Genomic DNA, 56,174 nt, shown 5'->3' with positions numbered 1-56,174 from the left:
TCTCCGCCGCGCCAATAGAGCAGGTTGTGTTTCGATTCCGCACCGGGCTTGGCATGGTTTGAGATTTCGTAGGCGATATAGCCCGCGTCTTCGCACAGCCGCTGCGTCAGATCATACAGATCAGCGCCAAGATCGTCTGATGGAAGACCGCGCAGCAATCCGCGTTCGGCGCGATCCCAAAACGCGGTGCCTTCTTCGATTGTCAGTTGGTAAAGCGACAGGTGATCGACTGCCATATCAAGTGCTGTGCCAAGTTCGCGTTCCCAATCGTCGAGCGACTGGTTTTGGCGGGCGTAGATCAGATCGAAACTGACACGGTCAAAAAATTGACGGGCGATGCTGAACGCTGCCTGGGCTTCGGGGACGCTGTGCATACGTCCAAGCTTGCGCAGATCGTCGGGATTCAGAGCCTGAACGCCCAGTGAGACACGGTTTACGCCGTGGCGGGAATAGCCCTCGAAACGGTGCGCTTCGACAGATGTCGGGTTGGCTTCGAGGGTGATTTCGATGTCGTTGGAAAAGCTCCAGACATCGCGTGCGGCGGACAGGACGGCATTGACTGTATCCGGTTCCATCAGGCTGGGTGTGCCGCCGCCGAAAAAGATGGAGGTCAGAACGCGGGGGCCTGTCTCGAGGCCGGTGCGGCGGATTTCACGCGCAAGCGCTTCGGCCCAGAGTGTTTGATCGACAGCGGATCGAACATGGCTGTTGAAGTCGCAATAGGGGCATTTGGCGGCGCAGAACGGCCAGTGGACGTACAGCCCGAAACCGCGGTCCTGCCAAAGTTCAGTCAAAACACCCGGCCACGAATTTGCGGAACGCATCGGCGCGGTGGCTGATCTTGTTCTTGGCCCAGCGATCCATTTCCCCGAATGTGAGGTCGTGACCTTTGGGTTGGAAGACCGGGTCATAGCCGTGGCCCTGATCTCCACGCATCGGCCAGACCATCTGGCCTTCCATTGTGCCGGCGAACACCTCGTCATGGCCATCGGGCCAGGCGAGGACCAGAGTGCAGCAGAACCGTGCGGTCCAGGGAGGCGCCATGCCGGTCTCCAGGACGGCCTTGTGGGCCTTTTCCATCGCCATGACAAAGTCACGACCAGTCTCTGTTTCTGCCCAATCCGCCGTATAAACACCCGGTGCGCCATCCAGAGCGTCGATCTCAAGCCCGCTGTCATCCGAAAGCGCAGGAAGCCCCGTTGCCTTAGCAGCCGCATGCGCCTTGATCCGGGCGTTTTCGACAAAGCTGGTCCCATCTTCGACGGGTTCGGGCAGGTTCATCTCGGCCGCACCCACGACCGAGACTCCGTAGTCCTTCAAAAGATCAGCGATCTCTTCGAGCTTACCCGCGTTGTGGGTTGCGACGAGGAGACGATTTCCTTCGAACTTGCGTGTCATCCTGCCGCCTGAAGCTGAAGGGCGACAAGTTCCTGAACGCCAGAATCGGCGAGATCAAGAAGCTGGTTCATCTGGTCGCGCGAAAAGGTTGAGCCTTCGGCGGACATCTGGATTTCGATCAACTGCCCGTCGCCACGCAGGATGAAGTTGCCATCGACGCCTGCCTCAGAATCCTCGGGGTAGTCGAGGTCGAGCACGGCTTGACCCGCATAAATCCCGCAGCTGACCGCAGCGACGGGGGAAATCAGAGGATCGCTGATCACGTCGCCGGCCTTCATCAGTTTGTTGACAGCCAGCTTGAGCGCGACCCAACCACCGGTGATCGACGCACAGCGCGTGCCGCCGTCGGCCTGGATCACGTCACAATCAATGGTGATCTGGCGTTCACCAAGGGCAACGCGGTCAACGCCCGCGCGCAGGCTGCGCCCGATCAGGCGCTGGATTTCAACGGTGCGACCACCTTGCTTGCCGGTGGTGCTTTCGCGGCGCATCCGGCTGGTGGTGGAACGGGGCAACATGCCGTATTCGGCGGTCACCCAACCAAGACCCGATCCCTTGATGAACGGGGGGACGCGGTCTTCGATTGTCGCTGTGCAGAGCACATGAGTGTCGCCCACGCGGATCATGCAAGATCCCTCTGCGTGCTTGCTGATCCCGGTTTCGATTGAAACCGCGCGCATTTCGCTTAATTTCCGTCCTGACGGTCGCATGGTATGTCCCTTTGATTGCCGTGTACGGATACAGGCAGCCTTTGCGGTTTCGCAAGCCGATAGTCTGGCGTACGAGTGGCTGTCATCAGCGAAACGAGGTGCGCGATTGAACGATGGATCGAAACTTCTGGATGAAATGAACGACCGCTCTCGGGAGGTCTTTCGCAAGGTGGTCGAAGGCTACCTGTCAAGCGGTGAACCTGTCGGGTCCCGGACTCTGACGCGAACGCTTGAGGAAAAGGTGTCGGCCGCGACCATTCGAAACGTGATGCAGGACCTGGAGTTCCTCGGACTTCTGGGCAGCCCGCATATCAGCGCGGGTCGCATTCCGACGCAGCTTGGGCTTCGGATGTTCGTGGACGGGTTGCTCGAGGTTCGCGATCTGGATCAGGACGATCGTCAGAAGATCGATGCGACCGTGACCAGCAACAGTCAGGACGTGGGCACGATCCTTGATCGGGTGGGATCGGCGCTGTCGGGTGTGACGCAAGGGGCATCGCTGGTTCTGACGCCGAAACACGAGGCGGCGATCAAGCATATCGAATTCCTGCCTGTCGGAGGCAATCAGGCGCTGGTGGTGCTGGTCTTTACTGATGGGCATGTGGAGAATCGTCTGTTCACTCCGCCGCCCGGACAGACTCCAAGCTCCATGCGGGAGGCGGCGAATTTCCTCAATGCGCTGGTCGAGGGCAAGACCCTGTCGGATCTGCGCAGGACCATCAAGAGCGACATTGCGCAGAAACGCCGCGAGCTTGATTCGCTGGCGGCCATACTGGTCGAGCAGGGATTGGCGATCTGGGACGAACATGCCGACATGTCGGGACGCCTGATCGTGCGCGGGCGTTCGAACCTGCTGGCCGAAGACACCCATGCGGATGAACTGGACCGGATCCGCGAGTTGTTCGACGATCTGGAGCGTAAGCGGGACATTGCCGAATTCCTCGAACTCACGGAACAAGGCGACGGTGTGCGCATTTTTATTGGCTCAGAAAACAAACTTTTCTCACTTTCGGGTTCCTCTTTGGTCGTGTCTCCATATATGAACGCTGATCGTAAAATTATCGGTGCGGTGGGGGTCATTGGCCCGACCCGTTTGAATTACGGGCGCATCGTACCGATTGTGGACTACACAGCGCAGCTCGTCGGGAAACTGCTCGGCGACCGCAACCAAGGGTAACGAAATGGCCGAAACGGATCACACCAAAGATTTCCTCGATAGCCTGGCCGAGGCCGAGGCGGAGGAAAACGAAGCGCTCGAAGAAGAGATCGACAGCGAGGAGGCGGAAATGGATGCCTTGCGTGCAGAGCGCGATGATCTGAGAGACAAGTTCATGCGCGCCTTGGCCGAAGCCGAGAACGCGCGCAAGCGGTCTGACAAGGATCGTCGCGAGGCGCAGCAATATGGCGGGTCACGGCTCGCCCGGGATTTGCTGCCAGTTTATGACAATCTGCAGCGCGCCCTGGATTCGATTACCGAAGACCAGCGCGAGGCGTCAAAGGCGTTCATCGAAGGCGTGGAGCTGACGATGCGTGAATTGCTGAACGTGTTCAACAAGCACGGGCTCACCGCGATCCGGCCCGAAGTGGGCGACAAGTTTGATCCGCAGCATCACGAGGCGATGTTCGAGGCACCAGTTCCGGGCACTACGGCGGGCGAGATCATCCAGGTCTCGACCGAGGGTTTCATGCTTTATGATCGCCTGTTGCGGCCGGCGCAGGTTGGCGTCAGCTCGATGCCGAAATCCTCAAACTAACTGTCCGACAGGAGCGTTTTCAGGTGATACAGAGCCTGTAACGCCTCCATTGGCGACATTTCATCGGGGTGCAGGTTCTTGATCTGCGCCTCGATCCTGTTTTCCCCGGCCGGTTTTGCCGGTTGTGGCGGGCGCGCAACCGCCGAAAAGAGGGGCAGGTCGTCGATCAGCGCCTTGGGCGACGTGTTCTCGCGCTCTCCTTTCTCCAACGCATCGAGGACAGATCGGGCGCGGGTGATGACGGCGGGTGGCAAACCGGCAAGCTGCGCGACCTGGACACCATAGGACCGATCCGCCGCACCTTCGCGAACCTCGTGCAGGAAGATCACCTCGCCCTCCCATTCGCGCACAGCGACAGTCGCGTTGCCAACGCCGTCCAGTTTTGCCGCCAGTGCGGTCAGCTCGTGGTAATGCGTGGCGAAAAGGGCGCGAACCTTGTTGACCGATTGTAGGTGTTCCAGCGTGGCCCATGCGATCGACAGGCCGTCATAGGTCGCGGTGCCGCGCCCGATCTCGTCAAGGATCACCAAGGCGCGATCATCGGCCTGGTTCAGGATTGCGGCTGTTTCCACCATTTCCACCATGAAGGTGGACCGCCCGCGCGCAAGGTCGTCTGACGCGCCGACACGGCTGAAAATCTGGCTGACAAGGCCGATATGGGCCGATTTGGCGGGCACGTAAGACCCGATCTGCGCAAGCAGCGCGATCAGGGCGTTCTGGCGCAGATAGGTCGATTTACCTGCCATGTTGGGACCGGTCAGAAGCGTGATCGCCGCCTGATCGGTGTCTGCAGAGAGGTCGCAGTCATTGGCCACGAAACCGGTTTCGCCCTGCGCCCTGAGGGAGCGTTCGACCACGGGATGCCGCCCGCCTTCGATGGCGAATGCACGGCTTTCATCGACGGTGGGGCGGCACCAGTCCAGATCGGTGGCAAGGTCGGCCAAGGCTGTGGCGAGGTCAAGTTCGGCCAATCCTGTCGCAAGGGCGTTCAAAGCGGGCTGTTGATCGAGAATGGCACGGCTTAAGGTGGCATAGAGCCGCTTTTCGATCTCGATCGCCTCGGACCCCGCGTTCAGGATGCGGCGTTCCAGTTCGGAAAGTTCCACAGTGGTAAAGCGGATCTGGTTCGCCGTCGTCTGCCGGTGAATGAAGGTTTCATTCAGCGGTGGGGCCATCATCTTTTGAGCGTGGGTCGACGTGGTTTCGATGAAGTAACCGAGCACGTTGTTGTGCTTGATCTTGAGCGAGGACACGCCTGCCATCTCGGCATATTGCGCTTGCAGTCCGACAACAACGCTGCGGCCTTCGTCCCGCAGTTTGCGCGCCTCGTCCAGCTCGGCATCGTATCCGGGTGCTATGAAGCCACCGTCACGCGCCAGCAGCGGGGGTTCGGCAATCAGCGTTTCGTCCAGAAAGGCGATAAGGTCTTCGTGCCCCTTGCAGGCCGCAACTGCGGTGGTGAGCATGTCGGGCAGGTCAAGCGGCTCTAACATGCCCGAGATCGCATCGGCTTGCTCCAAGGTGTTGCGGATCGCCGCCATGTCCCGGGGTCCGCCGCGGTCGAGTCCAAGACGCGACAAGGCGCGGTCCAGATCGGGCACGCGTTTGAGTGCATCGCGGATCTGACGGGCAACAACCGGCTCTGACATGGCCCAGGTGATCGCGTCCTGCCGGTTTCGGATCACCGACAGATCGCGCGACGGAGTGGACAAGCGCCGTTCCAGAAGCCGTGCACCGCTTGCCGTTGCCGTGCGGTCGATGACGGACAAAAGCGAACCGGCACGCCCTCCCTGCAAGGCGTGTGTCAATTCGAGGTTTCGGCGCGTGGAAGCGTCGATATGCATCGAATTGCCCAGCTTTTCCTGCTGGGGCGTGCGCAGCAAGGGCAGGCGGCCTTTTTGCGTCAGGTCGAGATAGTCGATCAAAGCGCCCATGGCTGACAGTTCCGGTCGCGAGAACTGACCGTAGGCATCGAGCGAGGACACGCCGAACTGTTGCGTCAGGCGGGTCAGGGCGCCTGTGGAATCAAAGCTCGATTTTCCAAGCCATGTCGGCTCAAGCCCAAGGTCTTCAAGCACGTTTGAGACTGCGGTTTCGGTACCTTCGGCCATCAGGATCTCGGCGGGGGACAGCTGCGCGAGTTCGGGGCCGACACGGGCCAATGTCAGGGGCAGGACGTGCAGCGCGCCCGTGGAAATATCGGTCCAGGCCAAGGCCCAATTGTCTCTGACACAGGCCAAAGCGGCCAGGAAGTTGTGACGCCGCGCCTCGAGCAGGGTTTCCTCGGTCAGGGTGCCGGGGGTCACCAGCCGCACCACATCGCGGTTGACGACGGATTTGGACCCGCGCTTTTTCGCCTCGGCCGGGCTTTCCATCTGTTCGCAGACCGCAACGCGAAATCCCTTGCGGATGAGCGTCAGCAGATAGCCTTCGGCGGCGTGAACGGGGACGCCGCACATGGGAATGTCGTCACCGTCATGTTTGCCGCGTTTGGTGAGCGCGATGTCGAGCGCCTCGGATGCAGCTGCAGCATCGTCAAAGAACAATTCGTAAAAGTCACCCATGCGGTAGAACAACAATGCATCCGCATACTGGGATTTTATTTCCAGATATTGCGCCATCATGGGTGTGACGGGTGATTTATTCGCGTTCACAAGCTTCCCCTCGGTGCTTTCGCGTGACATTAAGACGGCCGACCCGGGTGGAAAACCCGATTTTGACGAATGAGGCCGCAACCGCATGTCCAATCCCAAGTTCACCCGCGAAGAAGCGCTGGCATTTCACCTCGAACCGACCCCCGGCAAATGGGAGGTCTCGCCAACCGTTCCGATGAACACGCAGCGCGACCTGTCGCTGGCCTATTCGCCCGGTGTGGCCGTGCCGTGCGAGGACATCGCGAAGGATCCCGGTCTGGCCTATGATTACACCAACAAGGGCAACCTCGTCGCGGTGATTTCGAATGGGACAGCGGTTCTGGGTCTGGGCAATCTGGGTGCGCTGGGTTCCAAGCCGGTGATGGAGGGGAAAGCTGTTCTGTTCAAGCGGTTTGCGGACGTGAACTCCATCGACATCGAACTGGACACCGAAGACCCCGACGAGTTCTGCAAGGCGGTGCGCCTGATGGGGCCGACCTTTGGGGGCATCAACCTCGAAGACATCAAGGCGCCCGAGTGTTTCATCATCGAGCAGCGGCTCAAGGAAGAAATGGATATTCCCGTCTTCCATGACGACCAGCACGGAACGGCGGTGATCTGCGCCGCAGGTTTGATCAACGCGCTGCATCTGTCGGGCAAGAAGATCGAGGATGTGAAGATTGTTCTGAACGGCGCGGGTGCGGCTGGGATCGCCTGCATCGAGTTGCTCAAGCGGATGGGCGCGCGGCATGACAATTGTATCGTCGCGGACACCAAGGGTGTGATCTACCAGGGCCGCACCGACGGCATGAACCAGTGGAAATCGGCCCATGCGGTCAAGACCGACGCGCGGACGCTGGAAGAGGCAATGGTGGGGGCCGATGTGTTCCTTGGCGTGAGCGCCAAGGGTGCAGTCACGCAGGACATGGTGCGGTCGATGGCTGACAATCCGGTGATCTTCGCGATGGCGAACCCTGACCCGGAGATCACGCCGGAAGAGGCGCACGAGGTGCGGATGGATGCCATCGTCGCCACCGGGCGCAGCGATTATCCAAACCAGGTGAACAACGTTCTGGGCTTTCCCTACCTGTTCCGGGGTGCGCTCGACATTCACGCGCGGGCGATCAATGACGAGATGAAGATCGCCTGCGCGCAGGCGCTTGCCGATCTCGCGCGCGAGGATGTGCCGGATGAGGTCGCGCTGGCCTATGGCAAGAACCTGAGCTTTGGGCGCGACTACATCATCCCGACGCCCTTTGATCCGAGACTGATCCACCGCATTCCTCCTGCCGTGGCCAAGGCGGGGATGGACACCGGGGCCGCGCGGCGGCCGATCATCGACCTTGTCGCCTATGAGGAATCGCTCAAGTCGCGGATGGATCCGACCGCCAGCATTTTGCGCAGCATCAACGCACGGGCGCGCACGGCGCAGGCGCGGATGATCTTTGCCGAGGGCGATGACCCGCGTGTGTTGCGCGCGGCGGTCATGTATCAGCGGTCAGGTTTCGGCAAGGCGCTGGTCGTGGGCAGATCCGCCGATGTGAAGACCAAGCTGGAAGAGGCTGGTCTGGGCGACGCGGTGCGCGAGATCGAAGTCGTCAACGCGGCAAACACCCAGCACCTCGATCGCTACAAGCAGTTCCTGTACGAGCGGTTGCAGCGCAAGGGGCATGACCGGCAGGACATTCACCGTCTGGCCGCGCGCGACCGGCACGTGTTTGCGGCCTTGATGCTGCAACAGGGGCATGGCGATGCGCTGGTCACAGGGGCGACCCGGAAATCCGCACATGTCATGGAGCTGATCAATCACGTTTTTGATGCCGACGCTTCGCATGGTGCTGCGGGTGTGACGGCGTTGTTGCTCAAGGGTCGGATCGTGCTGATCGCGGACACGCTTGTGCATGAATGGCCAGACGAGGAAGATCTCGCCAATATCGCGGAACGCGCCGCAGAAGTGGCGCGCCTTATCGGGTTGGAGCCGCGGGTGGCGTTCGTGTCATTCTCGACCTTCGGGTACCCGGTGTCCGAACGGGCCGAAAAGATGCATCTTGCGCCGCATGTTCTGGACCGGCGCGGTGCGAATTTCGAGTACGAAGGCGAAATGACGGTCGATGTGGCGTTGAACCGCACGGCGCAGAAATTCTATCCATTCCAGAGGCTGACGGGGCCTGCGAACATCCTCGTGGTGCCTGCGCGCCATTCCGCGTCGATCTCGGTCAAGTTGATGCAGGAAATGGCAGGGGCGACCGTGATCGGGCCGATCTTGGCCGGAGTCGATAAATCCATCCAGATTTGCTCCACCGCCAGCACCGCCAGCGATATCCTCAACATGGCGGTATTGGCGGCCTGCAAGGGGGGCTGAGCATGACGGTCTTCAACCTTGGGTCCATCAACGCGGATCTGTTTTACCGCGTGCCGCATCTTCTCGCGCCCGGTGAAACGCTGGCGTCGACAAAGCACAGCCGAGGGTTGGGCGGCAAGGGTGCGAACATGTCCGTTGCGATTGCCCGCGCCGCTGCCCGCGCCGTGCATATCGGCGCTGTCGGATCTGATGGACGCTGGGCTGTGGAACGGTTGCTGGAATACGGGGTCGATACGCGCAGCATCGTCGAACTGGATACGGTCACGGGACATGCCGTCATCATGGTGGACGATCAGGGCGAGAACGCGATACTGATCCATCCCGGTGCAAATCGTGCTTTGACAGAGACACATATCGCAAGCGCGCTTGGGGCTGCGAGCGAGGAAGATTTCTTCCTGTTCCAGAACGAAACCTCTGGTCAGGTCGAGGGTGCGACCCTGGCGTCGGCCAGGGGGATGCGGGTCGTCTATGCTGCCGCGCCGTTTGACGCCAAGGCGGTGGAGGCGGTGCTGCCGATGCTGGATATCCTCGTGGTCAACGCTGTCGAAGCGCAGCAATTGACCGATGAACTGGGCGTGGCACTGGCGGATCTGCCGGTGCGGGACGTGATCGTGACGCTGGGCGGCGACGGCTGTCGGTGGATCAACACGGACGAAGGAACGGAACAGACCTTTCCGGCCATCCCTGTCACAGCGGTTGACACGACCGGGGCTGGTGACACTTTCACCGGGTTCCTCGTGGCAGCGCTTGATCGCGGCTTGCCGATGGAACAGGCGATCTCGCTTGGTCAACAAGCGGGCGCGATCATGGTCACGCGCCACGGAACGGCAGACGTGATCCCCGATCTGAAAGACATTCAGGACGCGCGTCTGGCTTAGTTGCCAACGAACGGCGCGTCGCTGCCCCAAAGCTGTTTGATGCGCGCATCGCGGCCACAGCCGTCGCGGTAACGCTTGTACGCGTCTTTTTGCTGGATGGCGCCAAAGCGCGTGAGCACGAGATTCGTGCCCTTGTAGTAATCCTGATGATAGTCTTCTGCCTCGTAGAAGGCTTTTGCATCGAGGATGGGCGTCACGATTTTTTGGTCCAGTTGCGCTTGGGCGTCTGCCTTGGCCTTTTCCGCCGCAGCGCGTTCGGCAGGGTTAGAGACGAAAATCGCTGTTGCATAGCTTTGGCCCCGGTCGCAGAACTGCCCGCCAGCATCGGTCGGGTCGATCGAGCGGAAGAACAGGTCATAAAGCCTGTTCCGGTCGACGGTGCCGCTGTCATAGATGATCCTGACTGCCTCGTAATGGCCGGTTCCGCCGCCGGTCACCTGTTTGTAGCTGGGGTCGGCGACGTTGCCGCCGGTATAGCCTGACACCGCTTCCTTGACGCCGCGCACGCGTTCGAAATCGGCTTCGACGCACCAGAAGCAGCCTCCGGCCACGATGATTTCGCGGGTTTCGCCTGCGTGGGCGTCGCGCGATTGAAGGAACAGCCCGGCAAGAATGGCCAGAGTGAGAATGAGCGGGCGGGAACGGCGAAGTGTGCGCATGGAAACCTCCTGAAAGATGCCCCGAACCTGCGATGAAAGCGGGATGCCGCGCAATTTCTGTCTGGGGATCTCACTCGAAGGTGAAAGTGAGTTACCGCTTGCGTGTGTGAGGAGGGGCGATAGCGTTTGTGCAAGTTCACGGTTTTCGGAGGCGATGGTGATGAGAGTGGCAATGTGGTCCGGCCCGCGCAACCTGTCGACGGCAATGATGTACGCCTTTGCGCAGCGCGCCGATTTTGCGGTGATCGATGAACCCTTCTACGGCCCGTACCTGCGCCTGACCGCTTTGAACCATCCGATGCGCGATGCCATTCTGGAAGACCGCACGGAAGACGCGTTCGCGGTGGAACGATCTCTGATCGGGCCGATCCCGGATGGAAGGCCGCATGTGTATCACAAGCATATGTGCCAGCACATGATCGACGGGATTCCCCGCGGGTTCATGAGCGCATGCGTGAACGTGTTTCTGATCCGCCATCCTGCGCGGGTGGTGGCGAGTTTTGCCAGGGGCTATCCAGACCTGACCGCCGACGATATCGGGTTCGAGGCGCAAGCGGAGTTGTTCGCGCATGTCCGGTCGCTGGGTCAAACACCCGTCGTGATCGACAGCGCCGATATCCGCGACGATCCGGAGGGCATGTTGCGGGCCTTGTGTGCCGCGATCGGGTTGGCGTTCGATCCCGCGATGTTGCACTGGCCTGCGGGACCGAAACTTTACGACGGCGTCTGGGCGCCGCATTGGTATCGGTCGTTGCACGAGACCACGGGTTTTGCCGGTGCCGAAGGGCCGTTGCCGGATCTGACCGGGCATCTGGCGGAGTTGGTAGAACGGACGATGCCAGCTTACCAAATCCTTGAGGCACAAAAAATTTCGCAGGTCGTGAAACTCTGACCGGTCGTGCTCCGTGACTGTTGGGGTCGGCGGGAAAGTCGTTCCCGCATCAACAAGGAGACTGACAATGAAATATGTACTCTCGACCCTGATTTTCGCCCTGTCCGCAACTGCTGCCATGGCTGCGGGTCATTCCATGGCACCGGGCGTCGAAGCGATGGATCAGGATGTGTCGGCGGGCACCGTGACCGCCGCAAGCGTCGTGGCACCGGCGAATGGTTGGCTGGTCGTGCACCGCACCGATGCCGAGATGAAGCCGGGCCCCGTGGTCGGTTATGCCTCGCTCAAGGAAGGCGAGAACATGGATGTCGCCGCGATCCTGCAGGAAGAGGTCGCGTCAGGTGACATGCTGATGCTGATGGTTCACGCCGAAGACGGTGGCATGTCCACCGGTGTGTTCGAATATACGCTGGGTGCCAAGGAAGACGGTCCGATCCGCGTTGACGACAAGCTGGTGATGACGGTTGTGACCGCGAAGTGACATAAAAAAGGCCCGCCAGAAGGCGGGCCTTTCTGCCTGAACAGAGACTGATTTACTTTTTCAGACGACGGTTCCGCGACGCTAGAAGCTTGAGGCGCAGCGCGTTGAGTTGGATGAAGCCCTGCGCGTCTTTCTGATCGTAAGCGCCGGCGTCTTCTTCGAACGTCACATGCGCCTCGGAATAAAGCGAGTGATCCGACCAGCGCGCAACGGTGTTGGCCGAGCCCTTGTAGAGTTTGACGCGGACCGTACCGGTGACGTGTTCCTGGCTCTTGTCGATCAGGGCTTGCAGCATCTCGCGTTCTGGGCTGAACCAGAAGCCGTTATAGATCAGCTCCGCATAGCGCGGCATGATCGAATCCTTCAGGTGGCCTGCGCCGGAGTCGAGCGTGATCTGTTCGATCCCGCGATGCGCCTCGAGCAACACAGTGCCGCCGGGTGTTTCATAAATGCCGCGCGACTTCATCCCAACAAAGCGATTTTCGACGAGGTCCAGACGGCCGACGCCGTGCTTGCCGCCCAGCTCGTTCAGCTTGGTCAGGATCGTGGCGGGCGACATCGCCTCGCCGTTGATGGCCACGGCATCGCCCTTTTCGAACGTGATTTCGACCATTTCCGGCGTGTCGGGCGCATCTTCGGGACGCACGGTGCGCTGGTAGACGTAGTCGGGCGCTTCCTGCGCGGGGTCTTCCAGCACCTTGCCCTCGGACGAGGTGTGCAACAGGTTCGCATCGACCGAGAACGGCGCTTCGCCGCGCTTGTCCTTGGCGATCGGGATCTGGTTCTGTTCGGCGAAATCCAGCAGCTTGGTGCGCGACGTCAGATCCCATTCGCGCCAAGGTGCGATCACCTTGATCTCGGGGTTGAGGGCATAGGCCGCCAATTCGAACCGCACCTGATCATTGCCCTTGCCGGTCGCGCCATGCGCCACGGCATCGGCACCCGTCATCGCCGCAATTTCGACCAGACGCTTGGAAATGAGCGGGCGCGCGATGGAGGTGCCCAGCAGGTACAGACCTTCGTAAAGCGCATTGGCACGGAACATCGGGAAGACGAAGTCGCGCACGAATTCCTCGCGCACATCCTCGATGTAGATGTTCGAGGGATCGATCCCCAGCAGGATCGCCTTTTCGCGCGCCGGTTCCAGTTCTTCGCCCTGACCCAGATCGGCGGTGAAGGTCACGACCTCGCAACCATATTCGGTTTGCAACCATTTCAAAATGATCGAGGTATCAAGGCCACCGGAATAGGCCAGCACAACTTTTTTGGGCGCAGACATGGGTTTTCCTTTAACGGGTTTGCCGGGGCGATTACTTGTTTTTCAAGGCAGGGGCAAGAAGTTGCCTTGGAACAGGGCAAAGGAGACGGGCTTGTGGGTGCGATCAAGGGTTGGCAGATTTTCCGGCATTCGTTCAATCTGGTGATAACCAACCTGGACCAGGCGCTGCGTCTGTCGTTGGTTCTGTATCTCGTCCAGAGCACCTACACGGTCTACAGTTTCTACAATCCGCCCCAGACGATGGATGTCGAGGGCACGCAGGTCCCGATGATGTCGCCTGAAACGATCCTGCCGACCATCGTTCTGGGCTTGCTTGCCGTGATCGCCAGCCTGTGGATCGCTGTGGCGTGGCATCGCTATGCGTTGACGGGCGAAACAACGTCCGGCTGGCTGCCGCAGTTTCACGGATCGGCTGTCATGGGATATCTCGGGCGGTCAATCCTGATCGGCGTTCTGGTGGTTCTTGGAGTGATGGTTCTGTCGATCCCGGTGGGCATCATCTCGATCGGGTTGCCCAGCCTTGCCGGGATCATGTCGCTGATCCTGATCGGGGTCGCGGCCTACCTGTTTTTCCGTTTGGGCATCATGCTGCCCGCGGCCGCGATGGACGACAAGTTGACCCTTGGCAGCGCTTGGGACGCAACCAAGGGACAGAGCAGCACGATCTTGATCCTGTCGCTGATCGTGGTGGGCGCAAGCGTCGTCGTGCAGCTTCCGTCATGGCTCAACGACGACCCGACCTCGGTCATCAACGTGGTCTATTCGCTGGTGGTCAACTGGTTCGCCACGATGATCGGGATCTCGGTACTGACCACGCTCTACGGGCATTTCGTCGAAAACCGCCCCATTGACTGATCGCTTGCGCCCGTGCGCTATTGCCCCGAGGGGGATGTATGACTGATTTTGCCCAATGCGCGCGTGACGCGACAGATGCGATGCGCGACGTGTTCCCGCCGACGCCATTGTTGCGCAATGCGCATCTGTCCGACCAGTACGATGCCGACATCTATCTCAAGCGCGAAGACCTTTCGCCGGTGCGCAGCTACAAGCTGCGGGGTGCGTTCAACGCGATGCGCAAGCGCCCCGATGCCGGGCTGTTCGTCTGTGCCAGTGCCGGCAACCATGCGCAGGGTGTCGCCTTCATGTGCAAGCATTTCGGCAAGACCGGCGTGATCTTCATGCCGGTGACGACGCCGCAGCAGAAGATCCAGAAAACCGCGATGTTCGGGGGCGACAGTATCGAGATCCGCCTGACCGGCGATTATTTCGACGATACCCTGACCGCGGCGCAGGCCTTCTGTGCCGAGGCGGGTGGGCATTTCCTGTCACCGTTCGACGATGAGGATGTCATCGAAGGTCAGGCCAGCGTTGCGGTCGAAATGGTCGAGCAGTTGGGAAAGTTGCCGGACCACATCGTCTTGCCCGTGGGCGGTGGTGGCCTGTCTGCCGGGATGCTGAGCTATCTGGGCACGGGTTGCCAATATACCTTTGTCGAACCGGCAGGCGGTGCCTCCCTGCGCGCGGCACTGGAGGCGGGCAAGCCGGTGCGACTGGACCATGTGAACACGTTCGCCGATGGCGCGGCGGTGGGGCAGATCGGGCAAAAGACCTTTGCGCGGCTGAACGGGATCGGTTTGGCGAACACGCTGACCATCAAGGAGGACCGTCTGTGCACGACGATCCTTGAAATGCTGAACGTTGAAGGGATCGTTCTTGAACCCGCGGGCGCGCTGTCGGTCGATGCTTTGCAGGATCTGGGACAGTCGATCAAGGGGCGGACGGTCGTCTGTGTCACGACGGGCGGGAATTTCGATTTCGAACGCCTGCCCGAGGTCAAGGAACGGGCGCAGAAATACCTGGGTCTGAAGAAATACTTCATCTTGCGCCTGCCGCAGCGACCGGGGGCTCTGAAGGATTTTCTGAATTTCCTTGGTCCCGAAGATGACATCGCGCGGTTCGAGTATCTCAAGAAATCGGCGCGGAATTATGGGTCAGTGCTGATCGGGATCGAAACGCGGAATGCTGGCAATTTTCAAAAGCTCTTCGCCCAGCTGGATGCGGCGGGCTTTACCTATCAGGACATCACCGACGACGATCTGCTGTCGCAATTCGTGATCTGATGCGGTTCGACGGCGCAACGGCGATTGTCACGGGTGCCGGGCAGGGCATCGGTGCGGCGATCGCTCGCGCTTTGTCCGCGCGGGGGACGCAGGTTGTAGTCTCAGATCTGTCAGCAGCGTTGGCGGAGAGGATCGCAGGCGAGATCGGAGGCGTTCCGCACCATGGCGACCTGTGTGATCCGCGTGTGATCGAGGCTCTGGTGGCTGCGGCGCAAAAGGCGTTCGGTCCGGTGGACATGCTGTTTTCAAACGCCGGTTTCGCGTTGGGCGAACCGGACGGTCCGACATCGCAAACGGACTCGCATTGGCAGAAAAGCTGGGATCTGCACGTCATGGCGCATCTGCGGGCGTCGCGCTTGGTCGTGCCGCAGATGATCGCACGCGGATCGGGCGTTCTGGTCAACGTGGCCTCGGCTGCGGGGATGCTTTCGCAGATCGGCGACGCGGCCTATTCCGCGACCAAGCACGCGGCAGTCAGCCTGGCGCAGTCCCTGGCAATCGACCATGGGAAGGACGGAATACAGGTTTCGGTCGTGTGTCCGCTCTACGTCGCAACGCCGCTTTTGGGGTATGAGGGTGCGCAGGCGGAGCTCCCTGAGGGCGTGATCGCGCCTGAAGTGGTGGCCGAGGTGACATTGCAGGGTGTCGCGGAGAGGCGGTTCCTGATCCTGCCTCATCCCGAGGCGCAGACCTATTTCGTGCAGCGTGCTGCCGATACAGACCGTTGGATCGCCGGGATGCAGCGGTTGCGCGACCGGGTGTCCGAGCAGACCGACGGAACGGATCCGGCGTCGATCCACCGGTTCATCTAGGCAGCAAAGCGCTGCGCAAATTCCGTTTCGAACAAAGTGCGGGATTGGCGGTAGAGGCTGTTGAGGTGAGCAATATCGACTGTGAGTTTGCCTTGTGCCGCTGCGGACTCTGCCCTGCTGCAAATGTCCGACAGATCCGAAAACCCGAGATTGAGCGCGGAACCTTTAAGGAAGTGCATCAGGTCCTGCATGTCACGCGCGGTGTTCTCGGCCCTATTGAGCCGGGACAGCGTATCCTCGACCTCCATCAGGAAGAGTTCTGCCACTTCGGCAAAATCTTCGGGGCCGATTTCGTTGCGCAGTTCTGAAACGCGTGTCCAGTCGATCATGGGAACCTCCATCACCGGGCTGCGATACCAAGCAAAGATGAAGACTCTGCAACAGTCTGGCTCGAAATGCCGCAAATTTGAGCCTTCATTGCTTGTTAATCCGTGGTCTTTACAGAGGTGACGGGGGCCGACGCATGGGTTGGTGAATGGTTATGTTTGAGAACGCGAAGTTTGCGTTCCCCGATGTGCAGGACGCGCATCTGCGCCGTGTGCTTGTCGTGGATGACAGTCGTGCACAGCGTCGGATCCTCACCCTGATGTTGCGGCGTTGGGGCTTTGACGTGGTCGAGGCGGAAGACGCCGAATGCGGTCTTGTGCTGTGCGACATTTTCCAGCCAGATTTCATCATCTCGGACTGGATGATGCCGGGATTGAGCGGGCCGGAGTTTTGTGCCGCCTTTCGGGCGACCCAACGCGCGGCCTATGGGTATTTCATCCTGCTGACATCGAAATCGGAAAAGGCGGCAGTGGCCAAGGGGCTGGAATCGGGGGCGGATGATTTCCTGACGAAGCCCGTGAACGGTGATGAATTGCGCGCCCGGATCAATGCCGGTGCCCGTATCCTGATGATGGAACAGGAACTGCGGGCGAAGAACGCGATGATTGCCGACACGCTGGCGGAACTGCAGATGATCCACGCCTCCATCGACAAGGACCTGCAACAGGCGCGTGTGCTGCAGCAATCGCTGATGCCGGTGCGGTCTGCGATCTTTGGTCAAAGCCGGGTCAGCCTCTTGTTGCGGTCCTGTGGTCACGTTGGTGGTGATCTGGCGGGGATGTTCGCGATCCAGAATGGCGATTTCGGCCTGTTCAGTCTCGATGTGTCGGGGCACGGGATCACTTCGGCCATGATGACCGCCCGTGTCGCCGGGTACCTGAGTTCGGACTATCCGGACGAAAATCTTGCACTCACGCGATCAGTGACCGGTTTCGCATTCGTGCCGCCATCGGAACTGGCTGGGCGGCTGAATGCGCGTGTCGTTGGCCAGCAAGGCGTGACCGAGTATCTGACGATGGCCTATGTTCACGTTGCGCAGGACACAGGTCTGGCGCGGTTCGTGCAGGCCGGGCATCCGCCACCTCTGTTGCTGCGAAAGGATGGAGGTGCTGAATTCATCGGATCGGGGGGATTGCCGGTCGGGCTGATCGAGAACGCGCCGTTCGAGGATCACGCGGTCCAGCTTGCCCCCGGTGACCGGCTCTTGCTCTATACCGACGGGTTTACCGAGGCGGTTCTGCCCGATGGATCGATGCTCGACGAAGCCGGGTTGCTAAAGCTGGTCCTGTCCATTCCGGCCGATCGCACTGGGCCAGATTTCCTAGACGCGCTTTACGATGGGCTCAAGAATCGGTTGGACGGCCGCACAGAGTTCGACGACGATATTTCAGCCGCGCTGCTGGAATTTGGTGATCAGTGAGGCGTGGCGCGCCACGAAATCGCGATCGCCGGTATTGGCCAGCGTGTCCAGCGCCTCGTCAACATGCATCCAGAGCGCGGTATGGCCAATTTCGGTCGGATCGCCGTAGGGCATCACGGGAGCGGCCATGTAGATCAGGCAGATCTTTTCCGCCCAGAGATCGTATTCCGGCATGTAGGTGAATCGGCGATACGCCCCCAGACGCTTTGGGCGGGCAATCCGCCAGCCGGTTTCTTCGTAGACCTCGCGAATCAACGCTTGAACCGGCGATTCACCAAGGTCGATGCCTCCACCGGGCAATTGAACTTCGGGTTCGGGCGCGTCCTGATGGGTCAGAAGCAGCCCGTCGCCCGCGGGCAGGATGGCATAGGCGCCCGTGCGAATCCTGTAGGTTCGCCCTGATTCCGGTGCGTCACCAAACCTGCGCATCATGTCATTCCCCTTCTGCCCCTTGGACCTGCCGCATCGTCCCATATATAGTCCGGAACATGCCGGAAGGCGGCAAGCAAGGAAATTCCATGACTCTCGGATCTAAAATCGCCTGGGACGACACCGTCCTGCCCTTTCAACTTGACCGTTCGGACATTCGTGGCCGCGTGGCCCGTCTTGACGGGGTGTTGAGCGGCATTCTCAGGCAGCACAACTACCCGCCCGCCGTGGAGGCGCTGGTGGCCGAGATGGCCTTGCTGACTGCGTTGATCGGGCAAACGATCAAGCTGCGGTGGAAGCTGTCGCTGCAGATCCAGACCAAGGGTGCGGTGCGGATGATCGCCACGGATTTCTATGCGCCTGAGGCCGATGGGGAGCCCGCACGCATCCGCGCCTACGCGAGCTTTGACCCCGAGAAGCTCACGGACGGTCCTGCGATGGAGCAGATCGGTAACGGCTATTTCGCCATCCTGATGGATCAGGGGCAAGGCATGCAGCCGTATCAGGGGATCACACCGCTTGCCGGGACAACCCTGTCCAGCTGTGCCGAGGCCTATTTTGCACAGTCCGAACAGTTGCCGACAAAGTTCGCGCTGAGCTTTGGTCAGTCGACAGAGCCGGGTGTGCCGCAGCATTGGCGCGCGGGCGGGATCATGGTGCAGCACATGCCCAAGGCATCTCCCTTTGCCACGGACGGTGGGTCTGGTGAAGGCGGGTTGCTGCATGCCGAGGATCTGCTGAACGAGGATGAGGGCGAACACTGGAGACGGGTGAACTTCCACCTCGAAACGGTGGATGACATGGAGTTGATCGGCCCGTCGCTGCCGGCCACGGATCTGCTGTTCCGCCTGTTCCACGAGGAACGCCCGCGCGTGTTCGATCCGCTGCCTGTCCGCTTTGGGTGTACCTGTTCCGAGGAACGCGTGCGCCAGAGCCTGTCGATCTATTCGGCCAAGGACATCGCGACCATGACGACTGACGAGGGTCGGGTTACTGCTGATTGCCAGTTCTGCGGTGCGCATTACGATCTGGATCCGGCGACCGTGGGGTTCGAGGCCCAAGATGTGTCGGGTGACTGACAGAAACCGGCTTGAAGCGGCGCTTTTGCACAACAGCACCGCATCGTCCGATTTCGATCTGAACCCCGATGTGGTTCTTCCCGTGGGGCGCAAGCTGCGCCCTGCGGGTGTCTTGGTTCCTGTCATCGCCACGGCGCAGGGTGCGGATGTGCTTTTGACCAAACGGTCATCGCGGCTCAAGCATCACCCGGGGCAGATTGCGTTTCCCGGTGGCAAGCAGGACGAGGGCGATGCCGATGTGATCGCGGCTGCTTTGCGCGAAGCCGAGGAAGAGGTGGGATTGCCACGTGGTCAGGTGGAGGTGCTTGGAACCCTGCCGACGCATGAGACTGTCACCGGTTTCCTGATGACCCCGGTGATCGGCTGGATCGACCGCGACTTCGAGGTTCGTGCCGAAGTGGGCGAAGTGGCTGAAGTGTTTCGCGTTCCGCTGGCGCATGTCACGGATGCAGGCCTGTTCAGCGTCCAGTCTCGGCGCTGGCGAGGGACGCGTCGGAACTATTACACTGTGCCATTTGGGCCTTACTACATCTGGGGGGCAACAGCGCGGATTCTGCGCGGATTGGCCCAGCGTATGGAGGCCGAATGAAAATCACGGGCGACTGGTTGACGTCGGACAGCACGCAGGCGGTGTTTGCCGCCTTGCAGGCGGATGGCAACAGCGCTCTTGCCGTCGGGGGCTGCGTGCGCAATGCGCTGATGGGCGTGCCGGTCACCGATGTGGACATCGCCACGGACGCAACGCCGGACATGGTGCAGGCGCTGGCGCATGATGCGGGCCTCAAGTCGGTGCCCACGGGGATCGAACACGGGACCATCACGGTGGTTTCTGGCGGCACGGGGTACGAGGTCACGACGTTCCGGGCGGACATGGAGACCGACGGTCGCCATGCCGTTGTCCGGTTTTCCACCGACATGGCCGAAGACGCCGCGCGGCGTGATTTCACGATGAACGCCCTTTATGCCAATGCAACGGGCCGCGTGATCGATCCGTTGGGAGGCTTGCCTGACCTTGAAGCGCGGCGCGTGCGGTTCATCGGCAACGCACATGACCGCATTGCCGAAGACTATCTCCGCATCCTGCGCTTTTTTCGGTTTGCCGCGTGGTACGGTGATCCGGATCATGGGTTCGACCCCGACGCGCTGGCCGCTATCGCCGACAGTCTGGACGGGCTTGCCGGGCTCTCGCGTGAACGGATCGGTGCGGAGATGATCAAGCTGCTGTCGGCATCTGATCCGGCTCCGGCGATTGCGACCATGGCCCAGACTGGCGTGTTGCAGGCCGTCTTGCCGGGAAGCGTGCCGCAGGGGATTGGTCCGCTGGTGCATCTGGAGCAATCGGTTGGGGCGCGCCCGGATGCGATCCGCAGGCTGGCCAGTCTTTCCGTCTCGGACGGAACCGGATTGCGGTTGTCGAAAAAGGACCAAAGGCGACTTGCGCAGTATCAGAGCCTGATATCCACGTCTGAACATCCACCCGAGCTGGGCTATCGGCATGGCGAAGACATCGCGCGCGACATTCTTTTGCTGCGGGCGGCATTGCTGGAGATGCCGCTTGATCCGGTTGCGATAGAGACCGTCAGGACCGCAGCCAAGGCAAGATGCCCGGTGAAACCCGGCGACCTGATGCCCGACTATTCCGGTGCCGCCCTGGGCGAAAAGCTGCGCGAGGTCGAGGACCGCTGGATCGCGTCGGGATTTGCTCTGCGCAAGGATGATCTTCTGCGCTAGCCGGGTTTCCCTTGGGAAAATCCCGCGCTAGTGTTGTGTTGTCACACAGACCACACCGTACATCGCATATCTGTCACCATGGGCCGCACGCTTCGGCACGTGCTTTTTGCCCTTCGCCTATTTCTCCAGGAGACCTTTCGGTGTTCCGCTTCTTCGAAAATCTGGTCGATCCGTATTGTCCCTATGATGAAAAGGACACCCCGCCATCGCGGCTTTTGCCGTTCATGCTCGATTACGCGCAGCCGTTCAAACGTGTCTTTGTCTACGCGACGATCCTGTCGATCATCGTGGCCTCCATCGAGATCGGGCTGATCTGGGCGATGGGCTGGGTCGTCGATATTCTTGCCGGTGATCCGACCGAGGTCTGGGAGACCTATGGCGGATGGCTCATCGCGTTGGCGGTGTTCATCCTGCTGATCCGGCCCGCGTTGCAGGCGTTGGATGTTCTGTTGCTGAACAACACGATCCTGCCGAATTTCGGCACGCTCATTCGGTGGCGGGCGCACAAGCATGTGCTGCGGCAATCGGTGGGATGGTTCGAGAATGATTTTGCCGGGCGCATTGCCAACCGGATCATGCAGACACCGCCCGCTGCCGGTGAAGCTGTGTTCCAGGTGTTCGACGCGATCACCTTTTCACTGGCCTATATCGTGGGAGCGCTGATCTTGCTGGGTCAGGCGGATCCGCGTCTGGCGATTCCGCTGGTCGGGTGGCTGTTTTTATACGCGGCACTTGTCGTGTGGACGGTGAAACGCGTTGGTCCTGCCTCACAGGCGGCGTCGGATGCGCGGTCCGAGGTGACAGGACGCGTTGTGGACAGCTACACCAATATCCATTCGGTCAAGATGTTCGCGCATAACGAAACCGAACTGACCTATGCCAAGGACGCGATCGAGAACACGCGCCGTACGTTCCAGTATGAAATGCGGCTGTTCACCATCATGGATGTGGTGCTTGTCACGCTGAACGGTCTTCTGATCGTCGCCGTTGTCGGCTGGGCATTCTGGCTCTGGATGCAGGGGCAGGCGAGTGTTGGAGTGGTTGCGGCGGCAACTGCGTTGACCCTGCGGCTTAATGCGATGACCGGCTGGATCATGTGGGCGCTGACCTCGTTCTTCCGGCAATTGGGCGTTGTCGCCGAAGGGATGGAAACCATTGCCCAGCCGATCACGTTGGTTGATCGGCCACAGGCGAAACGGCTTGAGATCAAAACGGGGAGGATCGAGATTCAGGCTCTGACACACCATTACGGGCGCAAGACGGGTGGTCTGGATGCCATTGATCTGACGATTCATCCCGGCGAAAAGGTTGGCCTGATCGGGCGTTCCGGTGCCGGCAAATCCACGTTGGTCAAACTGCTGCTCCGATTCTACGATCCGGAAAGCGGGCGCATCCTGATCGACGGTCAGGACATCACGGAAGTCACTCAGGACAGTCTGCGTCTTGCCATCGGCATGGTGCAGCAGGACAGTTCGCTGTTGCACCGGTCGGTGCGGGACAACATCCTTTACGGCCGTCCTGACGCGACCGAGACCGAGGTGATCGCAGCGGCGCGACAGGCGCAGGCGCATGAGTTCATTCTCAACCTGCAGGACCCACAGGGGCGCACGGGCTATGAGGCGCAGGTCGGTGAACGGGGAGTCAAGCTGTCGGGTGGGCAGCGCCAGCGGGTGACCCTTGCACGCGTGATCCTCAAGAATGCGCCGATCCTGCTTTTGGACGAGGCGACCAGCGCCTTGGACTCAGAGGTCGAGGCGGCCATTCAGGACACGCTTTACGGCATGATGGAGGGCAAGACCGTGATCGCGATTGCGCACCGCCTGTCGACCATCTCTCAGATGGACCGTATCCTGGTGATAGATCAGGGTCGGATCGTCGAAGAGGGCAGTCATGACGCGCTTTTGGCGCGAAATGGGCTATATGCCGGGTTCTGGGCGCGCCAATCGGGCGGCTTTCTTGATCCGGACACGAAGGCAGCGGAATGATGCGGCAGCTCTACCACAACCTGATCCTGCGTGCGGGCAACCAGATCGACCCGAATGCACCGGCGCTGGGTGTGCCACCGCTCAAGCTGCAGGCGTTCATGGCGTGGTGTCTGCGCGGCGGCTGGCGGGTGGTCTGGCTCGGTGTCGTGATCTCGATGCTCGCGGGCTTGACCGAAGTGGTGTCGATGCAATTGCTCGGGAATGTCGTTGATGCAGTCGCAGAGACCTCGTCGGAGGCGTTCCTCTCCAATCACATGGGTCTGGTTCTGGCCTGCATTTTCGTCCTTCTGGTGGCGCGACCGCTGCTGTTCGGGGGGTTGGCGCTGACGCAGTCGGTGATGATCGGTCCCAACATCGGGATGCAGGTCATGGCCCGGATGTTCCGTTGGACGCTGGGCCAATCGGTGACATTCTTCGACAATGATTTCGCCGGGCGTCTGGCGCAAAAGAAGATGCAGGCGTCCAATTCGCTGACCGAGATCGTGATCGAGACCGTCAACGCGGTGACATTCGGCCTTGCGACGGTTCTGGGCACCGCCTTTCTGGTGGGCGCGGTCAGCCCTTGGATGATCCTCGCGCTGGTGCTCTGGTTCGGGGTTTACCTCGCCTTTCTGCGTGTGATGCTGCCGATCATCCGCACCCGGTCCGCCGCACGTGCCGAAGCCAAGGCGCAGGTCACAGGGCAGGTGGTGGACACGATCAGCAACATCAAGACGGTCAAGCTTTTTGCCGGGGATCGGTACGAAGACGGCAAGGCGCTGGGCGCAATGGAGCATCTGCGGCGCACCGCTTTGCGGTTTGGCGAAGCGCAGACCCTGTTTCGCCTTGGTCTGATGTTCATTGCAGGTGCCCTGCCGGTCATTCTGGTGGGCATGGCCATTGCGATGCGTGATGGCGGTGGCGTCACGCCCGGTGACGTTGCTGCTGTTGGGGCTGTGGGGATACGCCTGTCGCAGATGACCGGCTGGATCAGCTACACGATCATGGTGATCTACAGCCATGTCGGCGAGGTCGAGGACGGAATGAACACCCTTGCCCCGCCAAATCGCATCGAGGATGCGTCCGGTGCTGCCGAACTTGAGGTGAGGGACGGGCATATCCGGTTCGAGAACGTATCCTTTGCCTATGGTCAGCGCGATGGCGGGATCGAGGATGTGACGCTCGACATTGCTGCGGGCGAAAAGCTTGCGGTGGTCGGAGCGTCGGGTGCCGGGAAATCCACACTCGTTTCGCTGTTGTTGCGGCTCTATGACACCGAAAAAGGGCGCATTACGATTGACGGTCAGGACCTGTCGCAGGTCACGCAAGACAGCTTGCGGCGGCAGATCGGGATGGTCACGCAGGAAACCGCGATGTTCAATCGCTCGGCGCTGGACAATATCCGCTACGGTCGGTCTGATGCCAGTGAAGCCGAGGTCATGCGCGCCGCCGAGAAGGCCGAAGCGCACGAGTTCATCCTTGGATTGGAAGATGATCACGGTCGCACCGGCTATGCGGTGCATCTGGGCGAACGCGGGGTCAAGTTGTCTGGGGGTCAGCGCCAGCGGATTGCACTGGCGCGTGCGATTCTGAAGGACGCACCGATCCTTGTGCTGGACGAGGCGACAAGCGCGCTGGATTCTGAGGTAGAGGCACAGATCCAGTCGGCGCTGGAGCGCGTGATGGAGGGCAAGACGGTTCTGGCCATCGCGCACCGGCTGTCGACGATTGCCAACATGGACCGGATCATCGTGATGGATGACGGGCGCATTGCCGAAGTGGGGACCCATGACGCGCTTCTCGCGCAAAACGGGCTTTATGCCCGGTATTGGGACAGGCAGTCCGGCGGATTTATCGGGGCGCAAGCGGCAGAATGAACGCGATCGCCGGCCTCATCCGACCTTTCGAGCCTGCCGACGGACCACCGCCGCAAGACATCCTGCCTTTCATGCGCTGGGCGCTGCAGGGCGCGGAACGTGCAATCCTGATCGCCTTTGCAATCACCTTCGTCACCGGCATCTCGGAACTGGTCGCGGCCCGCTTTACCGGATGGGTCATCGACCAGACCGCGATTGCCGAACAGGGCGCTTTCTGGGTCACGTTCTGGCCGATCGTGGTTGTTGGGTCTGCGTTCTTTCTGGTGATCCGGCCGCTGATCTTTGTCATGGATGCGGGTGTGACCAGCATCCTGCTTGGGCCGAACCTGTATCCGATGGTCCTTGCGCGATTGAACCAGCACACACTGGGTCATTCGATGCAGTTCTTCGAGAATGATTTCGCCGGGAGGCTCAGCCAGAAGGCGTTGCAGACCGCGCGTGCGCTGACCGATCTGGTGATCGAGGTCTCGGATGTGGTGATCTATTCGGTGGCGATGTTCATCGGGGCGTTCATCCTGATGCTGACGATAGATGCACGGCTGTTGCTGATTTTCGTGGTCTGGGCGGTGTTCTATGGGGCCGCGCTGCGGTTTTTCATTCCACGGGTCCAGAAACGGTCCAAGGCGCGGGCGGGCGCACGGACACATGTGACCGGGCAGGTGGTGGACATCTATTCCAACATCGCCGCGGTCAAGCTGTTTGCCCGCGATGCCGACGAAGACAGCGCGACGCGCGCAGCTCTTGACGCCTACCGGGACCGGTCGCTGGAATTCGGCACCTTGTCGGCGGTGTTCCGCATGGTCCTGATGACACTGGGTGGCATGCTGCCCTTGTTTGCGATCCTTGGCGCGCTGTGGTTGTGGAGCAGGGGCAGTGCCACGGCGGGGGACATTGCCATGGTCGCGATGATCACAACGCGCCTGTCCATGTTGACCAACCGGCTTGGCCGCGTTGCAATGTCGATCTTTACCAATATCGGCGAGGTCGAGGACGGCATCGGTACGCTGACCCCCGAACACGCGATCACCGACCGCCCCCATGCGCAAGAGACCGCGCCGCGCGGGCCGATCCATTTTGACACCGTGACCTTTGGCTATGGCCGTGCCGCGCGCGCGCTGAGCGCGTTTGATCTGCGGATTGCCGAGGGTGAAAAGGTGGCGCTTGTCGGTGCGTCTGGTGCTGGAAAATCGACGGTCGTGTCGCTGCTGTTGCGGCTCTATGACGTGGAAAACGGGCGCATCACTCTGGGCGGGACCGACATCCGGGACATCACGCAGATCGCGCTGCGCAAGGATATTTCCGTCGTGCGGCAGGAAACGTCGATGTTCAACCGCTCCGCGATGGAGAACATCCGCTACGGCAGGCCGGATGCGACGGATGAAGAGGTGTTCGAGGCTGCGCGCCGTGCGTCAGCCCATCATTTCATTCTTGGTCTCGTCGATCACAAGGGACGCACCGGATATGCCGCGTATCTGGGCGAACGCGGGGTCAAGCTGTCGGGCGGTCAGCGGCAGCGGATCGCGCTGGCCCGTGCGATCCTCAAGGATTCGCCGATCCTCGTTCTGGACGAGGCAACCAGCGCGCTGGATTCTGAGGTCGAGGCCGAGATCCAGTCGGCGCTGGACGAGGTGATGCAGGGAAAGACCGTTCTGGCGATTGCGCACCGCCTGTCCACCATCGCCAGCATGGACCGGATCGTGGTGATGGATGACGGGCGCATCGTCGAGATCGGCACGCATGATGCGCTTTTGGCCAGGGGCGGGCTTTATGCGCGGTACTGGGATCGGCAGTCCGGCGGCTTTATCGGGTCGGAAGCAGCGGAATAGCCCTCGACCAACGCCCTTGGCTGAGGCACAAGCCGCGTCATGACAACAGTGAAAATCAAACGACTGGGCCATCTGGGCGACGGCATTGCCGACGGGCCGATCTATGTGCCTGCCGCGCTTCCCGGCGAAGTGGTGAGTGGCGTTCTGGACGGCGACCAGTTGCGTGATCCCAAGATCGACACACCGTCGGACAACCGGGTGAAACCGCCCTGCAGCCACGCGAAATCCTGCGGCGGATGCCAGTTGCAGCACGCCTCCGATGTGTTTGTCTCGGATTGGAAGCGCGACGTGGTGCGCCAAGCCTTGGCCGCCCACGGGATTGCCGTCGATCTTGGCGCGCCGATCACGTCGCCGCCAAGATCGCGGCGTCGGGCCACGTTTTCGGTCCGTCGCACCAAGAAGGGCGCGCTGGCCGGGTTTCACATGAAGGCGTCAGACACGGTCATCGCGGTTCCGAATTGCCAGCTGGTGCACCCTGACCTGAGCGCCGCCCTTCCCATGGTCGAGGCGCTGGGCGTTCTCGGTGCCTCGCGCAAGGGCGAATTGTCGGTGCTGCTGACACGCACGGAGACCGGGTTGGACGTGTCAGTCACTGGCGGCAAGGAACTGGATGTCGCTCTGCATCAGGCGCTGTCCGATCTGGCGCGCGAGCATGACCTTGCCCGCATCGCGTGGGATGGCGAGATCGCGCTGCAGCGCCGCGCTCCGGTTCTGCGCCTTGGGCCTGCCGACCTGACGCCGCCACCGGGGGCGTTCCTGCAGGCCACCAAAGAAGGCGAGACCGCGTTGATCGACGCTGTCAAGCAGGCTCTGTCAGGGGCTAAACGCGTGGCAGACCTGTTTGCAGGATGCGGAACATTTGCGCTGCCGCTGGCAAAAGACGCGCTGGTGCACGCAGTCGAGGGTGACCGGGACATGATCAACGCGCTGGATCATGCGTGGCGCAATGCCGAGGGGCTCAAGCGGATCACCCACGAGGTGCGCGACCTGTTCCGCAATCCGATTTTGCCCGAGGACCTGACACGGTTCGATGGGGTCGTCATCGACCCGCCGCGTGCCGGGGCGGCCGCACAGATCGAAGAGCTGGGTCGGTCCAGAATTCCGCTGATTGCCCATGTTTCGTGCAGCCCGGCCAGTTTTGCGCGGGATACCGCCACGTTGATCCGGGCGGGTTATGACCTTGAATGGGTCCGGGTGGTTGATCAGTTCCGTTGGTCCACCCATGTGGAACTGGTGGCGCTTTTGCGCCGGAACAAGTGAAGAGGCAGCGCAATGCGCAACAGTGTGGCCGCGTTTATCGAGCGGGATTTTTTCACGAATTTCATCATCGCGGTGATCCTCTTCAACGCGGTCCTGCTGGGGATGGAGACATCCGACGTGATCATGGCGCGTTTCGGGCCGCTGATCCTTGCGCTCGACTTCGTCTGCCTGATGATCTTCGTTGTGGAAATCGGGCTGAAGCTGTTCGCCTATGGCTGGCGGTTCTTCAAGAGCGGCTGGAACCTCTTCGACTTTTTCATTGTCGGCATCGCGCTTGTTCCTGCGACTCAGGGCTTTTCGGTGCTTCGGGCGCTGCGCGTCCTGCGGGTGTTGCGCGTCATCTCGGCGGCACCGCGACTGCGCCGGGTGGTCGAGGGCTTCATCACCGCATTGCCCGGCATGGGCAGCGTGTTCCTGCTGATGGCGCTGATTTTCTACATTGGCGCGGTTATGGCCACGAAGCTGTTTGGCGACGGATGTGCCGACCTGATGATCGCTGCCTGTACTGAACAACGGCATGCTGATCTTCTGCTCTGGTTCGGAGATCTCGGCCGGTCCGCTTATTCCCTCTTCCAGATCATGACTTTGGAGTCCTGGTCGATGGGGATCGTGCGGCCGGTGATGGAAATTTACCCGTGGGCCTGGGCATTTTTCGTGCCGTTCATCATGGTCACGACCTTTGCGGTGGTGAACCTTCTGGTCGGCCTGATCGTGAACTCGATGCAGGACGCCCATGCAGAGGAATCCAATGAAAAGACAGATGCCTATCGTGACGAGGTCCTGTCGCGGCTGGAATCGATCGAGAAGCGACTGGATCAGCGGTAACCGGCCGGTCCCGAGTCACGCTTTCGTTTCCCTGTCGCCCTCATGTTCTGGTAGTGTTTGAAAAAACAAATCGGGCAGTGTCATCAAATGTTGAGAATCTTGTGTCTTCTGGCGCTTTTCCTGGGCCTGACGGCCTGTGGGAAGTTTCCGACATATACCGGCCCCGAGGTGACTCGGGTCGTTGTGCAGAAAGCGCATCGCAAGATGTACCTGATGCATCACAACGCGATCCTGAAATCCTATGATGTCGGCCTGGGCTTCGCGCCTGAAGGCCACAAGCAGGTCGAAGGCGATGGCCGGACGCCCGAAGGCGAGTACATGATTGATCGCCGCAATCCGAACAGCGCCTTCTACCTGTCCATCGGCATCGATTATCCACGCGCGCGCGACATCGAATATGCCCGCAGCATCGGAAAATCTCCGGGCGGTGACATTTTTATCCACGGCCGCCCTCGGGCGAACCGCAAGGGTGGACGCGACTGGACCTGGGGATGTATCGCCGTGACCAATCGCGAGATGCGCGAGATTTATTCGATGGTGCAGAACGGCACACCGATTACCATCAACCCCTGATCGCCCGGAAACCGGACGCTCCGTGGTTCAAGACGGGGCGTTCACAGGGGTGAAGCCGGTATCTTCACGCGTTGCAAGAATAAGGTTCCACCAGATCTTGCCGTTTGATTCCTGAAACCACGAAAAGCCCATTTCGCGGGCCGTCGGATCAAGAATGACGGTGCGCGTGTTCGGTGCTTCCATCCATGCGCCCAGTGTTTCGAGCTCTGTCTCATAGGTCTCGGAAATCGCTTCACCGACCAGACGACCATTGTATCCGGCCCGTTGGATGCGGGTGATCGGCGATGACCCGTCGGACCCGAAATGCCACGGGCGATTCTGCACGCTCATGTCTCGGGCATGGGTGGCTGCTGCGGCGTTCAGCTGGGCGTCGAGTACGACCGCAGGCGCGCCCGAGGCTTGCCGGAGCGCGTTGATCGCATCGAGCATCCGGAACTGGATTCGGCCTGTATCGCCCGGACCGATGCGGTACAGCCTGGGAAGCGGTCTTCCGTCCGGTCCAAGCGTCGGCGCGGGCGGCGCGCCAGCACAGGCGGTCAGGGCCATCGCTACAGCACCCAAAAGGAAAGTCGAACGCTTCATCATCAGTCACCCAAGTTTGATCGTATGCGGGCTTAGCCTTTGTCACAGGCGGGATCAAACACACAAAGCCGAGAACTGCCGATATGACATTCCTTTGAATTGCGACTGAGGCGCCGACGCCGTATACAGGTGAGTGAGTGTTTCACACCCTTTTACACACGAAGAGGCCATAAAATGGCAAATAACCCGCATTTTCCCGTCAACCGCCGCAGTTTTCTGGCCGGCACCGCTGCCTTCGTCGCGACGCCAGCCATCGCACAAAACGTAAATGACGAGTCCACCGTCGAATTCGAGAGCGACATTTCGCGCATCACGCGCCGAAATATCTCGAGCTTCCGCACGCTCGACTGGCAGCCCTATTTCAGCAACCTCACAAATGGGGCGATTCTTGTCGACATCGATTCGCGGGCGCTGCACTACTGGGAGGAGAATGGGAATTATCGGCTTTACCCCTCTTCCGTGCCGCTGACCGATGACCTGACCCGCCGCGGTCGGACGGAGGTGATCCTGAAGGATCCTGCGCCAGATTGGCGCCCGACGCCGTCGATGAAAATCCGCAATCCCGAATGGCCGGATTATGTTCCGCCGGGCCCGGACAACCCTCTTGGCACCCGCGCGCTGCACCTCAGCTGGACATATTATCGCGTTCACGGAACGCATGACACACGCAAGATCGGGCGCCGTTCTTCCAACGGATGCATCGGTCTTTACAACGAGCATATCGAAGAACTTTACGAGCTTGCACAAGTTGGCACGCAGGTGTTGCTAATTTGACGACAAGCTGTCGAAGCCGGAAAGTCGTGGGATAAGATAGGTTTGCATTTGACTCAATATACTGGTTAGAGAGTCGTACGAGGTAAGTCTTGGGTGCCTGTCGTGTAGCGTTTACGCGCGCCGACATGCAAATATCTGGAGGTTAATATGAAGAAACTCGTTCTCGCCGCTGCATTTGCTGGCGCTGCAACAACAGCTTTTGCCGCTGGTCACGAAGGTGGCAAGATGGCTAAAGGCGACGTGGTGATGGAGCCGGTCGTTGTGGTTGAAGAAGCTCAGGCAAGCTCTTCGGCCGCTGGGATCATCATCCCGCTGGTCCTGATTGCTCTGGTGGCTGCAGCTGCAGCTGATTGATCCACGGCAGATCAGCTAACGAAAAAGGCGGTGCACTTGCACCGCCTTTTTTGTTGCCTGACGCATGGCTGAGCGGCGTTTGCGCCACGCTCAGTCAAGCCAGCCGTTCAGGTTCTCTTCGATCACCGCCGACAGTGCCTTGATGTGGGCATCGTCGTCGTTGAGGCAGGGAATATAGGTGAAATGCTCGCCGCCTGCTTCTTCAAAGCTTTCCTTGATCTCTTCGTTGATCTCTTCCAGCGTTTCGATGCAGTCAGCCGAGAACGCGGGGGCACACACAGCAATGTTCTTTTTGCCGTCTTCCTCGGCCAGCCGCGCCACCTCTTCAACGGTGTAGGGCTTGAGCCATTCCTCGGGGCCGAACTTGGACTGGAAGGTCGTGGCGATTTCCGTGTCTCCCCAACCCAGCCGCTCTTTCAGAAGGCGCGTCGTCTTCTGGCACTGGCAATGGTAGGGGTCCCCCTCGAGCAGATAGCGCTTGGGCACGCCGTGATAGGAACACACAAGGATGTCCGGCCGCGTTTCAAGCTTGGCATAGGCGCGTTCGACTGACTGTGCCAGGGCCTCGATATAAAGCGGATGCTGGTAATATGGGTCAACGGTCCGCACCGACGGCTGCCATTTCTCGTCCATCAGCACGCGAAAGAACTGGTCATTCGCGGTGGCCGAAGTCGCACCCGCGTAGTGCGGATAGAGCGGAAAGAACAGGATCTTGCGGCACCCGGCGTCGATCATCTTGCGAACCTTCGACTTGGTCGAGGGATTGCCGTAGCGCATGCAGAAATCGACCATAACCTGATCGCCGTAACGGTCCTGCATCGCCTTGGTGATCTTGGCGGTCTGGTCCTTGGTGATTGTCATCAACGGGCTTTCGCCCTGTTCCTCGTTCCAGATCGACTTGTACGCTTCACCAGAGCTGAACGGACGTTTGGTTAGGATGATGAGCTGCAACAGCGGCTGCCAGAGCCACGGGCTGTAGTCGATGACGCGGCGGTCCGACAGGAACTCGTTCAGATACCGGCGCATTGGCCAGTAGGTGTAGTGGTCCGGCGTGCCAAGATTGGCGAGAAGCACACCCACCTTCTCGGCGGCCACCTTCGGGTGATCGGACGGGGCATGGGTGGGGCGCTGAGCTGTCTTTGTGGCATCCAACATCGGGTCTGCATCCTTGGTCGTTTAGCGGCCTAACTAACCTCTATCCGGGTCACGTCAATCATTGAGCGGTGTTTCCACGGTGTTAAGGACATCCGCAAGTCTTTGCGAGGCAGATCCGGGCCGCAAGGGCTGTGGTTGCGACGCATCGGGTGCCCATCCGGTAAGCGTGATCATCTCGTACGTGGCGCTCACGCGACCCTCGCCGTCGGAATAGGCAGCCGAATAAAGCTCCATTGCCCGAAGAAGGACAGCCTTGCGGGTTGCTGTCCTGATCCGGGCGGTCATGGCATTGGTTTCGCCCATGGCGCGCAGATCGTGCATCAGGTGCAGCGGCGTTGCATAGCTGGTCTTGAGAACCGCGCTGTCTGCCACTGGCAAGGCGAGACCGGCCCGTTGCAACAGCGCGCCCAGATCGCGAATCTCTCCCATCGGCGCAACGCGGGGCGACAAACCTCCGGCGATCTCGATCTCGGCCTGTCCAAGGGCAGCGCGTAACTCGTGCAAGGTCTGGCCGCCAAGCGCCAGCACCAGCAGCAATCCGTCGGGTTTGAGGGCGCGACGACACTGGATCAGCTGGCCCACCGGATCGTTTGCCCAGTGCAGCGCCATCCCGTGCACGACCAGGTCATGGGTGGCTTCTGTCAGGTCCAGCACGTCGTCATCAGAAGCGAAATGAGCGTTAGGGAATGCCGATCGCCAGAGATCGGGAAAAGGGGTCACGATCGCCGGGGCGGTAAAGGTTTTGTTAACCAATGTCAGACGATCCTGCACATCGGCCATGGCCTCTTCATGCAGGAACAGCGCCGGGTTGGCCCGCGCGCGATCACGGTGCCGGGCCAGTGCAAGCCGATCGGTAAGGACAGGAGTTTCGGACATGAGCGGCAGATAGGATGCTGCGCTTAGGATTGCAAACCGCGTTGCGCATGATCTACCCGCCGAGGTGTCTTGGCTGTGGCGGTCTCGTGCAGCAGGACAACGGGCTTTGTGCCAGTTGCTTTGCCCAGACACCGTTTATCTCGGGCCTCGTCTGTGACCTGTGCGGAACGGCGCTGCCGGGAGATTCGGATATCGCGGTGCATTGCGACGATTGCCTGTCCATTGGGCGACCGTGGTTGCAGGGTCGTGCACCGCTTCGATACGAAGGTGTGGCGCGACGGTTGGTACTGGGGCTCAAACACGGTGACCGACATGAAATCGTCAATATGGCTGCCGACTGGATGGTTGGGGCGCTCCCGCCAGGCATACCTGCCGATACGGTTGTCGTTCCGGTGCCCTTGCACCTGTTTCGCCTGCTGTCGCGGCGCTACAACCAGTCGGCGTTGCTGGGGCATGCCATTGCGCGGCGTCTCGGCCTGAGGTTCCTCCCTGACATCCTGATCCGCGCGCGTCGCACGGCATCGCTGGACGGGAAAACCCGGGATGCACGTTTCTCCGAACTGTCCGATGCCATCTCGGTGAGGAGCAAACATGCGGCGCAACTCGCCGACAGGCCCGTTCTGCTGGTCGATGATGTGATGACGTCCGGTGCGACGCTGGCGGCCTGTGCAGTGGCCTGTCAGACCGCACAGTGCAGAGAGATTTATGTCATGGTTCTGGCGCGCGTTGCAAAGGCGGCTTAAATCCCCGACACTCACTCAAGGGGATCAAACATGCCGAATATCGAAATCTATACCTCGCCGCTCTGTGGTTTCTGCCATGCTGCGAAACGCCTGCTGACCCAGAAGGGTGCAACCTTCACCGAGATTGACGTGCTGTCCCATCCTGACCGCAAGCCCGAGATGATCGAGCGCGCGAATGGCGGGCGCACCGTGCCGCAGATCTTCATCGGGGACACCCATGTCGGCGGGTGCGATGACCTGTTTGCGCTTGACCGCGCGGGTAAGCTCGATCCGATGCTGGCGGCCTGACACAGATGCGCGCGGCGTTGCTTCAGCTCACCTCGTCGGACGATCCGGTGGAGAACCTGCGCATGACGACACACCGTGCCCGCGAGGCGGCGTCTGACGGGGCCGGGTTCATCCTGACGCCAGAGGTGACGAATTGCGTCAGCACCAGCCGCAGCCACCAGCGCAGCGTTCTTGTGCATCAGCACGAAGATGCCACGCTTGCCGGGCTGCAGGACGAAGCCGCGCGTCTTGGGGTCTGGGTTTTGATCGGGTCGCTGGCGCTCAAGGCCGAGCCCCCGGAAGAGCGGTTCGTGAACCGGTCTTTTCTGATCGCGCCCGATGGCACGATTGCCGCGCAATACGACAAGCTGCACATGTTTGACGTTCAGGTGACCGAGGAAGAGACATTCCGCGAATCCGCTGGCTTTGCGCCGGGCGACCGCGCCGTTCTGGCCAAGACCCCGTTTGCCGTGGTCGGTTTGACCGTTTGTTACGACGTGAGGTTTCCATATCTCTACCGTGCCCTTGCGCAGGCCGGTGCCGAGATCCTGACCGTTCCGGCGGCGTTTTCACCCGCTACCGGTCCGATGCATTGGGAACCGCTGCTGCGCGCGCGTGCGATCGAGACCGGGTGTTTCGTTCTGGCACCGGCGCAGGTTGGCCAGCACGCTGCCATCACCGGCAAGCCCCGCACGACCCATGGGCATTCGCTGGCCGTTTCGCCCTGGGGTGAGGTGCTTTTGGACGCCGGGGATCGGCCGGGGGTGCATCTTGTTGACCTCGACCTGTCGCACGTGGCACAAGCGCGACATAAAATTCCGTCTTTACAGCATGATAGAGAATTCTCTGGCCCTTGATGACCGATAGCAGCCCCCTTGCCATTTCGCTTTTCAGCGAGCTGCTGACCGCGGATCAGTTGCTGCGGAACCGGTTGACGCGGGTGCTTCCGAACAAGATGGAAATCTCGCACTTCTCGGTGTTGAACCAGTTGGCGCGTGGTGGGTCGGAAAAGACGCCGGCGCAGCTGGCCAAGGCGTTTCACGTGACGCGGGGTGCCATGACGAACACCTTGGGCAAGCTCGAGGCGTCAGGCTATGTGCATATCCGTCCCGACTGGGACGATGCGCGCCGCAAACAGGTGTCGATCAGCACAGCGGGTCTTGCCGCGCGGGATGCTGCGATTGCCGCGATCACGCCGCTGATCAACGAGATGGTTCAGGAACTCGGCGAGACCAAGGTGCGCGCGGCAATCCCGGTGCTTCGGGAATTGCGGGTGAAACTGGAAGAGCCGGACAACCGGGGCTGAGCGCCGCCTGTCCTACATCGGTTTCAGGGAGGCTGTGACGTAGTTCACGCTCAGATCCCGGTCAGACAGGTTCCAACGCCAGGACACCGGGTTGAACTGGAATCCCTTGCGATCCACCGGATCAAGCCCGGCCTGCCGCAGCAGGGCATATAATTCGTCAGGCGTGATGAACTTGGCCCAGTCATGCGTGCCCTTGGGCAGCCAGCGCATGATAAATTCAGCGCCGACGATGGCAGCGGCAAAACTTTTGGCGTTGCGGTTGATCGTCGAACACAGGTGCAAACCACCGGGTTTCAAAAGACGCTGGCAGGCGGTCAGGTAGGCTAGTGGGTCGGCGACATGTTCGACGACTTCCATGTTCAGGATGACATCGAACAGCTCACCGGCATTACCCATCGCCTCGGCTGTCGTGTGACGGTAGTCGATATCGAGCCCGGACTGCTGCGCATGGGCGCGCGCCACGGGAATGTTGCTCCCGCCTGCATCGACCCCCACGACAGTCGCGCCCAGCCGCGCCATCGGCTCGCACAGCAGCCCGCCGCCGCAACCGATGTCCAGAATGCGCAGCTCCGTGAAGGGCAAGGCATGCTCCAGATCGCGGTCGTATTCCTCTGCGATCTGCGTGGTTACGTAGTCCAGCCGAACCGGGTTCATCATGTGCAGCGGCTTGAACTTGCCATTGGGATCCCACCATTCGGCAGCCATCGCTTCGAACTTGGCGATTTCGGATGGATCGACGGTTGTCGTGGCTGTCACGAGACTTTTCCCCATGGTCTTTTGGTAATTGGTGCCAATATAGATTGTGTATGGATAAATTCTCGAGCCAAAAGCGCGCAGTGCAATACCTTTATCCCCCCATCGATCCCTACGACCAGCGCATGCTGTCGGTCGGGGACGGGCATAGTGTCTATGTGGAACAATGCGGGGCGGAAAACGGGATTCCCGTGATCGTTCTGCATGGCGGGCCGGGCGGCGGATGCAGCCCGTCGATGCGCCGCTACTTCGATCCCAAGGTGTTTCGCGTTGTGCTGTTCGACCAGCGCGGCTGTGGGCGGTCGCGTCCCCATGCCAGCGTCAGCAACAATACGACATGGGATCTGGTCGCGGATATCGAGCAGATCCGGACAACGCTGGGCATTGATCAATTCATCGTCTTCGGCGGAAGTTGGGGCGCCACTCTGGCCCTGATCTATGCGATCAGCCATCCAGAGCATGTGCGCCACCTTGTCCTGCGCGGCGTCTTCACCATGACCAAGGTCGAATTGGACTGGTTCTACGGCGGTGGTGCGGGTCAGTTCTGGCCGGAGACCTGGGCGCGATTTGTCGACATGATCCCCGAAGACGAGCGCGACAACCTTATCGCGGCCTATCACCGGCGGTTGTTCTGCGGCGATCTGCGCACCGAAACCAGGTTTGCGCGGGCGTGGTCGGCTTGGGAAAACGCGTTGGCCTCCGTCTATTCCAGCGGGTCCGGCGGGGAATCTCCCGGTGACTATGCGCGGGCCTTTGCCCGGCTCGAGAACCATTACTTCATCAACAACGGGTTTCTGGAAAGCGATGGCTGGATTCTGAACAACATGGACCGTTTGTCGGGCATTCCCGGAGCAATCGTTCAGGGACGGTATGACATGATCTGCCCACCCGTCCGGGCATGGGAGCTGGCACGGGTTTGGCCCGACTGTGACCTGCGCATGGTGCGCAATGCCGGGCATGCCCTGTCAGAGCCCGGTATCAGCGCAGAGCTGGTCAAGATTATGGACACAATTTCAACGACTTAGAAATTGCTCACTATTTGATGTTTACACGTGGTCCCCGCTCGTTAACGTAAGCAAACGACGGGAACCAAGGTTAACCAAAAGTTGCAATCGGTTATTCGCATCATTCTGCAGCGGCTCGGGCTTGGGCTACTTACGCTGTTCGTCGTGTCCATCGTCATTTTCACGGCTGTGAACATGCTTCCGGGGGATTTCGCGCAGGCCATTCTGGGGCAGGGCGCGACACCCGCCGCAGTCGAATCGATCCGCCGCGATCTTGGTCTCGATCAACCGCCGATCACCCGGTACATCCAGTGGCTGAGTGGTGCGCTGCAGGGTGACCTTGGCAATTCGTTCGCGCAGGCCAATTTTGCGAGCTTCGTCGGTGCAGACAGTGGCGTGCGCACGACAGTCGCCCAACAGATCGCCCCGCGATTCGAGAACACGATGTTCCTTGCGGCGGTGACCGCCTGCATTGCTGTTCCGGTCTCGCTTGTTCTGGGCATCCTGGCGGCGCTCTTTCGCAATTCGGTGTTCGACCGCGCAACCAATGTCACCACGCTGACATCCATCTCGTCGCCCGAGTTTTTTCTCGCCTATGTGCTGATCCTGTTCCTTGCGGTTCTGAACCCGGTTCTGCCGTCGCTTTCCAACATCTACGACGGCATGTCCTTTGGGGAACGGCTGGAAAAGACGCTTCTGCCTGCGCTGACCCTGACGCTGGTCGTGACTGCGCACATGATGCGCATGACGCGCGCCGCGATCATCAATTTGCTGGCCTCGCCCTATATCGAGATGGCGCGGCTCAAGGGCATGTCTCCGATGCGGGTGATCGTGAAACACGCGTTGCCCAATGCGCTGGCGCCCATCATCAACGTCATCGCTCTGAACCTTGCCTATCTGATCACCGGTGTGGTCGTGGTCGAGGTGGTGTTCGTCTATCCAGGTATCGGGCAGTTGTTCGTCGATAGCGTCAAAATCCGGGACATCCCGGTGGTGCAGGCCTGCTGCCTGATCTTTGCAGCGGCGTATATCCTGCTGAACCTGACGGCGGACATCCTGTCGATCCTGTCCAATCCGCGTCTGAGGCATCCGAAATGAGCACGCTTCCGACATTGATGCTGTTGCTGTTGGGTGTCGCGGCAGGGGGTTGGGTGCTGCGTTTTGCCGGACAAAAGGCGACGGGCAATGCCCCGGTATTTCGCGACATGCCGTTCGCCGTGGCTTTTGGCTACATCCTCGGGGCGGGGTTGCTGGCCTTCTCGGTCTGGTATTATTTTCAACCGACCCTGACCGAGGCGGGTACGCCGAATGCCGGTGTGGTGTTCTTCAGATGGGCCGTTCAATTCTTCATCGTCGCAACAATCGCGGCCTTCCTGTTTCGCGCCCTGGGCCGAACAGTGGGCACTCAATTCAGCAAGAAAATGTTTCGCCAGATGCCCCTGACCGCCAGCTTCGGCGTTCTGGTGGTAATCGTCTATGCCTTCACCGCGATCTTCGCAGCGTGGCTTGCGCCGCATGGGCAGGAGGCGATCTTTGCCAAGGTCAATGTCCTGCCCGGTGGAAATGCTGCCACGGGGGGCGATCCGCTGCACCCGCTGGGCACCGATCAGATCGGGCGCGACCTGCTGAGCCGTCTGATCTATGGCGCGCAGAACACTGTAGGGATCGCGTTCGTTACCACCTGTCTGGCGTTCTTTCTCGGCGGGTCACTGGGCTTTCTGGCCGCAACTTTGCAAGGCTGGCTGGATCAGGTCCTCAGCCGCGCCGTCGATGTTCTGATGGCCATTCCGTCACTGATCTTTGCTTTGCTCCTGATGACAATCGCCAGCGCATGGGCCGGGTCCGAACGCTGGTTGCTGACGGTCTACATGATCCTCATCATCGCGGTGATCGACAGCACACGGGTGTTCCGTCTGGCGCGCGCGGTCGGGCTGAACATCGTCGTGATGGATTATATCGAAGCGGCCAAGCTGCGGGGTGAGGGTATGACTTACCTGATCTTCAAGGAAATTCTGCCCAATGCCACAGCGCCTCTGCTGGCTGAATTCGGTCTGCGGTTCTGTTTCGTCTTCCTGACCATCGCGTCGCTGTCGTTCCTTGGTGTCGGCATCCAGCCGCCGCTGGCAGATTGGGGCACGATGGTGCGCGACAGCGCGCAGTTCATCAACTTCGCTGCCTTCTCGCCGCTGACCGCCGCCTTGCCGCTGTTGGCGGCTGGCGCGATTGCGCTGCTGACGGTTGGCGTGAACTTCGTGGTGGACTGGATGCTGCACAGAAGCTCGGGGCTCAAGGAATGAGCGCGCTGGTCGAAATCCGCGATCTCTGGATCGAAGGGCGCAGCGACGAGACGTGGTCGCCGATCATCAACGGCGCAAGCCTGTCACTGAACAAGGGCGAGGTACTGGGTCTGATCGGGGAATCCGGTGCGGGCAAATCGACGCTTGGGCTTGCGGCGATGGGGTTCACCCGCGACGGTGTACGCATTTCCAAGGGGACGGTCCTGTTCGACGGCGTGGATCTGACGCTGGCTTCTGCTTCGAAGAAACGAGAGCTTCTGGGCAAGCGAATCGCCTATGTCGCGCAATCGGCTGCTGCCAGTTTCAACCCGGCGCACAAGCTGATGGATCAGCACACCGAAGGCCCGGTGCAGCACGGTGTCATGTCACGTGCCGAAAGCGTCAAGGACGGGATCGAGCTTTATCGCCGTCTGCGGCTGCCCAATCCCGAAGAGATCGGATTCCGCTATCCGCACCAGGTGTCCGGTGGTCAGCTTCAGCGCGCGATGACGGCTATGGCGATGTCCTGCCGTCCTGACCTGATTATCTTTGACGAACCGACCACGGCGCTTGACGTGACCACGCAGATCGAGGTGCTGGCGTCGATCCGCGATATTGTCGAACAGTTCGACACCGCTGCGATCTACATCACCCATGATCTTGCGGTGGTTGCGCAGATGGCGGATCGGATCAAGGTTCTGCTCAAGGGGGACGAGGTCGAAGACGCTGACACCCGCACGATGCTGACGCACCCCAAAGAGGATTACACCAAGAGCCTCTGGGCCGTGCGCGCGTTCGAGAGGCCGCAGAAACCCGCTGTCCATACCAGCGCAACCCCGGTCCTGTCGGTGCAGAACGTATCGGCCGCCTATGGCAAGATCGCCGTGCTCCATGATGTCAGTTTCGACATTCACCAGGGGCGTACAGTGGCCGTTGTGGGCGAGTCCGGGTCAGGTAAATCGACCACGGCGCGCTGCATCACGGGGCTGCTGCCGCCCTCGCAGGGTGTGATCCAGTTCGACGGGCAATCGCTCCCGGCCAATTACAAGCAGCGCAACAAGGACCAGTTGCGTCAGGCGCAGATGATCTACCAGATGGCCGACACCGCGCTGAACCCGCGCAAGACCGTGGGCGAGATCATCGGCAGGCCTGTGCAGTTCTACATGGGTCTGAGCGGCAAGCAGAAGCGCCGCCGCGTCGAAGAACTGCTGGACGAGATCGAAATGCCCGCTGCGCAGTATATCGACCGCCTGCCGTCAGAGCTTTCCGGTGGTCAGAAGCAGCGCATCGGCATTGCCCGCGCGCTTGCCGCCGAGCCGAAGTTCATCATTTGCGATGAAGTGACAAGCGCACTCGATCAACTGGTGGCCGAAGGTATCCTCAAACTGCTGGCGCGGCTGCAGGATGATCTCAAACTCAGCTACATGTTCATCACACATGACCTTGCGACGGTCAAAGCCATCGCTGACGAGGTGGTGGTGATGAAAGACGGCGAGGTGGTGGAGCAGGGCCCGAAACAGGACATGTTCGCGCCCCCGCACCATCCCTACACTGACCTATTGCTCAGTTCGGTGCCCGAAATGGATCCGGACTGGTTAACTAATCTGCTCAACGAACGTGGAGTTGATAACATCGGCGATGCAGCTGTTGATAAGATGTCATGAGAATCGGTTCATGAAGAACCTTCAGGCGGCCCGAGACCGCTACCATTCACAGGGAGACGATGATGACTCGCATTTCAAGACGTGGACTACTTCGAACCGGTGCTGCCGCTGGTGTATTGGCGGCCAGCGGTCTGCCGCTGTTCGCCCAGCCGAAACGGGGTGGACGTCTGCGCGTTGGCCTGAACGGCGCCAACACGTCGGACAGCTGGGACGGTCGAACACATTCCGACCTCTACATGATCGCCTCCGCGCAAGGTGCCGTGTTCGACAGCTTGACCGAAGTCGCTGCGGATGGATCTCTGATCGGTGAGCTTGCCACCGACTGGGAAGCGACGCCTGACGCAAAGACATGGACGTTCAACCTGCGCCAGGGTGTGACCTTCCACAACGGCAAGCCGTTTGGTGCGGATGACGTGATCGAATCGCTGCAAATGCACGTGGCCGAAGGTGCGAAATCCGCGGCACAGCCCATCGTCGCGGCGATCAGCGAGATGAAGAAAACCGGCGAGCATCAGGTTCAGTTTACTCTGGAAGCAGGCAATGCCGACTTCCCTTACCTGATGTCCGACTATCACCTGCTGATGTATCCGGCGGGTCAGATCGAAGAAGCGATCGCCAAGGGCATCGGCACCGGTCTTTACGAGGTAACCTCGTTCGAACCGGGTGTCCGCATGACAGCCCGCCGCGTCGACAGCCACTACAAGGGTGACAGCGCCGGCTTCTTCGACGAGCTGGAATATATCGCGATCAACGATTCGACCGCCCGCATGAACGCGCTGATGACCGGTCAGGTGGATGCGATCAACCGCATCGACTTCAAGACCGAGGCGCTGCTCAAGGCAAACCCGATGATCCGCATTCAGGAAGTGACGGGCAACCAGCACTACACCTTCCCGATGCTGACCAAGGTTGATCCCTTCACCGATGTGAACATCCGCCGCGCGCTCAAGTACGGCATCAACCGTCAGGAACTGGTGGACAAGATCCTTCTGGGCCACGGTTTGGCTGGCAACGACACGCCGATTGGCCCTGCCAACCAGTACTTCCATGCTGACATGGAGCCGCTGACCTATGATCTCGACAAGGCCAAGTTCTACCTCAAGGAAGCGGGTCTGACCGAGCTCAACATCGACCTCAACGTGTCCGATGCGGCCTTCAACGGTGCGGTTGACGCAGCGCAGCTTTACCAGGCATCGGCCAAGGGTGCGGGCATCAACATCAACGTGGTGCAGGAACCGGCGGATGGCTACTGGTCGAACGTCTGGCTGAAAAAGCCGTTCTGCGCATCCTACTTCTCGGGCCGTGCGACCGAGGACTGGATGTTCGCCACCGCCTACGAGGCCGGTGTGCCGTGGAACGACACGCAGTGGGACGAACCGCGCTTCCAGGAGCTTCTTCTTTTGGCCCGTGCCGAGCTTGACAGCAACAAGCGCCGCGAAATGTACCACGAGATGCAGCAGATCCTGCGTGACGATGGCGGGGCCATCATCCCGATGTTCGCCAACTACGTGCAGGCCCTGTCGACCAAGGTTGCCACAGGCGACACCGTCGGCAACCTGTGGCAGATGGACAATGCCCGCATGGCAGAGCGGTGGTGGATGGCGTAAGCCTCACCGCAAGGACACAAGAAACGCCCCGCCAGATCGGTGGGGCGTTTTGCATTTGAGGGCCTACAGGTGTGTGTCGTAATCCGACACCAACAGGTGCAACGGTGCTTCGTCTTCCTCGACATTGGAAAACCGCCCGATCGGCTGATCAAAGATATTGTCGGTCAGATCATCGTTCACCGTCGAGACCTCGCCGATCAGGACATCTCCGTTTTCACCCCAGAACGCGTGCCAGTTGTTCGGGTAAAGTGTCACTGATTCACCGGGAACAAGTTTGAGATGCCCACCCGCCGGCAGGGTGCGGATGACACCATCCACCATGACCGACACCTCTGCATCACGGTCGATCCCGCCCTCGGCATCTGCCATGAACAATTCGATCACAAGCGTGCCACCCCCACGATTGATGATGTCCTCGACCTTGAGATCGTGCCGGTGCATCGGGCTCAACTGCCGATCACGCGAGATCATGATCTTTTCCGCGTAGAGCATGGCGCTTTTCTTGCCCAGATCCGCACTCAGCCCGTTTCTTGTGGTGAACAGGAAAAGACCCATGTCATCAAAGTCTTCCTTGCCGTAATCGGTGATGTCCCAGCCCATGCGCCGGGCTTTGATTTCCGCGTGGCCACTGGCTTTCAGCGCGTCGGGAGACAGGTAGGCGAAGGGCGGCAAGGTATAGCCGAATGACCTGATGAAGGCGTCGCTTTCGCGCAGTATGTCGTTGATGCGGGACCGTTTCATGAGCGCCTCTCCAGTGATGATGGCGCTAACATAGCTGTGCAGGGGCAAACGAGAAAGGCCCATGTCACACGGCCTTTCAGGCCACCGAGCAGGTTTGGACTAGAGCACGTAGCGGCTGAGATCGGCGGATCGGGTGAGTTCCCCCAGATGGGTTTCCACAAAGTCCGCATCGACCGTCACCTGATCGCCCGCCCTGTCCGGCGCCTCGAAGCTGAGCTCTTCGAAGACCCGCTCCATCACCGTGTAAAGCCTGCGTGCGCCGATGTTTTCGACGGATTGGTTCACATCCGCCGCGATCTTGGCCAGTGCCGCGATGCCGTCTTCGGTGAAGGTTACCGTGACTTCTTCGGTCGCCATCAGGGCGGTGTATTGCAGCGTCAGCGCGTTGTCCGTTTCGGTCAGAATGCGCACGAAGTCTTCTTCGGTCAGCGCGCGCAGGTTCACGCGGATCGGCAGACGCCCCTGAAGTTCCGGAAGCAGGTCTGACGGTTTGGCGATGTGAAACGCACCTGAGGCGATGAACAGGATATGATCGGTCTTGACCGGGCCATGTTTGGTGCTGACGGTCGTTCCTTCGATAAGTGGCAGCAGATCACGTTGCACACCCTCGCGGCTGACGTCGCCGCCACGGGTTTCCTGACGGGCCGCGACCTTGTCGATCTCGTCAATAAACACGATACCGTTCTGTTCGACCGCCTCGAGGGCCAGTTCCTTGACCTGCTCATCGTCCAGCAGCTTGTCCGCTTCTTCCGCGATGAGGGTCTCATAGCTTTCGGCGACGGTCATCCGCTTGCGAACCGTCCGCCCGGAGAACGCCTTTCCGAACAGATCGCCCAGGTTCATCATCCCGGCACCACCGCCCATTCCGGGTTGTCCGGGAATGTCCATCATCGGAAAGGGGCTGGAGCTGTCCTGCAGTTCAAGTTCGATGATCGTGTCATCCAGCAGACCGTCCTTGAGCTTCTTGCGAAACATCTCGCGCGTGCCTTCGCGTGCGCCTTCCCCTGCGATGGCCTCGATCACACGCTCCTGGGCGGCCTCGTGCGCCTTGGCCTTGACGTCTTCACGCATCTGGTCGCGGGTCATGGCGATGGCGGAATCCACAAGATCGCGAATGATCTGTTCGACATCCCGGCCGACATAGCCGACCTCGGTAAACTTGGTTGCCTCGACCTTGATGAACGGCGCGCGCGCCAGCTTGGCCAGACGTCGGCTGATCTCGGTCTTGCCGACGCCGGTCGGGCCGATCATCAGGATGTTCTTGGGATACACCTCTTCGCGCAGATCGTCGCTCAACTGCTTGCGCCGCCACCGGTTGCGCAGCGCCACCGCGACCGCACGCTTGGCGTCCTTCTGACCGATGATGAAGCGGTCCAGCTCGGACACGATTTCGCGGGGGGTGAGGTCGGTCATTAAGGTGTCCTTTACTCTCGTCATGTTGAGATAATGGGAGTCACACTGATTTAAAAGGCTTGACTAATTGTATATACAGTTGCATATAAAAATATCGGCCAGTCATGCCCCTGAGGAGGGGCGCTGACATGAAAATCGAATTTGATGAGAACAAACGTCTAATTACGCTTGCAAAACGGAACATCGACTTTCTGGACATGGTCGAAATCCTGGTATCGCCCCATGTCGTACTCGAGGCGCGGAGTGAGATCGAACAGCGCAAGATTGCAGTCGGTATCTTGGATGGAAGCTATTTCGCGGTGATTTACACGATGCGTGGGGAAAATTACCGTGTCATCACGGCTCGAAAGGCAAGACGAGATGAGCGAGAGAAATATGAAGAGTTATTCTCTGGAGGAAATCCGGAGAATGAAGACGGAAACGGATTGGAATAGTCTTCGCAAGCAAAGTGACCACAAAGGCCCTCAGGAATTCGAGATCGACTGGTCCAAGGCCCGCATTGAAACGCCGGAAGCAAAACAAGCCATTTCGCTGCGCGTTGACCCCGACGTTCTCGAATTCTTTAAATCGCAAGGTCGCGGCTATCAGACCCGCATGAACGCGGTTCTGCGAGCCTACATGGAAGCCAAAAAAGCGGGTCAGGCCTGAATCGTCTCAACCGTCAGGTTGCCGTTGGTGTAGACACAGATATCCGCCGCGATCGCCATGGCAGCGCGTGCGATCTGTTCGGCGTCCTTGTCGCTGTCCATCAGCGCACGACCGGCGGCCAGGGCATAATTGCCGCCCGATCCGATGGCTGTCACGTCATGTTCGGGTTCCAGCACATCGCCAGCGCCTGTGATGACGTAGAGATCCTTGCCATCTGACACGATCAGCATCGCTTCGAGTTTTTGCAGATACTTGTCGGTGCGCCAGTCCTTGGCCAGTTCGACACTTGCGCGCTGCAACTGCCCGGGGGTCGCTTCCAGTTTTGATTCCAACCGCTCCAGCAGGGTAAAGGCATCAGCAGTGGACCCGGCAAATCCCGCGACAACATCGTACCCGCCGGGGGAAATCCTCCGCACCTTGCGCGCGGTGCCTTTTATGACCGTCTGGCCAAGGCTGACCTGCCCATCCCCAGCGATCACGACCTTGCCGCCTTTGCGGACGCCGATGATCGTGGTGCCGTGCCAGCCGGGAAAGTCGTTTTCTGCCATGGGTCGTCCCTTTCGTCTTTGTCCCGATATGGGCCGATGCGTCAGATCACACAAGGCCTGCAACGCAAAACGCCCGGCACTGGCACCGGGCGTTTCACAGAATTTCAATTGAAATCAGATGCTTTCGTCGATCCAGCCCTTCAACGCGGCTTTCGGTGCAGCGCCGGTCTTGTTCGACACGACCTGACCATCCTTGAAGATGAACAGCGACGGGATACCGCGCACACCCATGGCCGCGGCCGAATTCGGGTTGCTGTCGACATCGACCTTGGCGATCTTCACGGCATCGCCGTATTCGGCAGCCAGTTCTTCAAGCGCGGGGCCAATCTGTTTGCAGGGGCCGCACCATTCAGCCCAGAAGTCCACGACAACGGGGACGCTGGAATTCTTGACTTCGGCATCGAAGGTTTCATCGGTCACGGCGACGGTGGGCATTGGGGCTCTCCTTGCGGTTCAAGCGCGTGTGTCAGTCGATTGATGAGACTATGTACCCTCAGCAGGGGCGTCAAGGTGGCGCGCTCTCACGAGTGCTTGTGTCACACGGTTTTCCGACAACGGCATATAGGTGGCCGTGCGGGTCCAGAGGATGCCTGTCTCGATGGTCTTGTCGGGGCAAATCTTGCGCAGCATGGCATGATAAGCGCCCATCTGGCGTAACAAGCCCTCGGGCATTTCAACCTCTGTTTCGGGAACGGTCCGGTTGGTTTTGAAATCGACGGCAATGACGCTGTCGCGCGACACCAGCAACCTGTCAATGACGCCGCGAAGTGGTCTGCTCGGGAAAGCGTCGATCGTCGCGGTCAAGGCAACTTCGACAAGTGCAGTATCCTGAAAGAACGGACGAAGGGTCGGGGTGTCCAGAACCGCCATCGCTTCGGCCACCAGTTCCTCTGCCATTGGGTGATCCGCCACAAGGGCAAGCGCTGCCTCGTGCCTGTCTTCGGGCGCGATTGCGGGCAGGGTTTCCAAAAGCAGGTGGATCAGGGTTCCCCGTTCCATAGCAACTTCGGTCAGGTCCCCATCCGCCCCCGCAAGCGCCTTTGCGCCGCCCAGATCAGAGGGGCTCAGAACCTCTGCCGCGCCCACAGGCGGAGGCGAGGGGGTGTCGAAGATCGCGGGAAGGGCGGGTTCTGCAACGGGCATTGGCGCGGGAGCATCAGGGATCGCATCGGGCCATGCCATGTGATCCAGTCGCAAGCCTTCCTCGGGGGCGTCATCGGCAAAACCAAAGCCATGCGGCACGGCACCAACAGCGTCCAACGTTGCCTTGACGCGATCATGCCAGCTTTCCGCGTTCTTGTCCGCCGTCCCGGCCGCTGCAACAACCAGCCACCGTTCAGCGCGTGTCAGGGCGACATAAAGCAGCCTGTCCTTTTCTTCGTCCTCGGCCTGCCTCGCCTGCTCAAGTGCCGCACGCTGATACGCGGCACGCGTCTTTTCCGACCCGCGCCAATGGGCGGACCCGTTCGCGCGGACAAACGCCTCCTTTCCGGATTGCGAGGCTTTCTTGTGGGTGTCCGGCAGGATGACGATGGGCGCCTCCAGCCCTTTGGCCCCGTGGATCGTCATGATCCGGATGCGGGCACCTGCACTGTCCACCGTGCGCTTGATCTCGATATCGTCGGTTTCCATCCAGTGCAGAAACCCGGTCAGGCTGGGGATGTCGGTCTGTTCATAGGCCAGCGCCTGGTTGAGCAGCGCATCTATCCCGTCCTCGGCCTCTTCTCCCAAGCGTCCGAGGAGTTTCTGACGGCCCTTGTGGCGGATCAGAACCCGCTCCAAGAGATCATAGGGCCGCAGAAAATCCACCTGTGCCCGAAGGTCATCCAGCACGGTCATGACATCCGGAAAATCGGCTCTGCGCCTGCGCAACTCTTCCCAAAGATGCGGTGACTTGCGCCGATGTGCGAGGTCGAAAATCGCCTGTTCGTCCAACCCGAACAGCGGGGATCGAAGGGCCGAAGCCAGCGACAGGCTGTCTTCGGGTGTCGCAAGAAAGGCAAGCAGCGCGCGCAGATCCTTGACGGCCAATTCGGCCATCACCTTGAGCTTGTCAGCCCCGGCAATCGGCAGCCTGAGCGCCTTGCAGGCCTTGAGGATTTCGTGAAACAGGGTGCCCCGGCTCCGAACGAGGATCAGGAAATCCCCCGCATGAACGGCGCGCGCTTCGACCACGCCGTCTTTTTCCCGGATCGGAACAGCGGTCTTGTCCTCGATCGTCCGGTGTATGAATCGCGCAACGCGCTGGGCCAGGATCACGCTGTGCTGCGTGGGGCTGACGCGATCAACGGGCGTGTCCCACGGCAGATCGTCGTCGTCTTTTTCGGCGGGTTCGATCAGCGGCCAGAGATCGACGCGCCCCGGCATCCGGTCATGGAACGAAATGTGGGTCTGATCCTGCAGAAACCCCGCCTTGTCCCGACCCTCGAACACCGCGTCCACAAGCCGGAGGATCGGCACGGAGGACCGGAAGGAATAGCTGAGCTGCCCGTCCTGAAGCGGTGCCTCTGTCGCCTCCATCTGGTCGCCGAAAGCGGCACGCATCCTATCGAATTCGCGAGGGTCCGCTCCCTGAAAGGAATAGATCGACTGCTTCTTGTCGCCGACGACAAAGATCGTGCGTCTGGCATCGTCCCGCGCCCCGGCACCTGACGTGAATTCCTGCGCCAACTTGTTGATCACGTCCCATTGCGCGGGGCTGGTGTCCTGGGCCTCGTCCACCAGAATGTGGTCGATGCCGCCATCCAGACGGTAGAGCACCCACTGCGCCTGTTGCCGGTCCGTCAGCAAGGCGCGCGTGCGGGTGATCAGGTCGTCAAAATCCAGCCAGCCGCGCGATTGCTTGCTTTTCTCATAGCGGCCGAGGAATACATCCGCGAACCGGTGCAACGTGACATCCCGGTCTACAGCCTCGAGCGCCAGTCGTGTCTCGCGCGCTGCCTCGATCCGCTGGTAGAGGTCTTCCAAACGGGTGACGCTTGCAGCCAAAGCGCCTTTGCGCAGCTTGACCGACGGTGGCAGCGATTTGCGCACCTCTCCCTTTTGCGTGAAGACGATGGCCTCAAGTGTCAGCAGCGCATTGATCCCGCCTGATTGAGCCAGCCCAATCGCGTCGGCCAGACCATTGTCCATGACCACGCCCGTTCGCAAATCAGGCACCAATCCGGCCAAAAACGCCAATTCATCGCCTGGGAAAACCGCTGACACTAGGCTGTTCAGAGTCTGGTGGCCCGCAAGTCCGTAGCGCTGTAAAAGCTCGTCGCGGGACAGGGCGGGCGTGAACCCATCGCGGTCTCCGACGATCGATTCCGCCAGTTTCTGGAGCGGTTCATTTGACGCAATCCGCGCGATGTCCGCGATCAGGTCGGCATCTGTACCACTGGCCATCTCATCAAGGATATGTTCGCGCAGCAATTGCGCCGCGCGGTCGTCGATTTCCTGAAACTGCGGGCTGACACCGGCCTCGAGCGGGAACCGCCGCAGGATCGACGCGCAGAAGGCGTGGATTGTCTGGATGCGCAAACCGCCCGGCGTTTCGATGGCACGGGCAAACAAGGTGCGGGCGCGGGACAGGAAGTCGGTTGTCAGCCGGTCCCGGTCTTCGCCCAATTCCAGCAACTGCGCAATCAGCGCGTCGTTGTCGAGCATCGCCCACTCGCCCAACCGCTTGAACAGGCGGTTCTGCATCTCGCTGGCGGCGGCATTGGTGAAGGTCAGGCACAGGATGTGTTCCGGGCGCGTGTCCCCCAACAGCAGGCGCGCAACACGGTCGGTCAGAACCCGGGTCTTGCCCGAACCGGCATTCGCCCCAAGCCAGGTCGAAGCCAACGGGTCGGCGGCACGAACCTGCGCCTCGGTTGCTTCGTTGCGGATCATGTGAGCGGCACCTTGGTCGCCGGGTCCGATGCGGTCCATTCGCCGTAGCGGGACAGTTGGTCATAGTCAGACCCGAACGCATCCTTGTGCATCCTGTTGCGCGCCGTGTAGCCCGTATTCGGGTCACGGTATGCTTTGATCAGGGTCGTCAGCATGGCGATTGTTCGTTCGGGGGGACAGTCCTCCAAGGGTGCGGGCACCTCGTTTCCGTCACCGGCCAGCGAGATGTAGCGCGCGTCAGTGACAAAGCGGGGGCTGAACGCGTCAAAGCCACCCGCGAGGATCAGGGCGGCCGTCACCAGCAATTGAACGTCGAACTGAAGCTGTTGATCCTTTGTCGGCGCGTTTCCGGTCTTGTAGTCATAGACAAATGCCTCGGCGCGGTCGTTCAGGTCGATCCGGTCAGCCTTGGCTGTGATCCGGAACGGCGGGTCGGCAATCTCCATCGCGCCTTTGCGTTCGAACAGAACCGGCTTGGCAACGGCCTGCCGGGCGCGCTCGTTTTCCACGAACCAGCGCGCGATCTTTTCGATGCGAACGCGCCACTGGATGCGGTCCGTGGGCCACGGCACCTCGGCCTCGAGGATGCGGCGGGCCACGGACAAAAGGTGGTCTACTGTGATCGGATCGCCGTTTCGGGCCGTGTCAGAGACGAATTCCTCAAATACCTTGTGAAGGACCGTTCCCCGGTGCATCGGGTTTGGCGCGTGCTGGATCGGATGCAATTGGTGCAAGCGCAGGATCTTGGAGCCGTAGATCGCGTAAGGATCGCGGATCAGCTTTTCGATATTGGTCACCGACAATTCGCTGGGCCGTGCAATGACCGGTGGCATGGGCGAGGGCCGGGGGGCTGCGGGTGCCTTGATCGGTTTTTCCAGAGCGCGTCCAAGATCCAGCCAATGCTGCCCCCGCCGTCTCATGTCTGCCAAAGCGTCGGGGCCGCCCGTGTCGGGCAACCCGCGCAGCAGGTTCGTCAGACGGTTGAGCCACCGCGACGGGACGGTTTCGGCGTCTTCGGACCGGACGGCACGGCTGAGCCACACCTCTTTCGCCCCGATCGCCTGCTGAAAATCATGTGCGGAAAGTCCGATGCGGCGTTCGGGCAAGAGCAGCCCCGCCTGTTGCCGCATCCGACGGTTCAACCACGGATCAGCGGGCGGGGCATCGGGCCAGGACTGTTCGTTCAGCCCGCCCAGGATGACCAGATCAGCGCCCATGACGCGCGCCTCGATCGTGCCCCAGATCAGGATATGCGGATGCGGCGCATCACGGTCCCGCACCTCTTCGGCGCGCAAGAGGCTGTCCACCAGATCGGCATAGTCACGAGCGGAAATCACGCCGCCAAAACCAGCGTTCTCGGTCAGCATGTGGAACGCCTTGCGACAGGTTTCCCCGGCCTTGCGGTTCCACAGCTCCGACGCGTCATCGCTTGTGGTCCCCGCGCAGATCGCTTCGGCCTGCGCAATGTGATGTTCGACATGTGCGCCAAGCGGGTCCTGGCCCGTGATTGCAGGTTGCAGCAGGCAACGGTCGATCCACGCAAGCCAGTCCTGTGCGTCATCCGCACCTTTCCACGCCATCAGCTTTGACAGGTCCGGATAGGGAATGCCGGTCTTGCGGATGAACAGTTCGAGTTCAGAGGTCCAGAGCCGGTGTTGCCCCCGGTCGGCACCGGTGTGGCACAGAGGGTGCTTGAGGATGGTCAGAAGCGCATCGGCGGTGGGTCCGTTGACACGCAGCTGCGCAATGTGGCGCAGCAGGCGTCCTGGTGCGGTCAACTGCGCCGGGGTGCCTGCGCTGTCATCGGGCAGGATACCCCAGCGGTCCAGAAGGGCCGTCACCCGGCGTGTCAGCATCCGGTCCGGCGTGATCAGCGCGGCTGTGATTCCGTCCTCTGTCGCCTGCCGCAACCGCATCGCGATGGCCCGCGCCTCATCTCGCGGAGAAGCGGCTTCGAGCAAGGTCAGAGACTGTGTTGCGTCATTCAGCGAGGGCAGGCCCGGCCCGTCGAGCAGCCATTGGTCTGTGACGGGTGCCGGGCGCATCGCCAACGAAACCAGCGCGTTTCGAGCCGGGTTCGGCGGTGCTGTTTGCGTCCAGTGCGCCACGTCGAGATGGTTGAGGTTCAAGTGGTCCAGCAGCCGGGCAAACCGGAATTGCGGGTGGTCTTCGCCCTGCATCGCCTCGCTGTTGCGCACATCGTTGCGCAAAACATCCCATGTCGATGCGGGCATGTCGCGGTCGAAGCCCGGCAGGATCACCGCGCCTTGCGGCAGGTCGGCAGCGGCGGTCATCAACTGGAAGGCCGATCCCCGCGATCCGGTCGATCCGGCGATGATGACAGGATGCTGCGGCGGAGCAATCTGCCAACGGTGCAGCCGCATCTGAAGCGCCAGGCGGTTGACCGTCGCGGCATCCGGCGCGGTGCTGTCGGGATCGAAATAATGCGTGACGATCTTGAGGAACCGTTGCGCCCGCTCCCAGTGACCGGATTGATCGGTCACGTCGAGCGATGCGATATCGTCGGGTGTCACCGCCTCGGCCTGCATTTCATCGAGCAGCGCGCCAAGGCTCTGGGCAAGATCGTAGACCGCCGACCGTGGTGCCAGACCAGGATCGGCCTCGATCAGCTTTCTGACCAATTCCGCCAGCTCAAGCTGGCGGCGCAGCGCGGGCGTGGGACGGGGCAGGTGGGCGCGATCCAATGGATCGGCCAGATCGGTGACAAGCCTGATCCGGGGTAGAAACCCCGCACCAAGGCTGTCGAACACCGCCTCGACCCGCCGCTGCATCCTCCGCGTGTTCAGGAACAGCTCGACCCGTGCCATCGCTTCGGGGGGCTGGTCCGCAAGTCGGGATTTCAGCCCATGCACCAGTTCGCGCGCAAAATCCGCGCCGGGTGGCAGGGCGAAAAGGCGTGGCTTGTCCGTTGGTTCAAACATCGGCATCCCTCAGCATGGCTTCGGCCAGAGTGACGCCTTCGGGGCGCCCGACATCGCACCAGCGACCGGGATAGGTGACCGCTTTGAGCTGTCCCTTGGTTTCAAGGTTCTCCCAGACGGATTTGAGCGAAAACACGTTTTCAGGTGTGTCAGAGACGATATCGGACCGGATGATCTGCACTCCGGTATAGATCGTTTCCGTGCCCCAGACCGCGCGCCCACCGTCAACAATGTCGATATCGCCCTTGCCCGTATGGCCGATGGTCCGGGCTTGCGGCACACATAACAGCAGCGCTTGCATGTCGTTGGTCCAAGCCGCCTTGAGCAGGGTCAACGGGTTGGGCCCGTCCCAGACGGCGTCCGTGTTCATCGTGAACACGACCTCCGCATCCAGCAGCGGAAGCGCTGCTTTCAGCCCGCCACCGGTGTCAAGAATATCGGGGCTTTCCACGATCACCTTGACGTCGGTTCCGGCGAAATGAGAGACGATCTGGTCCGCCTTGTAGTGGGCGTTGGCCACGATCCGTGCGGGTGCGACGTCGCGGACAAAACACATGGCGTGCTCGATCAGCGGTTTGCCCGCGACCGGGATCAAGGGCTTGGGCCTGTCCTGCGTCAGCGCGCCCATGCGCGTTCCGAACCCGGCTGCAAAGAGCATCACGGCGTCAGTCATGGCACGGCTCCCACGCCAAGACGCTCGGGCGTTGGTTCGGGAAACAGATCGAGGATCAATGGTTCAAGCTCACGTGCGACCGGGGTCGAAAGGCTTGTCCGGATATGCGCCCAGACCCGCGGGATCAGCGCCAGATAGCCGGGTTTGCCGCGTTCGGTCGCAAGCCGGGCAAAGATGCCCAGAATGCGCAGGTTCCGTTGCAGACCAAGCAGGTGAAACGCGGGCATGACCGCGCTCTCGGATCGGCCGGAGAGGTCGAGGTAGTGCCGCAGCGTTGCGGCGTGACAGGCATCGGTCACGTCGCGGCGGGCGTCCTGCAACAGCGACACCAGATCATAGATCGGAGGACCGGCCAGAGCGTCCTGGAAATCCAGCAGGCCAACCCGGCGAATATGGTCACGATCAGGTAGCCAGATCATGTTTTCCGCATGGTAGTCGCGCAGCACAAGAACGGCCTCTTCCGGCAGATGAAGGGCAAGGAGATCGGTCAGACGTGCCGTGATCTCCGAAGGGGTGTCATCGGGTTTCGTGCCCAGCAGGGGCAGATAGTGGGTGAAGACCGGCTCGATCATCTGACCGAGGATCCGGGGTGTCGCGTGGGTCAGTTCGGCAGGCACCTTGCACGTCACGAGATGGCACAGCACTTCGGTCGCCGCCCGATACAGCGGTATTTCCATGTCTGGCTGTGTTTGGGCGACCTTCGCGAATTGCGCATCGCCGAAATCTTCGAGCAGCATCAGGCCCGTCGCTTGCGCGTAGATGTCCGGGGCAGACAAGCCGAGCCTGCGCAGGTGTGCCGACAGGGCGGCGAAGCGCGGCGTGTCATCCTGCGGATCGATCATCAGGATCGCGCGTTTCGGGCCTGAACAGAGCCGGATGTACCGCCGCGATGATGCGTCTCCGGCCAATGGTACCTGTTCGGCATCAGCCCAGCCTTGGGCAGCAAGAAAGGCATCGACACTCATGCCAACGCCTCAGTCACGCGGTCCGTCCATGCCGGGTTTGTCCATGTCAGGCTGATCTCGCGCTTGTCCGTCTTGTCGGGGTCATCGAGCCTGATCGTCAACGCCTCTGGCGGGGCAAGATCGTCAAGCCGGTCTGGCCATTCGACGAGGCAGATCGCGTTTTGGAACGCATCGAGAAGCCCCAGTTCGATGATCTGATCCGGGTCGCCAAGACGGTAAAGATCTGCGTGCCAAAGCTCGCAGTCCGGCAATTCATAGGCCTGCACGATGGTGAAGGTCGGCGAGGGGACATCCTCCGGAACGGGCAGCCGCGACAGGATCAGGGCGCGGGCGAAATGGCTTTTGCCAGCCCCGATCCCGCCTTCGAGAAGAAGCGTATCGCCTGCGCGCAAGGTTCGGCCCAGCCGAATGGCAAGCTGCGCGGTTTCATCGGGAGAGGTCGAGGTGAAGGCCGCACTGCGTTTCGTCATGGCGGCATGTTTACCTGCCTGGCTGCGGGCTGCAAGATTGGAAACCCGCTCAGGCGGAAACGATCTGCAACCCCTCGGCTTCGGGCCGCGCATCGCGCTGTCTGGGCCGGAAACAGAAGCGGATGAGCGTGGCACCATGGCAGATCGGATCAACCCGGCAGACCACCTCTCGCCCGTCCTTGCCGCGCAATTCGCTGTCCCAACTGACCCGCTCTGTCGTGCTGGTGACGAAATCGCGGAGTTCCGGCCAGACGGGGCTTGGATGAAAGGCGGATTTCCACGATTGCGTCGCTTCGACAATTGTCGTTTCGGGAATGCAGGCGTCGGGATCGACGTTCCACAGATCGGCATAGGCGGTGTTGCAGACCGTCAGGGTGCCTTGGGGATCAAAGACCGCAACCGCGTCATCCATCGTGTCGATCACCGATTGCAGCGTGTCCAATTCGGCACGAAACCCCCGGGTCAGGGACACTTCTGCGGTGATGTCGTTGAACAGGAACGCAATCGCGCCATCAGGATAGGGTTGCCCGGTGATGTCAAAGGTCTGACCGCTGGCCAGCGTCCAGGTTTCGCGAAACCGGTCGTCACAGGCGGCGGCAACCAGCTTGGCCATGCGTTCGCGCCAGTCGTCATAATTTTTCGGCTCCGGCATGATCCGGTAGTCGCGCAGCTTGTCGAAGAATTCGAACATCGCTGGACGTGCGCTCAGGAAGTCGATGGGCACCTTGCTCAGATCGACAAGCGCCGGATTGAAGAGCACCAGCCGCCTGTCGCGATCAAAGATGGCAAGGCCGGTCGTCAGGTTCGCAAAGGTCTTCGAAAGGGTCTGGACGAAATTCTGCTGCGCAGCTTCGGCGCGCATCACTGCGTCGATCCCGGTTGCGAAATGGATCAGTCCGGTCTCCGTTTCCTCGACTGTCACTTCCAGCCAGCGGGACAGATACGGTTTCAGGTCGTCCGATGTGAGCTTGACCCGTTTCGAGCGCCGGGTATCGGGTGAGGTTTCTTGCACCATGTGATCGGCAAAGCTGTGCGCGCCGCCATAGGCGCGTGCATACAGCATGAAGGCATCATTGCCCCAGATCAGCTCGCCTTGTTCGGTGAGACACCATATCAGGCCCGGCGCGCGCATCACCGCTGATTGCATATGGCTGGCGAATGCGCCGGAGTGTTTCGTGATGAACCATTCGTCGCCTGCGGCGATCGGAGGAGCCAGCGTGACGCGAAAAGTGGTACCTTCTTTCGAAA

General features: G+C 60.7%; 54 protein-coding genes (2 of these 54 running past the window's edge). 32 read left to right on the top strand and 22 right to left on the bottom strand.

What is annotated here, in order from left to right:
- The 3 genes in view from hemW to rph are tightly spaced (each overlapping or abutting the next) and all read right to left on the bottom strand, a layout consistent with a single transcriptional unit that may run on beyond the window.
- Positions 1-794, bottom strand: partial view of a radical SAM family heme chaperone HemW gene (gene hemW / locus IEV82_RS03290; protein WP_229747641.1) — the 5' portion only. The gene continues 352 nt to the left of window position 1, outside the view; only the first 794 of its 1,146 coding nucleotides appear in the window; the start codon lies at positions 792-794; its stop codon lies beyond the left edge, outside the window.
- Complete coding sequence (rdgB, locus tag IEV82_RS03285) at positions 787-1,398, bottom strand: RdgB/HAM1 family non-canonical purine NTP pyrophosphatase (protein WP_188480511.1); 612 nt, start codon at positions 1,396-1,398, stop codon at positions 787-789. Before rdgB ends, hemW begins: the two co-directional genes overlap by 8 nt.
- Positions 1,395-2,108, bottom strand: a complete 714-nt coding sequence (gene rph / locus IEV82_RS03280) for a ribonuclease PH (protein ID WP_188480510.1) — start codon at positions 2,106-2,108, stop codon at positions 1,395-1,397. The genes rdgB and rph overlap by 4 nt, the downstream gene beginning before the upstream one ends.
- A 136-nt stretch (positions 2,109-2,244) precedes the next feature.
- Here rph and hrcA point away from each other — a divergent pair, with 136 nt between their 5' ends.
- Both hrcA and IEV82_RS03270 read left to right on the top strand, forming a co-directional pair.
- Positions 2,245-3,285 (top strand): heat-inducible transcriptional repressor HrcA, encoded by a 1,041-nt coding sequence (hrcA, locus tag IEV82_RS03275; RefSeq protein WP_373285171.1) that lies wholly within the window; start codon positions 2,245-2,247, stop codon positions 3,283-3,285.
- Positions 3,286-3,289: 4 nt separating this feature from the next.
- Positions 3,290-3,862, top strand: coding sequence for a nucleotide exchange factor GrpE (locus tag IEV82_RS03270; RefSeq protein ID WP_188480508.1), 573 nt, complete (start codon positions 3,290-3,292; stop codon positions 3,860-3,862).
- On the opposite strand, the gene mutS is transcribed toward IEV82_RS03270, so the two are convergent.
- Entirely contained in the window at positions 3,859-6,486 is a 2,628-nt protein-coding gene (gene mutS / locus IEV82_RS03265) for a DNA mismatch repair protein MutS (protein WP_188480800.1), read from the bottom strand. The genes IEV82_RS03270 and mutS overlap by 4 nt on opposite strands.
- Positions 6,487-6,601: 115 nt before the next feature.
- Here mutS and IEV82_RS03260 point away from each other — a divergent pair, with 115 nt between their 5' ends.
- Together IEV82_RS03260 and IEV82_RS03255 are read left to right on the top strand one after the other, a co-directional pair.
- Positions 6,602-8,857: an NADP-dependent malic enzyme gene (locus IEV82_RS03260; protein WP_188480507.1), complete on the top strand. Its 2,256-nt coding sequence runs from the start codon at positions 6,602-6,604 to the stop codon at positions 8,855-8,857.
- A gap of 2 nt (positions 8,858-8,859) precedes the next feature.
- The gene (locus IEV82_RS03255; RefSeq protein WP_188480506.1) at positions 8,860-9,735 is read left to right on the top strand and encodes a ribokinase; all 876 of its coding nucleotides are present in this window, start codon (positions 8,860-8,862) and stop codon (positions 9,733-9,735) included.
- Here the strand turns inward: IEV82_RS03255 and msrA are convergent.
- Positions 9,732-10,394 (bottom strand): peptide-methionine (S)-S-oxide reductase MsrA, encoded by a 663-nt coding sequence (gene msrA / locus IEV82_RS03250; protein ID WP_188480505.1) that lies wholly within the window; start codon positions 10,392-10,394, stop codon positions 9,732-9,734. The genes IEV82_RS03255 and msrA overlap by 4 nt on opposite strands.
- A 160-nt stretch (positions 10,395-10,554) precedes the next feature.
- Here msrA and IEV82_RS03245 point away from each other — a divergent pair, with 160 nt between their 5' ends.
- The gene (locus IEV82_RS03245; protein WP_188480504.1) at positions 10,555-11,286 is read left to right on the top strand and encodes a sulfotransferase-like domain-containing protein; all 732 of its coding nucleotides are present in this window, start codon (positions 10,555-10,557) and stop codon (positions 11,284-11,286) included.
- Between the two features lie 67 nt (positions 11,287-11,353).
- Positions 11,354-11,767, top strand: coding sequence for a DUF7282 domain-containing protein (locus IEV82_RS03240; protein WP_188480503.1), 414 nt, complete (start codon positions 11,354-11,356; stop codon positions 11,765-11,767).
- 52 nt (positions 11,768-11,819) lie between these two features.
- On the opposite strand, the gene IEV82_RS03235 is transcribed toward IEV82_RS03240, so the two are convergent.
- Positions 11,820-13,046: an argininosuccinate synthase gene (locus IEV82_RS03235; protein WP_188480502.1), complete on the bottom strand. Its 1,227-nt coding sequence runs from the start codon at positions 13,044-13,046 to the stop codon at positions 11,820-11,822.
- 66 nt (positions 13,047-13,112) lie between these two features.
- Here IEV82_RS03235 and IEV82_RS03230 point away from each other — a divergent pair, with 66 nt between their 5' ends.
- Genes IEV82_RS03230 through IEV82_RS03220 form a run of 3 tightly spaced genes read left to right on the top strand, consistent with a single transcriptional unit; the run spans position 13,113 to position 15,978 of the window.
- Positions 13,113-13,901 carry a hypothetical protein gene (locus IEV82_RS03230; RefSeq protein ID WP_229747640.1) on the top strand — a complete coding sequence of 263 codons (789 nt, stop codon included), beginning with the start codon at positions 13,113-13,115 and terminating at the stop codon, positions 13,899-13,901.
- A gap of 38 nt (positions 13,902-13,939) precedes the next feature.
- Positions 13,940-15,166, top strand: a complete 1,227-nt coding sequence (gene ilvA / locus IEV82_RS03225) for a threonine ammonia-lyase IlvA (protein WP_188480501.1) — start codon at positions 13,940-13,942, stop codon at positions 15,164-15,166.
- Positions 15,166-15,978 (top strand): SDR family NAD(P)-dependent oxidoreductase, encoded by an 813-nt coding sequence (locus IEV82_RS03220; protein WP_188480500.1) that lies wholly within the window; start codon positions 15,166-15,168, stop codon positions 15,976-15,978. Before ilvA ends, IEV82_RS03220 begins: the two co-directional genes overlap by 1 nt.
- Here the strand turns inward: IEV82_RS03220 and IEV82_RS03215 are convergent.
- The gene (locus IEV82_RS03215) at positions 15,975-16,307 is read right to left on the bottom strand and encodes an Hpt domain-containing protein (RefSeq protein ID WP_188480499.1); all 333 of its coding nucleotides are present in this window, start codon (positions 16,305-16,307) and stop codon (positions 15,975-15,977) included. The genes IEV82_RS03220 and IEV82_RS03215 overlap by 4 nt on opposite strands.
- Before the next feature lie 152 nt (positions 16,308-16,459).
- On the opposite strand from IEV82_RS03215, the gene IEV82_RS03210 reads away from it, so the two are divergent.
- Entirely contained in the window at positions 16,460-17,725 is a 1,266-nt protein-coding gene (locus tag IEV82_RS03210) for a PP2C family protein-serine/threonine phosphatase (RefSeq protein ID WP_188480498.1), read from the top strand.
- Here the strand turns inward: IEV82_RS03210 and IEV82_RS03205 are convergent.
- Positions 17,693-18,157, bottom strand: a complete 465-nt coding sequence (locus IEV82_RS03205) for an NUDIX domain-containing protein (protein ID WP_188480497.1) — start codon at positions 18,155-18,157, stop codon at positions 17,693-17,695. The two genes, IEV82_RS03210 and IEV82_RS03205, sit on opposite strands and share 33 nt — an antisense overlap.
- Positions 18,158-18,243: 86 nt before the next feature.
- Here IEV82_RS03205 and hslO point away from each other — a divergent pair, with 86 nt between their 5' ends.
- The 9 genes from hslO (at position 18,244) to IEV82_RS03160 (ending at position 29,289) form a co-directional block, all read left to right on the top strand.
- Positions 18,244-19,233, top strand: a complete 990-nt coding sequence (gene hslO / locus IEV82_RS03200) for an Hsp33 family molecular chaperone HslO (protein ID WP_188480496.1) — start codon at positions 18,244-18,246, stop codon at positions 19,231-19,233.
- Positions 19,226-19,822 (top strand): CoA pyrophosphatase, encoded by a 597-nt coding sequence (locus IEV82_RS03195; RefSeq protein WP_229747639.1) that lies wholly within the window; start codon positions 19,226-19,228, stop codon positions 19,820-19,822. The genes hslO and IEV82_RS03195 overlap by 8 nt, the downstream gene beginning before the upstream one ends.
- Positions 19,819-20,964 carry a CCA tRNA nucleotidyltransferase gene (locus IEV82_RS03190; RefSeq protein WP_188480494.1) on the top strand — a complete coding sequence of 382 codons (1,146 nt, stop codon included), beginning with the start codon at positions 19,819-19,821 and terminating at the stop codon, positions 20,962-20,964. The genes IEV82_RS03195 and IEV82_RS03190 overlap by 4 nt, the downstream gene beginning before the upstream one ends.
- Positions 20,965-21,104: 140 nt before the next feature.
- Positions 21,105-22,949 carry an ABC transporter ATP-binding protein gene (locus IEV82_RS03185; RefSeq protein WP_188480493.1) on the top strand — a complete coding sequence of 615 codons (1,845 nt, stop codon included), beginning with the start codon at positions 21,105-21,107 and terminating at the stop codon, positions 22,947-22,949.
- Positions 22,946-24,805: an ABC transporter ATP-binding protein gene (locus tag IEV82_RS03180; RefSeq protein ID WP_373285165.1), complete on the top strand. Its 1,860-nt coding sequence runs from the start codon at positions 22,946-22,948 to the stop codon at positions 24,803-24,805. The genes IEV82_RS03185 and IEV82_RS03180 overlap by 4 nt, the downstream gene beginning before the upstream one ends.
- Positions 24,802-26,631 (top strand): ABC transporter ATP-binding protein, encoded by a 1,830-nt coding sequence (locus tag IEV82_RS03175; RefSeq protein ID WP_188480492.1) that lies wholly within the window; start codon positions 24,802-24,804, stop codon positions 26,629-26,631. Before IEV82_RS03180 ends, IEV82_RS03175 begins: the two co-directional genes overlap by 4 nt.
- A gap of 39 nt (positions 26,632-26,670) precedes the next feature.
- The gene (locus IEV82_RS03170) at positions 26,671-27,891 is read left to right on the top strand and encodes a class I SAM-dependent RNA methyltransferase (protein WP_188480491.1); all 1,221 of its coding nucleotides are present in this window, start codon (positions 26,671-26,673) and stop codon (positions 27,889-27,891) included.
- A 12-nt stretch (positions 27,892-27,903) separates the two neighbouring features.
- Positions 27,904-28,716, top strand: a complete 813-nt coding sequence (locus IEV82_RS03165) for an ion transporter (RefSeq protein ID WP_188480490.1) — start codon at positions 27,904-27,906, stop codon at positions 28,714-28,716.
- An 87-nt stretch (positions 28,717-28,803) separates the two neighbouring features.
- Positions 28,804-29,289 carry a L,D-transpeptidase family protein gene (locus tag IEV82_RS03160; protein WP_188480489.1) on the top strand — a complete coding sequence of 162 codons (486 nt, stop codon included), beginning with the start codon at positions 28,804-28,806 and terminating at the stop codon, positions 29,287-29,289.
- Between the two features lie 27 nt (positions 29,290-29,316).
- Here IEV82_RS03160 and dalA read toward each other — a convergent pair whose 3' ends face one another.
- Entirely contained in the window at positions 29,317-29,871 is a 555-nt protein-coding gene (gene dalA, locus IEV82_RS03155; RefSeq protein ID WP_188480488.1) for a divisome-associated lipoprotein DalA, read from the bottom strand.
- Between the two features lie 174 nt (positions 29,872-30,045).
- Between dalA and IEV82_RS03150 the strand changes: the two genes are divergently transcribed.
- Positions 30,046-30,645 carry a L,D-transpeptidase gene (locus tag IEV82_RS03150; RefSeq protein ID WP_188480487.1) on the top strand — a complete coding sequence of 200 codons (600 nt, stop codon included), beginning with the start codon at positions 30,046-30,048 and terminating at the stop codon, positions 30,643-30,645.
- Positions 30,646-30,792: 147 nt separating this feature from the next.
- Positions 30,793-30,999: a ferrochelatase gene (locus tag IEV82_RS03145; RefSeq protein WP_188480486.1), complete on the top strand. Its 207-nt coding sequence runs from the start codon at positions 30,793-30,795 to the stop codon at positions 30,997-30,999.
- 90 nt (positions 31,000-31,089) lie between these two features.
- Here the strand turns inward: IEV82_RS03145 and hemH are convergent, their stop codons facing one another.
- On the bottom strand, positions 31,090-32,154 hold the full coding sequence (hemH, locus tag IEV82_RS03140; protein ID WP_188480485.1) for a ferrochelatase: 1,065 nt from the start codon (positions 32,152-32,154) through the stop codon (positions 31,090-31,092).
- 54 nt (positions 32,155-32,208) lie between these two features.
- Complete coding sequence (locus tag IEV82_RS03135) at positions 32,209-33,030, bottom strand: methyltransferase domain-containing protein (RefSeq protein ID WP_188480484.1); 822 nt, start codon at positions 33,028-33,030, stop codon at positions 32,209-32,211.
- 14 nt (positions 33,031-33,044) lie between these two features.
- Here IEV82_RS03135 and IEV82_RS03130 point away from each other — a divergent pair, with 14 nt between their 5' ends.
- Genes IEV82_RS03130 through IEV82_RS03115 form a run of 4 tightly spaced genes read left to right on the top strand, consistent with a single transcriptional unit; the run spans position 33,045 to position 35,346 of the window.
- On the top strand, positions 33,045-33,773 hold the full coding sequence (locus tag IEV82_RS03130) for a ComF family protein (RefSeq protein WP_188480483.1): 729 nt from the start codon (positions 33,045-33,047) through the stop codon (positions 33,771-33,773).
- A gap of 30 nt (positions 33,774-33,803) precedes the next feature.
- Entirely contained in the window at positions 33,804-34,061 is a 258-nt protein-coding gene (gene grxC, locus IEV82_RS03125; RefSeq protein ID WP_188480482.1) for a glutaredoxin 3, read from the top strand.
- A gap of 5 nt (positions 34,062-34,066) precedes the next feature.
- Entirely contained in the window at positions 34,067-34,897 is an 831-nt protein-coding gene (locus tag IEV82_RS03120) for a carbon-nitrogen hydrolase family protein (protein WP_188480481.1), read from the top strand.
- Positions 34,897-35,346, top strand: a complete 450-nt coding sequence (locus tag IEV82_RS03115) for a MarR family winged helix-turn-helix transcriptional regulator (RefSeq protein ID WP_188480480.1) — start codon at positions 34,897-34,899, stop codon at positions 35,344-35,346. Before IEV82_RS03120 ends, IEV82_RS03115 begins: the two co-directional genes overlap by 1 nt.
- 12 nt (positions 35,347-35,358) lie before the next feature.
- On the opposite strand, the gene ubiG is transcribed toward IEV82_RS03115, so the two are convergent.
- Complete coding sequence (ubiG, locus tag IEV82_RS03110) at positions 35,359-36,117, bottom strand: bifunctional 2-polyprenyl-6-hydroxyphenol methylase/3-demethylubiquinol 3-O-methyltransferase UbiG (RefSeq protein WP_188480479.1); 759 nt, start codon at positions 36,115-36,117, stop codon at positions 35,359-35,361.
- Between the two features lie 35 nt (positions 36,118-36,152).
- Here ubiG and pip point away from each other — a divergent pair, with 35 nt between their 5' ends.
- The 5 genes from pip to IEV82_RS03085 all read left to right on the top strand — a co-directional run bounded on the left by pip (position 36,153) and on the right by IEV82_RS03085 (position 42,650).
- Positions 36,153-37,124 (top strand): prolyl aminopeptidase, encoded by a 972-nt coding sequence (gene pip / locus IEV82_RS03105; RefSeq protein ID WP_188480478.1) that lies wholly within the window; start codon positions 36,153-36,155, stop codon positions 37,122-37,124.
- An 81-nt stretch (positions 37,125-37,205) separates the two neighbouring features.
- Positions 37,206-38,201: an ABC transporter permease gene (locus tag IEV82_RS03100; RefSeq protein WP_188480477.1), complete on the top strand. Its 996-nt coding sequence runs from the start codon at positions 37,206-37,208 to the stop codon at positions 38,199-38,201.
- Positions 38,198-39,400, top strand: coding sequence for an ABC transporter permease (locus IEV82_RS03095; protein ID WP_188480476.1), 1,203 nt, complete (start codon positions 38,198-38,200; stop codon positions 39,398-39,400). The genes IEV82_RS03100 and IEV82_RS03095 overlap by 4 nt, the downstream gene beginning before the upstream one ends.
- Positions 39,397-41,043, top strand: a complete 1,647-nt coding sequence (locus tag IEV82_RS03090; protein WP_188480475.1) for an ABC transporter ATP-binding protein — start codon at positions 39,397-39,399, stop codon at positions 41,041-41,043. The genes IEV82_RS03095 and IEV82_RS03090 overlap by 4 nt, the downstream gene beginning before the upstream one ends.
- A gap of 62 nt (positions 41,044-41,105) precedes the next feature.
- A complete protein-coding gene (locus tag IEV82_RS03085; RefSeq protein ID WP_188480474.1) occupies positions 41,106-42,650 on the top strand; it encodes an ABC transporter substrate-binding protein in 1,545 nt (514 codons plus the stop codon).
- A 63-nt stretch (positions 42,651-42,713) separates the two neighbouring features.
- Here the strand turns inward: IEV82_RS03085 and IEV82_RS03080 are convergent, their stop codons facing one another.
- Both IEV82_RS03080 and hslU read right to left on the bottom strand, forming a co-directional pair.
- On the bottom strand, positions 42,714-43,391 hold the full coding sequence (locus IEV82_RS03080; protein ID WP_188480473.1) for a D-lyxose/D-mannose family sugar isomerase: 678 nt from the start codon (positions 43,389-43,391) through the stop codon (positions 42,714-42,716).
- 99 nt (positions 43,392-43,490) lie between these two features.
- Positions 43,491-44,804, bottom strand: coding sequence for an ATP-dependent protease ATPase subunit HslU (gene hslU, locus IEV82_RS03075; protein ID WP_188480472.1), 1,314 nt, complete (start codon positions 44,802-44,804; stop codon positions 43,491-43,493).
- A 128-nt stretch (positions 44,805-44,932) separates the two neighbouring features.
- Between hslU and IEV82_RS03070 the strand changes: the two genes are divergently transcribed.
- Together IEV82_RS03070 and IEV82_RS03065 are read left to right on the top strand one after the other, a co-directional pair.
- Positions 44,933-45,238, top strand: coding sequence for a BrnT family toxin (locus IEV82_RS03070; RefSeq protein WP_188480471.1), 306 nt, complete (start codon positions 44,933-44,935; stop codon positions 45,236-45,238).
- Positions 45,213-45,452: a BrnA antitoxin family protein gene (locus IEV82_RS03065; protein WP_188480470.1), complete on the top strand. Its 240-nt coding sequence runs from the start codon at positions 45,213-45,215 to the stop codon at positions 45,450-45,452. The genes IEV82_RS03070 and IEV82_RS03065 overlap by 26 nt, the downstream gene beginning before the upstream one ends.
- Here IEV82_RS03065 and hslV read toward each other — a convergent pair.
- The 8 genes from hslV to IEV82_RS03025 all read right to left on the bottom strand — a co-directional run.
- The gene (hslV, locus tag IEV82_RS03060; protein WP_188480469.1) at positions 45,443-46,000 is read right to left on the bottom strand and encodes an ATP-dependent protease subunit HslV; all 558 of its coding nucleotides are present in this window, start codon (positions 45,998-46,000) and stop codon (positions 45,443-45,445) included. The two genes, IEV82_RS03065 and hslV, sit on opposite strands and share 10 nt — an antisense overlap.
- A gap of 114 nt (positions 46,001-46,114) precedes the next feature.
- Positions 46,115-46,435 (bottom strand): thioredoxin, encoded by a 321-nt coding sequence (gene trxA, locus IEV82_RS03055; RefSeq protein ID WP_085627538.1) that lies wholly within the window; start codon positions 46,433-46,435, stop codon positions 46,115-46,117.
- 48 nt (positions 46,436-46,483) lie between these two features.
- A complete protein-coding gene (gene addA, locus IEV82_RS03050; RefSeq protein ID WP_188480468.1) occupies positions 46,484-49,876 on the bottom strand; it encodes a double-strand break repair helicase AddA in 3,393 nt (1,130 codons plus the stop codon).
- Positions 49,873-52,818 carry a double-strand break repair protein AddB gene (gene addB / locus IEV82_RS03045; RefSeq protein WP_188480467.1) on the bottom strand — a complete coding sequence of 982 codons (2,946 nt, stop codon included), beginning with the start codon at positions 52,816-52,818 and terminating at the stop codon, positions 49,873-49,875. The genes addA and addB overlap by 4 nt, the downstream gene beginning before the upstream one ends.
- A complete protein-coding gene (locus IEV82_RS03040) occupies positions 52,811-53,491 on the bottom strand; it encodes a nucleotidyltransferase family protein (RefSeq protein WP_188480466.1) in 681 nt (226 codons plus the stop codon). The genes addB and IEV82_RS03040 overlap by 8 nt, the downstream gene beginning before the upstream one ends.
- The gene (locus IEV82_RS03035) at positions 53,488-54,456 is read right to left on the bottom strand and encodes an aminoglycoside phosphotransferase family protein (protein WP_188480465.1); all 969 of its coding nucleotides are present in this window, start codon (positions 54,454-54,456) and stop codon (positions 53,488-53,490) included. Before IEV82_RS03035 ends, IEV82_RS03040 begins: the two co-directional genes overlap by 4 nt.
- Positions 54,453-54,926, bottom strand: a complete 474-nt coding sequence (tsaE, locus tag IEV82_RS03030; RefSeq protein ID WP_188480464.1) for a tRNA (adenosine(37)-N6)-threonylcarbamoyltransferase complex ATPase subunit type 1 TsaE — start codon at positions 54,924-54,926, stop codon at positions 54,453-54,455. Before tsaE ends, IEV82_RS03035 begins: the two co-directional genes overlap by 4 nt.
- A 49-nt stretch (positions 54,927-54,975) precedes the next feature.
- Positions 54,976-56,174, bottom strand: partial view of a PAS-domain containing protein gene (locus tag IEV82_RS03025; RefSeq protein WP_188480463.1) — the 3' portion only. The gene runs 313 nt beyond the window's last position; 1,199 of the gene's 1,512 nt are visible here — the last part of the coding sequence; its start codon lies off the right edge, out of view — the gene reads right to left on this strand; its stop codon occupies positions 54,976-54,978.

The organism is Marivita lacus (genome assembly GCF_014637725.1).
Lineage (GTDB): Bacteria > Pseudomonadota > Alphaproteobacteria > Rhodobacterales > Rhodobacteraceae > Marivita > Marivita lacus.
The sequence above is the reverse complement of the archived record's forward strand: the minus strand, read 5'-3'. Positions and strand labels throughout refer to the sequence as shown.

Excerpts from the sequence above, each read along its gene's own strand:
- rdgB (WP_188480511.1), bottom strand. The coding sequence starts at position 1,398 with ATGACACGCAAGTTCGAAGGAAATCGTCTCCTCGTCGCAACCCACAAC.
- rph (WP_188480510.1), bottom strand. The coding sequence starts at position 2,108 with ATGCGACCGTCAGGACGGAAATTAAGCGAAATGCGCGCGGTTTCAATC.
- hrcA (WP_373285171.1), top strand. The coding sequence starts at position 2,245 with ATGAACGACCGCTCTCGGGAGGTCTTTCGCAAGGTGGTCGAAGGCTAC.
- IEV82_RS03270 (WP_188480508.1), top strand. The coding sequence starts at position 3,290 with ATGGCCGAAACGGATCACACCAAAGATTTCCTCGATAGCCTGGCCGAG.
- mutS (WP_188480800.1), bottom strand. The coding sequence starts at position 6,486 with ATGATGGCGCAATATCTGGAAATAAAATCCCAGTATGCGGATGCATTG.
- IEV82_RS03260 (WP_188480507.1), top strand. The coding sequence starts at position 6,602 with ATGTCCAATCCCAAGTTCACCCGCGAAGAAGCGCTGGCATTTCACCTC.
- IEV82_RS03255 (WP_188480506.1), top strand. The coding sequence starts at position 8,860 with ATGACGGTCTTCAACCTTGGGTCCATCAACGCGGATCTGTTTTACCGC.
- msrA (WP_188480505.1), bottom strand. The coding sequence starts at position 10,394 with ATGCGCACACTTCGCCGTTCCCGCCCGCTCATTCTCACTCTGGCCATT.
- IEV82_RS03245 (WP_188480504.1), top strand. The coding sequence starts at position 10,555 with ATGAGAGTGGCAATGTGGTCCGGCCCGCGCAACCTGTCGACGGCAATG.
- IEV82_RS03240 (WP_188480503.1), top strand. The coding sequence starts at position 11,354 with ATGAAATATGTACTCTCGACCCTGATTTTCGCCCTGTCCGCAACTGCT.
- IEV82_RS03235 (WP_188480502.1), bottom strand. The coding sequence starts at position 13,046 with ATGTCTGCGCCCAAAAAAGTTGTGCTGGCCTATTCCGGTGGCCTTGAT.
- ilvA (WP_188480501.1), top strand. The coding sequence starts at position 13,940 with ATGACTGATTTTGCCCAATGCGCGCGTGACGCGACAGATGCGATGCGC.
- IEV82_RS03220 (WP_188480500.1), top strand. The coding sequence starts at position 15,166 with ATGCGGTTCGACGGCGCAACGGCGATTGTCACGGGTGCCGGGCAGGGC.
- IEV82_RS03215 (WP_188480499.1), bottom strand. The coding sequence starts at position 16,307 with ATGATCGACTGGACACGCGTTTCAGAACTGCGCAACGAAATCGGCCCC.
- IEV82_RS03210 (WP_188480498.1), top strand. The coding sequence starts at position 16,460 with ATGTTTGAGAACGCGAAGTTTGCGTTCCCCGATGTGCAGGACGCGCAT.
- IEV82_RS03205 (WP_188480497.1), bottom strand. The coding sequence starts at position 18,157 with ATGATGCGCAGGTTTGGTGACGCACCGGAATCAGGGCGAACCTACAGG.
- hslO (WP_188480496.1), top strand. The coding sequence starts at position 18,244 with ATGACTCTCGGATCTAAAATCGCCTGGGACGACACCGTCCTGCCCTTT.
- IEV82_RS03190 (WP_188480494.1), top strand. The coding sequence starts at position 19,819 with ATGAAAATCACGGGCGACTGGTTGACGTCGGACAGCACGCAGGCGGTG.
- IEV82_RS03180 (WP_373285165.1), top strand. The coding sequence starts at position 22,946 with ATGATGCGGCAGCTCTACCACAACCTGATCCTGCGTGCGGGCAACCAG.
- IEV82_RS03175 (WP_188480492.1), top strand. The coding sequence starts at position 24,802 with ATGAACGCGATCGCCGGCCTCATCCGACCTTTCGAGCCTGCCGACGGA.
- IEV82_RS03170 (WP_188480491.1), top strand. The coding sequence starts at position 26,671 with ATGACAACAGTGAAAATCAAACGACTGGGCCATCTGGGCGACGGCATT.
- IEV82_RS03165 (WP_188480490.1), top strand. The coding sequence starts at position 27,904 with ATGCGCAACAGTGTGGCCGCGTTTATCGAGCGGGATTTTTTCACGAAT.
- IEV82_RS03160 (WP_188480489.1), top strand. The coding sequence starts at position 28,804 with ATGTTGAGAATCTTGTGTCTTCTGGCGCTTTTCCTGGGCCTGACGGCC.
- dalA (WP_188480488.1), bottom strand. The coding sequence starts at position 29,871 with ATGAAGCGTTCGACTTTCCTTTTGGGTGCTGTAGCGATGGCCCTGACC.
- IEV82_RS03150 (WP_188480487.1), top strand. The coding sequence starts at position 30,046 with ATGGCAAATAACCCGCATTTTCCCGTCAACCGCCGCAGTTTTCTGGCC.
- IEV82_RS03145 (WP_188480486.1), top strand. The coding sequence starts at position 30,793 with ATGAAGAAACTCGTTCTCGCCGCTGCATTTGCTGGCGCTGCAACAACA.
- hemH (WP_188480485.1), bottom strand. The coding sequence starts at position 32,154 with ATGTTGGATGCCACAAAGACAGCTCAGCGCCCCACCCATGCCCCGTCC.
- IEV82_RS03135 (WP_188480484.1), bottom strand. The coding sequence starts at position 33,030 with ATGTCCGAAACTCCTGTCCTTACCGATCGGCTTGCACTGGCCCGGCAC.
- IEV82_RS03130 (WP_188480483.1), top strand. The coding sequence starts at position 33,045 with ATGCTGCGCTTAGGATTGCAAACCGCGTTGCGCATGATCTACCCGCCG.
- grxC (WP_188480482.1), top strand. The coding sequence starts at position 33,804 with ATGCCGAATATCGAAATCTATACCTCGCCGCTCTGTGGTTTCTGCCAT.
- IEV82_RS03120 (WP_188480481.1), top strand. The coding sequence starts at position 34,067 with ATGCGCGCGGCGTTGCTTCAGCTCACCTCGTCGGACGATCCGGTGGAG.
- IEV82_RS03115 (WP_188480480.1), top strand. The coding sequence starts at position 34,897 with ATGACCGATAGCAGCCCCCTTGCCATTTCGCTTTTCAGCGAGCTGCTG.
- ubiG (WP_188480479.1), bottom strand. The coding sequence starts at position 36,117 with ATGGGGAAAAGTCTCGTGACAGCCACGACAACCGTCGATCCATCCGAA.
- pip (WP_188480478.1), top strand. The coding sequence starts at position 36,153 with ATGGATAAATTCTCGAGCCAAAAGCGCGCAGTGCAATACCTTTATCCC.
- IEV82_RS03095 (WP_188480476.1), top strand. The coding sequence starts at position 38,198 with ATGAGCACGCTTCCGACATTGATGCTGTTGCTGTTGGGTGTCGCGGCA.
- IEV82_RS03090 (WP_188480475.1), top strand. The coding sequence starts at position 39,397 with ATGAGCGCGCTGGTCGAAATCCGCGATCTCTGGATCGAAGGGCGCAGC.
- IEV82_RS03085 (WP_188480474.1), top strand. The coding sequence starts at position 41,106 with ATGACTCGCATTTCAAGACGTGGACTACTTCGAACCGGTGCTGCCGCT.
- IEV82_RS03080 (WP_188480473.1), bottom strand. The coding sequence starts at position 43,391 with ATGAAACGGTCCCGCATCAACGACATACTGCGCGAAAGCGACGCCTTC.
- hslU (WP_188480472.1), bottom strand. The coding sequence starts at position 44,804 with ATGACCGACCTCACCCCCCGCGAAATCGTGTCCGAGCTGGACCGCTTC.
- IEV82_RS03070 (WP_188480471.1), top strand. The coding sequence starts at position 44,933 with ATGAAAATCGAATTTGATGAGAACAAACGTCTAATTACGCTTGCAAAA.
- IEV82_RS03065 (WP_188480470.1), top strand. The coding sequence starts at position 45,213 with ATGAAGACGGAAACGGATTGGAATAGTCTTCGCAAGCAAAGTGACCAC.
- hslV (WP_188480469.1), bottom strand. The coding sequence starts at position 46,000 with ATGGCAGAAAACGACTTTCCCGGCTGGCACGGCACCACGATCATCGGC.
- trxA (WP_085627538.1), bottom strand. The coding sequence starts at position 46,435 with ATGCCCACCGTCGCCGTGACCGATGAAACCTTCGATGCCGAAGTCAAG.
- addA (WP_188480468.1), bottom strand. The coding sequence starts at position 49,876 with ATGATCCGCAACGAAGCAACCGAGGCGCAGGTTCGTGCCGCCGACCCG.
- addB (WP_188480467.1), bottom strand. The coding sequence starts at position 52,818 with ATGTTTGAACCAACGGACAAGCCACGCCTTTTCGCCCTGCCACCCGGC.
- IEV82_RS03040 (WP_188480466.1), bottom strand. The coding sequence starts at position 53,491 with ATGACTGACGCCGTGATGCTCTTTGCAGCCGGGTTCGGAACGCGCATG.
- IEV82_RS03035 (WP_188480465.1), bottom strand. The coding sequence starts at position 54,456 with ATGAGTGTCGATGCCTTTCTTGCTGCCCAAGGCTGGGCTGATGCCGAA.
- tsaE (WP_188480464.1), bottom strand. The coding sequence starts at position 54,926 with ATGACGAAACGCAGTGCGGCCTTCACCTCGACCTCTCCCGATGAAACC.